We start from the raw sequence: 46,387 nt of genomic DNA, 5'->3' as shown, positions 1-46,387 counted from the left end.
GCGGAGAGTGCTGGTTTCTAACCGGCGGTGATGCAGCGTAGCCGGCTGGCGTCGTCCGGCGCGATGTTTCAATCCGGCGGAGGGGGCGTTTCTATCGGGCCCCGGTCGGGTTTGTCATAATCGGGCTTCTCAGGCAGGATTTCCGGCGGCTCTTCGAAGGGGTCTTCGCTCGGCGGGCTGTCTGGCGGCGTTTCCGGCGGTGACTGCGGTTCGATGCGGTCGGGCTGGGGGATTTCGACTGGGTTGGTTGCCATGGGGCACTCCTTTTACGGAACAGTTACGTTTGCGCTGCGTATCGGTTCCTTTCGGTGGCGGCGGTGGTGCCAGCATATACTTGCCCTTCGCGGTCATCTGATCTATGCCGCGCCGACCGGCGACCGATGCGGGCGTGGCGAAACTGGTAGACGCGCCAGATTTAGGTTCTGGTATCGAAAGATGTGGGGGTTCAAGTCCCTTCGCCCGCACCAGCTTCGCTGCTAGCCCACGCATCGGCCCAGCGAGCGAAATTCAAGCTTTAGAAAGCGTTAGAGTAAAAAAATGCAGACTGTCGAAACGTTGAACGAGGGCCTGAAGCGCGCCTATACCCTGACCATCACCGCCAAGGACATCGACGCGCGCGTCGAAAAGGAAGTGAAGACCATCGCGCCGCAGGTGCGCATGCCCGGCTTCCGGCCCGGCAAGGTCCCCGCGAACCTTATCCGCAAGATGCACGGGGAATCGCTGCAGCGCGATGCGCTCAACAATTCGATCCAGGAAGGCGTGCAGAAGCTGCTGGCCGACAACAAGCTGCGCCCCGCCATGCAGCCTTCGGTCGAGTTGAACGACGGTTATGAACTCGGCAAGGATGCCGAGGTCAAGGTCGAGCTGGAGGTGCTGCCGGAAGTGCCCGCCCCCTCCATTGAGGGCCTGAAGCTCGAGCGCCTGACCGTCGAGGTCAAGGACGAGCAGGTCGACGAAGCAGTCAACCGCTTTGCAGCCGGTCAAAAGCGCTATGAGGACGCGCCTGAAGGCCACAAGGCCGCCGAGGGCGACCAGGTCGTGATAGACTTTGTCGGCAAGGTCGACGGCGTCGCCTTTGACGGCGGCACGGGCGAGGGCATGGCGGTTGTGATCGGCTCGGGCAATCTGATTCCCGGATTTGAAGATCAACTGACCGGCGTCCAGGCGGGTGAGGAAAAGACGATCAACGTCACTTTCCCCGATGATTATGGCGCCGAGAATCTGAAGGGCAAGGCGGCGACCTTCGATCTCAGCATCAAGGAAGTGAAGGTTTCGGTCGAAGCGGTCATCGATGATGAATTCGCCAAGACGCTGGGCCTGGAAGGGCTCGAGCAGCTCCGCAACTTGTTCAAAGGGCAGATCGAGCAGGAACATAACAACCTGACCCGCACCTATATGAAGCGCAAGCTGCTCGATCAGCTTGCTGCGTCGCATGACTTTGAGGTGCCGCCGAGCATGGTCGAGGCGGAATTCCAGCAGATCTGGCGCCAGTTGGAGCATGAGGCGGGCCATGAGGCCGATCCCGAGGCAGCCAAGGCCGAGATGGAGAAGGACCGCGAGGAATATCGCGCCATCGCGGTACGCCGCGTGCGGCTGGGCCTGCTGCTGTCCGAAATCGGCCAGGCCAATGGGGTTGAAGTCAGTCAGCAGGAAATGAGCCGCCTCATCATGCAGGCTGCCCAGCAGTATAACCCGAAGGACCGCGAACGCTTCATCCAATATGTCCAGCAGGAGCCGATGGCCGCCGCCCAGCTGCGCGCGCCGCTCTATGAGGACAAGGTCGTCGACTTCCTGTTCGATAAGGCAGAGATCACCGACCGCGCGGTAGGCCGCGAAGAGCTGGAAACGGCAATCGAGGCCGACGAGGAAGGTCATGTGCATGGTCCGGGCTGTGGCCACGATCATGATCATGACGAGAAGCCCAAGGCCAAGAAGGCTGCGCCCAAGAAGAAGGATGCTGCCGAGGAGGCTCCTGCGGCTGAAGAAAAGCCCGCCAAGAAGGCCGCGCCGAAAAAGGCCGCTGCCGCCAAGGCTGAGGACGAGGGCGAAGAAAAGCCCAAAAAGGCTGCTGCGAAGAAGCCCGCCAAGAAAGCTGAGTAACAGTGTAATCCCCTCTCCTCTTCAGGGGGAGGGGACGAAGCGAAGCTTAGCCGGGAGGGGAGTGCCGGAGTCCGTCGTGGAAAACCTAGCGTCCAGCCCCTTCTCCCCGGCCATCTCCATTGAAGGGGATGGGGCGAATATCTCGATCCCCGGCGATCTCCGCATTGCCGTTATCCTGCCCTGCTATAATGAGGCAAAGGCGATCGCGCAGACGGTCCAAGCTTTTGCCGCCGCGCTGCCTACCGCCAGCATCTACGTTTACGACAACAACAGCACCGACGATTCCCGCGCCATCGCTGCTGGCGCGGGCGCCATCGTGCGCAGCGTCAGCCAACAGGGAAAGGGTCATGTGGTCCGCCGCATGTTCGCTGATGTGGAGGCCGATATCTATGTCATGGCCGACGGCGATGCGACCTATGACGCGTCGGCGGCCCCCGCCATGGTCGGGGACATGCTGCGCGACAATCTCGATATGGTCGTTGGCGCCCGCAAATCCGAGGTGGAGGCCGCCTATCGCCGCGGCCATCGGCTTGGCAATCGGGTGCTGACCGGCCTGCTGCGCTATCTGTTCGGGCGCAGCTTCACGGACATTCTTTCCGGTTACCGGGTCTTTTCCCGGCGGTTCGTGAAAAGCTTTCCGGTACTCTCGGCAGGTTTCGAGATCGAAACGGAAATGAGCGTCCACGCGCTCGAATTGCGCATGCCGGTCGCTGAACATGTGACCGTCTATGCCGCCCGGCCGGAGGGTTCTGTCAGCAAGCTCAGCACTTATCGCGACGGCTGGCGAATCCTCCGCACCATCTTCACCCTATTCAGGATCGAACAGCCGATCTGGTTCTTTGGAGGCGTAGGCGCAGCACTGGTCCTTGCTGGCGTCATGCTCGCGGTGCCGCTTTTCATCACCTATGCGCAAACCGGCCTTGTGCCGCGATTTCCGACGGCCATCCTGATCACGGGCCTGATGATTATCGGCGTTCTTAACGGAATGTGCGGACTTATCCTCGATACAGTGGTGCGGGGCAGGAAGGAGATGAAGCGGCTCGCCTATCTTGCCTTTCCGGCGCCAGCGGAAGCATGCCCCCTTGAAGCTTCGGCGATTTGCTCCGATGTAGGGGCGGCACATCGATAAAGAGAAGAAAGAGTCTCAATGCACGATAAATTCCCTGATCCGGTCAGCGCGCTCGTTCCCATCGTAATTGAGCAGTCGAACCGCGGTGAACGCAGCTTCGACATCTTCTCCCGCCTGCTGCGCGAGCGCATCGTGTTCGTCACCGGGGCGGTCGAGGACCAGATGGCCTCGCTCATCGTGGCGCAATTGCTGTTCCTTGAGTCGGAAAACCCGAAAAAGGACATTTACATGTACATCAACTCGCCGGGCGGTGTGGTGACGGCGGGCATGGCGATCCACGACACCATGCAATATATCCGCCCGCGCGTGGGCACGGTGTGCATCGGCCAGGCGGCCTCCATGGGCAGCTTCCTGCTCGCGGCAGGCGAGCCCGGCATGCGCGTGGCGCTGTCCAATGCCCGCATCATGATTCACCAACCCTCAGGCGGCGCGCAGGGCATGGCGTCGGACATCGAGATCCAAGCGAAGGAAATCCTTCGTATCCGCAGCCGGATGAACAATCTCTATTCCAAATATACGGGACAAGCGCTTGAGAAGATCGAAACGGCGATGGACCGCGACACTTTCCTTGAAGCGGATGAAGCCAAGGCTTTCGGCCTTATCGACGAGGTGTTCGACCGCCGTCCGGCAGCGACCGAGGAAACGCCAAGGTTGGAGAGTTAAGCCACGCTGCACAGGGTTGGAATCGAAGGTGAAATCGGGCGCGGCTATGTACTGCGCCCCTTTTCATGTGCGGTTTTGACGGGCCGCCATGGAAAAAAAGACGTTAACGGGTTTGCAGGCTCAGATTTCACGGATTACCTTTTGAGCCGTGCCCAAAAGAAAAATTGCCATTGTTCGGCAGCAGGAATGCGGGCAACATGCCCAGAATCATGTGTCCGTATCACGGGCACAGGGAAGGTAAGATGACGAAATTGACGGGCTCTGATTCGAAAAGCACCCTTTACTGCAGCTTCTGCGGGAAGTCGCAACATGAGGTGCGCAAGCTGATAGCAGGGCCGACGGTATTCATTTGCGATGAATGCGTTGAACTGTGCAACGACATCATCCGCGAGGAAACCAAGGGCGGCCTCGTAGGCCGCAAGGATGGCGGCGTACCGACACCCCAGGAAATCTGCGACGTGCTGGATGATTATGTGATCGGCCAGGCACAGGCAAAGCGCGTGCTTTCAGTCGCAGTCCACAACCATTACAAGCGCCTCAACCACGGGACGAAGGCGGGCGATGTGGAACTCGCCAAGTCCAACATCCTGCTGGTCGGCCCCACCGGCTGCGGCAAGACGCTGCTGGCGCAGACGCTCGCCAAGACGTTTGACGTGCCCTTCACCATGGCCGACGCCACCACCCTCACCGAGGCGGGCTATGTCGGCGAGGATGTGGAGAACATCATTCTAAAGCTGCTGCAGGCCAGCGACTATAATGTCGAAAAGGCGCAGCGGGGCATCGTCTATATTGACGAGATCGACAAGATCAGTCGCAAGGCCGAAAACCCCTCCATCACCCGGGACGTGTCGGGCGAAGGCGTGCAGCAGGCGCTGCTGAAGCTGATGGAAGGCACCACCGCCAGTGTTCCCCCCCAGGGCGGCCGCAAGCATCCGCAGCAGGAATTCCTGCAGGTCGACACGACCAACATATTGTTCATCTGCGGCGGCGCCTTTGCGGGACTGGAGAAGATCATCGGTGACCGGCTGGAGGCGAAGTCGATCGGCTTTGGCGCCCATGTCGCGGCGCCCGAGGAACGCCGCACCGGCGAGCTGCTGCGTCAGTGCGAGCCGGAGGACCTGCTCAAATTCGGCCTTATCCCAGAATTTGTAGGCCGTCTGCCAGTCATCGCCACGCTTGAAGACCTCGACAATGAGGCGCTGGTCAAGATCTTGGCTGAGCCCAAGAACGCGCTGGTCAAACAGTATAAGAAACTGTTCGACATGGAGAATGTCGAACTGACCTTCACGGATGACGCGCTCGTGGCTGTTGCGAAGCGCGCTATCGAGCGGAAGACCGGTGCACGCGGGCTGCGCTCGATCCTCGAGGCGATCCTGCTCGACACCATGTTCGACCTGCCGTCCATGCAAGGGGTTGGCGAAGTGGTCATTGACAAGGATGTGGTCGAAGGCCGCAAGGAGCCGGTGCGGGTGTTCAGCGAGCGGCGGAAGACCGGCGACGCGGCTTAAAAGTCCCGTCGCGATGATTCCCCCATTGCGGGAATGTCGGCCTTCTAAAGCTTATGCAAAAGTCTGCCTTCGCGCAGAACGGCTTGCCGCCGCTCAATAGACTTCAGGTCTGTTCGCCTTGAGCTTGAAGGGCTCCCTTGCCCTTCAGAAAGGGGAAGGGTTTCGACAAGCTCAGCCCGAACGGTGCTTATGGTGCCGTCATTTCAAGCACGCATCCAGCCCGTCCCGCTTCACCACGCCGATCCGCCGCATGATGCTGTTGCCATAGCGGCGGGTGAAGCCGGTGGGTGAGATTGCAGCCCGCTTCTTGGGGAGCGGCAGAACGGCGGCGATGCGGGCGGCTTCGGTGCGGGAAAGACGGTCAGCGCCATGATTGAAGTAGCGGATGGCGCCGGCCTCTACACCATAGGTGCCGATGCCCGTCTCCGCGACGTTGAGATAGACTTCCATGATCCGCTTCTTGGGCCAGAGCGTCTCTATCAGAACCGTGAACCAAGCCTCCAGGGCCTTGCGGAAGAACCAGCCGCCCTGCCACAGGAAGGCATTTTTGGCGGTCTGCTGACTGATAGTGGAGCCGCCGCGGATACGGCCGCCATCGGCATTGCGCCGCATCGCGTCCAATATGGCCTCGCGGTCGAAGCCGTGATGTGTGCAGAATTTGGCGTCCTCCCCGGCGATGACGGCCCGCGCCATGTCAGGGTCGATGTCATCCAGCGGCATCCAGTCCTTGGTGATGCCCTTGCCATCGAGGATCATGGTCGCAGTCACAGGCGGCGGCACGAAGCGGTAGAGAAGCACCCAAAGGACAGAAAAGAGGACGAAGTAAATCAGTATCTTGAACGCGGAGCGAAGGATGCCGCGTGAACCCGTTTTGTTAGCCATGCGTGATGATTAGCGCGGAGTTTTGCGTGCGTCATCAGGATATGTGGAAGGAGGGGGGTGCTATTTTCCCTCTCCCATAGGGAGAGGCTATGGAGGCTTGCCTGCTCGTAGCCTAGCCGGAGTTGGTGAGGAGTTGTGCCCTATCAGCAGCGTTCCCCTCACCCAACTTCGACTAGGACCGACTATGTCGACCCAAGTCTCCCTCTCCCTATGGGAGAGGAGTATAAGGCAGGTTAAAGCCCCGCGGGCAGCAGCTTGCGGTCGCCCGCGATGCGCATCATTGCCTTTTGCAGCTTCTCGAAGGCCCGGACTTCGATCTGGCGCACGCGTTCGCGGCTGACGCCATAGACCTGGCTCAGTTCCTCAAGCGTCTTGGGCTCTTCGGCAAGGCGGCGTTCGGCGAGGATGTGCTTTTCGCGCTCATTGAGGTCGGCCATGGCTTCGACCAGCATTCCATGCCGGACATCAGCTTCCTGGGCGTCCGCAACGCGTTCGTCCTGCAACGGGCCTTCGTCGGACAACCAGTCCTGCCATTGACCGTCGCCATCCTCCCGCATCGGCACGTTGAGCGAGGTATCCCCGCCCATTGCCATGCGGCGGTTCATGCTGACGACGTCCTCGTTGGATACGCCGAGATCGGTCGCGATCTTCTCCACATCCTCGGGACGCAGATCGCCGTCCTCGAACGCTTCGAGATTGTTCTTCATGCGGCGGAGATTGAAGAACAGCTTCTTCTGTGCCGCGGTGGTGCCCATCTTCACCAGGCTCCAGCTCCGCAGGATGAATTCCTGGATGGAGGCGCGGATCCACCACATCGCATAGGTGGCGAGGCGGAAGCCGCGATCAGGCTCGAACTTCTTCACGCCCTGCATCAGGCCGATATTGCCCTCGGAAATCAGTTCGCTCATGGGAAGGCCATAGCCGCGATAGCCCATCGCGATCTTCGCGACGAGGCGAAGATGCGACGTCACGAGCTGCGCCGCAGCTTCAGGATCCTGATGCTCGGCATAGCGCTTCGCGAGCATATATTCCTGCTCCGGCGTGAGGATCGGGAATTTCCGAATCTCCGCCAGATAGCGGTTCAGACTTGCATCACCGCCAAGCGCAGGAATTGTCGCTGGGACATTGGTTCCGGTGGCCATGATAGGATTACTCGCTTTCCCTATTATCGTTTCTTATCCGTCCTTTATACCATGTTAATGGATGAAAGGGCGCGATTTTCTTATAACTATTTATACGCGAAGGTGCCTTAACAGTTCCTGCATGTCAGCAGGAATTTCACTTTCGAAGGTCATAGTCCTGCTATTGACTGGGTGGATAAAACCAAGCCTTGCCGCGTGCAACGCCTGCCTTTTGAAACCCAGCTTTTCCAATATTGGCCGGTGCGGTTTTCGCGGGCGGCCATAGACCGGATCGCCGACCAGCGCGTGGCCGATATGCGCCATATGGACGCGGACCTGGTGTGTGCGTCCCGTTTCCAGCCGGCATTCGACGAGTGCGGCATCGTACAGCAGCTCCTTGACATCATAATGCGTTATAGCGTGCTTGCCTCGCCCCTCGTGCTGGACCGCCATTTTCTTGCGGTCATGCGACGAGCGGCCCATCCATGCGTTGACCGTCCCCCTGGCAGGGGAAGGACGCCCGCTGACGATGGCGAAATAGCGCCGGTCGATGCTGTGCGCCGAAAATTGCGATGCGAGCCCCTCATGCGCTTTGTCCGTTTTCGCAACGACGAGAAGGCCGGATGTATCCTTGTCGATCCTGTGGACAATGCCGGGGCGCGCCACGCCTCCTATGCCGGAAAGCTGGCCCCGGCAGTGATGGAGAAGGGCGTTGACGAGCGTACCGTCAGGGTTCCCGGCCGCCGGGTGCACGACAAGGCCCGCAGGCTTGTCGACGACGATCAGATGCTCATCCTCATAGGCGATGTTGAGCGGAATGTCCTGGGGGACCGCTTCGGCCTCAGCCGGGGGAGGGACGGTGATGGCATAATGTTCGCCTTCGCTGACCTTGTGCGAGGGGGCTGCCACCGGCCTTTGCTCGCGGGTGACCTTGCCCTCCAGGATCAGCGATTTCAGCCGTTCGCGGGACATGTCCGGCATCAGCACGGCAAGTGCGCGGTCAAGGCGCATGCCGTCGCAATCTTCAGTGATGATGGCGTTGATGCTGGAAGCCCCCGAATTCACATATTAGGATATAGCCATGGCAATCCGCATATCAAGAACTCTGCTTGACAGCATCGTTTCGGATGCCGCGCGCGACGAAAAGGCGGAGCGATGCGGGCTGCTGCTCGGCGATGAGCAGAGCATAATAGCCGTGCATTTTGCTGCCAATGTGGCGCCCGATCCATGCCGCCATTTCGAACTCGATCCAGCGCTCCTCCTCGCGGCCTACAAGGCGGCGAGGGAAGGCGGGCCCCGCGTCATCGGCCATTATCATTCGCATCCCTCTGGCTGGGCGCTGCCCTCCGCTACGGATGCCGCCTGCGCCCTGCCGGACGGTTCGCTCTGGCTTCTCGTCGCGGGAGGGGAGGCAGCGCTTTGGCGGGCGGTGGAGCACGGCCCTGTCCAGGGGCGTTTCCAGGCTGAGCCGATGGAGATTTGTGGTGATGTCGAGCTTGCATAGCGAGTCCCGGTCCTGCATTAGAGACAGCGACACAATCTATACTCGACACCTTTTGGGCTGAGCTTGCCGAAGCCCTTGTTTTTTCTTTGCAAAAGCGGGTCCCCTGGGCAGGCTCAGGGCAAATGGTGCCGGGGGAATAGTTCTTGTTGCACAGGATGGGATGAATGACCGTAGAGAGTATCGATTTCGCCGCCCTGCTCTGTTCGCGCCTGTGCCATGACCTGTTGAGCCCGATCGGGGCGCTCAACAATGGGTTGGAACTGCTGGCGGATGAGAATGACCCGGAGATGCGGGCCCGCTGCCTTGAACTGCTGGCCGAAAGCGCCCGGACGTCTGCCAACAAGCTCAAATATTTCCGGCTGGCCTTTGGCTCGGCAGGCGGGTTTGGCGACATGGTGCCCGCAGGAGAAGCCAAGTCGGCTATCGAGGGCATATTCTCGTCCGGCGGCCGGGTGAATGTCGGCTGGCTCGTGGCTGAGGACAGCCTTAGCAAGGCGGCGGTCAAGATATTGCTGAACCTGTCGCTGATTGCCGGAGAAGCGCTGGTGCGCGGCGGCCAGCTCGACATCGGCGCGGAAAGCCGTGAAGGAGCCACTGAAATCGTGGTTCGGGCGGAGGGCCCGCGGATCGTGCTGGATGGGGAATTGCGCGCCGCGCTCCAGGGCGAAGCGAGGCAGGAAAGCCTGACGCCGCGCGCAGCGGCTGCCTGGATGGTCAATCGGCTTGTGACCGGAGCGGGCGGGCAGGTGATGCTGTCGGAACCCAATGACCCGGTGCTGCTGTTCGGCGTGAGCGTTCCCAGGCGGTGAGGGAAGGGCGGTTCCGTATCCGCGGCAAATGATACGTCATCCTTGCGCAGACAGGAATCCAGCTTCGTTTTGGTGACATTGATGCGTTAAGCGGGGTTCCTGCCTTCGCAGGGCCCACGAAATAGAGTTTGGTCGAGCCGCTGCCCAACCGCCTTTAACGCCGCCTTAACCAACATGGGCCATTTTGTCCCGGCTTCGAAGTCGGATGGGACCATATGGACGAGTTGCTCTCGGAATTCATTTCCGAAACCCAGGAAACCATGGAGGCTTTGGCCGGCGAAATCGTCGCGTGGGAGGCTGATCCCATGGACCGGGAAAGGCTGGATGCGATTTTCCGCTTTTTCCATACGGTGAAGGGAAGTTGCGGCTTCCTCAACCTGCCGCGATTCGAACGGCTTAGCCATGCCGCGGAAGATGTGCTTTCGGAGATTCGCGCAGGCAAGCGCGATGCTGATGCCATGACGGTTAGCGCCGTCCTGGCCATCATGGACCGGATCGGCGAACTCGCCCAGGCCGTCGTGGCAGGCACTTCGGTCCCGAGCGAGAGCGACGATATATTGATCGACGCCCTGCTCAACCCCGACATTGGGGCGGTCGTTGTAACCGAAAAGCCCGCCGGAGCGGAGACCGGGCCCGCCAGTGCCGAAGCGAGGCGTCCAACGGGGGGTATGCGCAGCATCCGCTTGCCGCTCAGCCTGATCGACCAGTTGATGAACGGTGTCTCCGACATGGTGCTGGCGCGCAACGAGCTTTCGCGCAAGCTGCGGGAGCGCTTCTCCGATCCTGAACTGGAAAGCACCTTTGAACGGCTGTCCAACTGCGTGGCCGATATGCGCGATGCGATCAGCAAGACGCGCATGCAGCGCGTCGACAGGCTGTTCGTGGCCATTCCGCGCATTGTACGCGACGTTGGCCGCGAACTGGGCAAGAAGATCGACCTCATCATCGAGGGGGGCGATGTCGAGATGGACCGCGAGATGGTGGAGATGGTGGTCGACCCGGTGACCCATATCGTCCGCAACGCGATCGACCATGGAATCGAGGCACCCGCCGAGCGCCTGAAGGCCGGAAAAGCAGAGGCAGGACATCTGCGTGTCGCCGCCCGTCAGGCGGGCAACCAAATCGTCATCGAGATTGCCGATGATGGCCGCGGGATAGATACCGATAAGCTCGTCGCGAGGGCGATCGCCTCCAATATCATCAGCCGGGAGAAGGCGAACGAGCTTTCCGATGCTGCGCGGCTGGACCTGATCTTTGCACCCGGCCTCTCAACCGCGAAGGAAGTTACCTCGGTCTCCGGCCGGGGCGTCGGCATGGACGTCGTGCGGTCGAATGTCGAACGGATCGGCGGTGTCATCGGGCTTGACAACCATCCGGGCAGGGGCCTTCGCATCACGCTCCGCGTTCCGTTGACCCTGACCATCATTCCGGGGCTGATCATTCGCGCCGGGGGACAGCACTTCGCCATTCCCCGCGCGGCCGTGGTGGAGATACTGCACGACAATAATGAGACGCTGTCGATTGCAAGCGTCGGCGGCGCCCGCGTTGCAACCATCCGCAACATCCGCCATTCGATGATCGATCTTGAGGACCTTCTGGGACTAGAAGCCATCAAGGAGGGCGGGAAGCGCACCTTGGTGGTCATCCGCTCGACCTCCGGCGTGCCGTTTGCGCTCGGGGTGCAGGCGGTGGACAATCATGAGGAACTGGTGATCCGTCCGGCGGCGCCCCTGGTCATGGCTTCGGGCCTATATGCTGGAATGACGCTTCCGGATAATGGCCAGCCCATGCTCCTGCTCGACGCGAGCGGCCTCGCCAGCGCCGCCATGCTGCCGATGATCGATGGTGAAGCGGAGGCCAAGGAACATCGCGGCCCGGACAAGGATGTTGCCGCGGCGGAACTGGTCAGCGCACTCATGTTCACGGAGCGGACGGGCGAGGAACGGCTTCTGCGCCTGTCGCTGGTCGAACGGGTCGAGGACATCCCCGCTGAACAGTTCGGCCAGTCCGCCGGCCAGTGGTTCGTCCGGATCGAAGGCAAGCTTCTGCCGGTTGTGCACCGGCTCGACGATCTTTCCGAAGGAGCGGTTACGGCGCTTCGCCTGCGGGATGGAGAGAATGAGTTCTGCTATCCGGTCGCGCATATCATGGACATCGTGCAAATGCCCCCAGTCCCGGATCTTACCTGCCGGAGCGGCATCATTTCGGGGGTCACGGCTATTGAGGGCAAGCAATATGAGGTTATCGATCCCTTCGCGCTGCTTGCGTCGGTTCCTGAAGAGATAGTGGCGGGCCGGCCCGTCCGCTGTCTTCTCGCGGACAAGGACGATCCTTGGATGCAGGAGATATTGGCGCCGCTCATCCGTCAGGCGGGCTATGAGCCGGTGCTGGATGATGCGACCGCGGCGAATGAGGCCGATATAGTGCTGTGTTTCGCCCAGTCGCCCGTCGCGGAAACGATCGTCGATCGGCCGGTGGTGAAGCTGCGCAACGCGCAGCGGCCGCAGGGGCCCAATGACCAAAGCATCTATCGCTATGACCGGGACGCCCTGATCGCGGCGATCGAATCTGCCAAGATGGAAAGGGCGGCCTGATGGGCGAGCTTTACCTATTTGCCAGCATCGGCGGCACGAACGTTGCCATTCGTACCTGCCAGATCGAAGCGGTGGTGAAATTGACGGAGATTTCGCCCGTCCCGCGCGTCCCGAGCCATGTGGTGGGCCTTTCCGCGCTTCGCAGCCGGGTGCTTACGATCATCGATACAGCCGCGCTGGTATGGGGCAGGCAAGCCACCACTGCTCCAGGATCATTCGCAATCATTACCGACATTGTTGGCCACAGCTATGGCATGACGGTGGATTCGGTAAGCGACATTGCCCCCGCTGTCAGTGGCGAACTGCCGCTTTGCGGCCAACTCGATCCGGCATGGCGGCCCTTCACGCAAAAAATGGTGGAAAATGAAAATGGCCCTCATCTGCTGATCAGCCTCAGCAGTTTCGTAGAGCAAATGCAGCCGCTCGCTGCTTGAAGGGGGCGTTTACCATTCTCTTACGAAGATGCCGTAGCTTTGGCATAACACCGGCAAAAAAGGTCGTTTCATGAAAAATTGTCTCGTGGTCGATGATTCCAAGGTGATCCGGAAGGTCGCCCGGCACATATTGGAATCGCTGCAGATTTCGGTGTCTGAGGCGTGCGACGGCAGGGAAGCGCTTGCCCATTGCGAAACGTCGGTTCCTGACGTGGTGCTGCTCGACTGGAACATGCCGGTCATGAGCGGCATGGAATTTCTGCAGGCGCTCGGCGACCTTCCGGTGGAGCCGCGGCCCAAGGTCATCTTCTGCACGACCGAGAACGGAATAGGCCACATCAAGGCGGCCGTGGAGGCGGGCGCCGATGAATATGTGATGAAGCCGTTCGACAGGGATACTCTGGAAAGCAAGCTGCAGATCGTCGGCGTCATCTGAACCTGAAAGGCCTTCGGCGATGCCCCGCTCTGTACCAATGAAGGCCGCCGGCGAATTGTCTCCTGAGCGCCCTATCCGCCTGCTGATCGTCGATGACTCGCTGGTGGCGCGGAGCGTGTTCGAGCGGATCGTCACCCAGGACAAGCGGTTCGAGTTGTGTGAGAAGCTGGCCAGCGCGGCCGAAGCCATAGCCTACCTCGCCAGCCATCGAGTCGATGTCATCATGCTGGACATCGAGATGCCGGGCCAAAGCGGTTTGATGGCTCTCCCGGAGATACTGAAGCAGGGTGGCCAGGCCCGGGTCATCATATTGTCCTCCAATTGCGATGAGGGGAGCGCAGCAGCGGTCGAGGCGCTCGCTATCGGGGCGAGCGATATCATGGCGAAGCCCGGCCGCAGCGTCTTTAGCGGCCAATTTCCCGAAATGCTGATCAAGCGCCTTTTGAAACTGGGCGAACAGGCAAGGTGGCAAAATAAAAGCGAGGGCAGCATTGGCTGCGGATTGCGCCGGACCGGCCGCCGCGGCAGCATCGCTTGCCTTGGCGTCGGGGCGTCGACTGGCGGCATCCATGCGCTCGGCCAGTTGTTCGAGGGACTGGGCGTAGGGATCGGCGTGCCCATCATGCTGACGCAGCACCTGCCGCCCAACTTCATGCCCTATTTCGCGCTTCAGCTTGGCCGGATGACCCCAATGCCGGTCAAGATTGCCGAGGACGGCGATCTGCTGAAGCCCGACCATGTCTATATCGCTCCAGGCGAAGCCAATCTCACTTGCCGCACGCGGCGCGACGGATCGGTCAGCGTCCTCCTTGACGCCGAACGCGAGCCTTTCGCCAGCATGCCCGCGGTTGATCCCATGTTCACCTCAATGGCGCAAACCTTTGGCCCCGCCTCGGCGGCTGTCGTGCTGACCGGCATGGGGCGGGACGGGACCGCTGGAGCCCGGAAAATCGTGGATGCAGGGGGCTGGATCGTGGCGCAGGACGCCGAAACCAGCGTGATCTGGGGCATGCCTGGCTCAGTGGCGAGAGCGGGGCTGGCGAGCGCCCTCCTGCCGCCGGTGCAGATCGGCCCCTATATGCTCAGCCAGATGGCGAAGGCCGCATGACGGAGGCCGAATTCTCCGGCGCCATGCGGGTCCTCGCAGGATTGCTCGAGGCGCGAACCGGGCAGCAGCTTGCGGCCAATCGTATGTGGCGGATCGAGACCGCCATGAAGCCGCTGCTGCGCGCACAGAATATCGCCAACCTCGAAGACCTGGTGAGCCGGCTATTATCGGGCGATGAACGGCACCTGCTGGATGCCGCCGTGGACGCCATGCTGAACAATGAAAGCTCATTCTTCCGCGACCTTTCCACCTTCGGCATGATCGAACGGGAACTGCTTCCGCACTTGGCCGCCTCTGGCAAGCAGACGGTGCGGATCTGGTGCGCGGGCTGTTCGACCGGGCAGGAGGCGCTTTCCATCGCCATGCTGATCCGCAAATATCCAGAGCACTGGTCTGGATGCCGGGTTCAGATATTGGCGACCGACATTTCCTCTTCCGTGATCGCGCGCGCTCGATCTGGGCTTTACAGCCAGATGGAGGTACAGCGGGGCCTTGGCATCAATGACCTGCTGCGCTGGTTCGAACCGGCAGGCGACGACTGGCAGGCCAGCCGCGACCTGCTGGACCTTATCGACTATCGTGTCGACAATCTGCTGGAGCCGCTGGTTCCGCCCTTTCACTATGACCTCATCCTGTGCCGCAACGTGCTGCTATATTTTTCGGTCGAGTTGCGCCGGAAAGTGTTCGACAATCTCGTAAGCCTCGCCGCTGCGGATGGTCACCTGATCCTTGGGGCGGGTGAGACTGTGATGGGCCAGACGGATGATTTCGTCGCCAGCCGGGACTTCCGCGGCAGCTATGAACGGCGCATCATCCATCCTGCGCAAATGCGGACAGGTTCGGCTGGCGGGCTCCGATAGCTTCAGCTTCGGGCATGGAACGTGCCCGTCGCAGGCTGAGCTTCCTTCCTCGAGTTCGGCCAGGGTACCGCTACGAAGATTAGTGCGTTATCGTCCTCTGAATCTGGAGCAATATGAGGACATGTCATTTGCGTGCCTATCTGTTGGGGCTGTCCCGCCTCTTGAGCGTCACGGTCTTGCCGGCACTGGCTTTTTCGCAGGTTCAGGCGGCTGAGTCTGGGCCGTTCGACCTTCCGGGTCCAGGCTTGCGTGTTACGGTTGAGCGGCACGGGATCACGCTTCCAATCGATGCCGTGCCCGCGCTCGCGGCCGGTGACCAGCTTTCCATACAGGCCGACATGCCGAAGGATCAGGGGACGAATTTCCTGCTTCTGTCGGCATTCCTGCGCGGCGCGACCAACCCGCCGCCAAGGGATTGGATCAAGACCGCCGAGACATGGAAGCGCAAAGACAAGGATAAGAACCTCTCCTTGAAGGTACCCGAAGGGGCAAAGCAGCTCGTCCTTTTTCTGGTGCCCGAAACGGGGGGCGCATCCGATGCGATTTCGGACACGGTGCGCGGCCGCCCTGGTGAGTTTGTACGGGCGACGCAGGCGCTCAATCAGGCTTCGCTGGACCGCTCCCGCCTGGACGCCTTCATGGGGGCAATCCAGGCGCAGGGGAATACCCATCCCGAATTTCTGCGGACGCTTGCGCCGGTCCTGGCACGCAGCCTGTCGATGAAGCTCAACGAGGGCTGTCTCGACAGGGTGATTGCCCGCCAGGCCTCCTGCCTGCTTGAAGACCGGGAATCGCTTGTGCTTCCTGACATGCACAGCAGTTCGGTAGCCGAGACCCTGGCGGGGGCGCCGACTGATCTTGCCCTGCAGCTCAGCACCACCCGGGAAGCGGGCTATGGCTATTACACGCCCTATATCGGCGTTGTCCGGGATGTTGCCCGCATGTTCGGCGCCTTCAGCAATCCGCAGTTCAACTATCTGCCCGCTCTGAGCATACGCCGGAGCGACAATGTGGCGCTGCTGCTCAATGCCGCACCTTCCTTCCAGAAGCCGAAATCCGTTCTGGTCGCGGCCATGCCATCCATCGAAGCTGACCGTCCACCACAGTTGCGCAGCCTGCAGCAGGAGCCGATCTGCGCGTCGCGTCAGGATGTATTGCTGCCTGTTGACGGCGCTCCGCTGATCTACTCCACCAGCTATGCCCGGAACATGGCGATCAGGATTACGGCCGCTGGCGGGAAAACCATCGACCTTCCAGTTGAGGCACGAGCGGATAGGGGCGGTTATGTCCTGAAGAGGGATCGCGCGATACCCGCAGATGTTTCCGGCAATGTTACGGCTGCGCTCCATGGTTTCTGGGGCTTCAAGCAGTTCCAGGGACCGGAATTTTCCCTGCAGTTTGCAGGCGGCGAGCCATGGCAGCCTGTCGACGGCACATTGCTGACACCCGGCCGGGACAATAGCGTGACACTGAAAGGTGTTGCGCCAGCCTGTATTGCAGGCATCTCCCTGAGCCGAGGGAAGTCCAAGCCGAAGGCGTTGTCATGGGAAGTGCGCGGCGACAATATGCTGTCGCTCAACGTGCCGGTAGCTGGCGGCGGGCCGGACGGTCTGGTTCTGCAGATCAAGGAATATGGCGCTTCCGAACCCGTCAATGTGCCTCTGCCAGTCGCGCAACCTGCTGCGCTGCCAGCCCCGGAATTGCCACCTGCCATGTGAGCGGAACGCCTTTTCAGTGTTTATTGAAGGGAAAGACGGATGAAGATCGTGGTGACGAGCCTGCTGGTCGACGATCAGGCCAAGGCGCTGGCCTTCTACCGGGATGTGCTTGGGTTCGAGCCCAAGCTGGACGTGCCCATGGGCGAGCACCGCTGGCTGACGCTTACCTCGCCGGGGGATTCCGATGGCGTGCAACTGCTGCTGGAGCCCGACGCTCATCCGGCTGCAAAGCCGTTCAAGGCGGCGCTCAAGGCCGATGGGATTCCTTTCACATCCTTCGCGGTCGAAGACGTGCACGCCGAGCATGCCCGGCTTTCCGCGGTGGGCGTCCACTTCACCCAGCCGCCGACCGCCATGGGTCCCGTGACTATTGCCGTGTTCGACGATACATGCGGGAATCTCATTCAGATTGCCCAGCAACACTGACCGTCGTGGCGTTCAGTCGTAGCTTAGCTCCGGGAAGAAGTCGCCTCGGCCTTCCGGGCTCATGTCGAGCAGGCCCCAGACCGGATCGACCAGATCGCCGGCGCGGTGGTCCTGGCCCGGTTCCTCGTCCACGTAAAGCAATTCGCTGCCCCAGAAGTGGCGCACCGTTCCGTCGGCATGTTTGCGGAACACATTATACATCGGCTGATCCCAGTCCTTCCCTGGTTCATAGCCGCGGGCGGCACGCATTTCCGGGCCAAACTTCGTTGTGTCACCGAAATAATGGTGGGAATAGCCGTTGCCAGCAGTCGAAAGCAGCTTGAGATTGCGCCAGCCCCGCTTTCGCGCCCAAGCCTCCAGGCGGGCGATTGGTGACTTGGCGACGATATAGGTGGGGAAGCGCTGGTCTGCGTGGAAGACACTGCCGTCGAGTCCGTCGAGCGTGTGGGTGCAGCCGTTGCAGGGCTGGTCACGCTCGGGTCCGTACATGAAGCTGTAGAGCAGGATGCTGGGATAGTCGCCGAACAACTCGGAGAGCCTTACTTGTTCAGGCCGTTGGTTCGCGCCGATCCGTTCGAATAGGAAATCTTCGGGTACCGCACCGCCCGGCGGCAGTGCGCGGCGCTGGGCGGCGACCGTTTCAAGCTGGCGGCGCAGGGCGATCTCTGCGTAGAGCAGCGCGTTTCGCGCGGTCCGGTATTCAGCGCTTTCGTTGGGGAAGGACAGATGTAGCATCATTACCTCCTGGGTCAGTACTGATCGGGTGCTTTGAGCGGGAGCAAAGGGCGCGGGGCTTCGCGTGAATAATGGTATTCAGGCCGAACCGTTCCCTGATGTTATCCAAGCAGGGCTTGGCCAGCCAGAAGCGCAGCGCCTCCAGCCGCCACTGCAAGCGCGCTTGCCAAGCCGGCATAGGCGCCGATCCTCGTTCCCCCGACCCAGGCGGTCATGACGGCCTTTGCCAGAGTGTTCACCCCTACGGCCAGCGCGATCGCTTGCATCCCCAAGGCAAGGCTTAGCTGCTGCCCGCCAAGGCGGGCCATGGAGATTGTGATGGCGTCGACGTCCGCGATGCCCGAAATGGCACTGACGGCCAGCACGGCGGACTCACCCACCATGTCCCGCACAACCTCCGCCGCGAGCAGGACGATGGCGATCAACGCGGCAAGTTTGATCGCCGTGCCCAGCTCAAGCGGGTTGTCGATCCTGATTTCGGCAGTGGCGGTCTTGCCATCGCCGAACAAAAGGAGCGCGGCTGCGGCTCCCATGACAAGCGCGAGGGCCAGAAGCGGAGGCCATAGGACAGGCAATAACGCGCGATTGAGCAGTGAGGCCACCACAAACACGCGCACTGCCATGACGACTCCCGCGATCAATATGCCCCCTGCAAGCAGGCGGCTGGAGTCAGGCTGTTCCTTGCCAAGCCGGGCGAGAGTCAGGGTGGTGGCGGTGGAGGAGGCCAGGCCGCCTGCAATAGCTGCCATCACGACCCCTGCGCGGTCCCCAAGCGCACGGATCGCGACATAGCCGCCGAAGGAGATCGCCGCGATCATGATGGCGAACAGCCAGATCTCGGCGGGATTGACTGATTGCCAGGGATCGATCGGCCTGTTCGGCAGGACCGGCAACAGCAGGAATGTCATGGTCAGTAGAATGAGCCCCGACCGGATTTCCTCCCAGCGCAGGGCGGCAATCCATCGATGCAGCGGTTCCCGAAGGGCAAGAACGAGCGTCATCGCGACCGTGGCGGCAACCGCAATTCTAAGGTCGCCAAGAACCCCGTAAGCGCCAAGAGCGAAAGTGAGCAGTCCGGCTACGACCGTCGTTGCGCCAAGATCCTTGTTTTCCTTGGCCTCCAGCCATTGGAAGGCTGCAAATACGCCGGCATAGCCGATGAAGCAAAGCCCCAGGACGACGGGATTGGTCGCCAGCGCCATGGCTCCGGCAACGCCGCCGAGCAGGCCGGAAAGCGCAAAAGTCCGAAGGCCCGCAGCACGCTTGCCTTCCTCCTGATCCCGCGTGTGCCAGCCCCGTTCAAGGCCGACCAAAAGACCGATCGCCAGCGCGACCGCTAATCGGCTGAGCAGCGCATCCATGCCGCCAGCATGCACCGAGCCTGCGTTCCCGGCAAGAGGAGCGCGCTGAGACAAGGGTAACGAAATGGAGAAGGGCGCGCCTGAAACAGACGCGCCCTCCCTTTTTACCGATAGGCTCGATCAGAATTCAAAATGTACCGTACCCATCACAGTGCGCGGCGCGCCTACCGTGAAGTTGGGACCATTGGATCCCTGCACCTGCGTCATGAAGCTGCCGAAATAGAATTCGTCGAACAGGTTGGTCACATTGAGTTGGAAATAGGTCTTGTCCAGGCCCCACTGCGCCAGGCTCAAGCGGGCGTCCAGATCAACCAACGTATAGCCCTTTACCAGCACGTCGTTGAGGTCCGTGGCATAGCGGTCGTCGACCCATTTGCCCTGAAGGCCGAGGCTGACCGGCCCGGCGGTGAATTCGGCCCGGCCGCCAAGCTGCCATTCCGGCGTTTCAGGGACCAACTTGCCCTTGGTCGGCAGGATCTGAGTGGAGCTGACCTCAATATTATCCTTCAGTTCGGCATGGGTATAGGAACCGAAGGCATAGAGCGTGACCTGATCGATGGGCCGCCAGGCGATGCTGCCGTCAAAGCCGTAGCTGTCGACCTTGCCGACATTGCGGTCGAGCGAAATGCCGAGGTCGCGGTCAAAGGAGGACACGATCCGGTTCTTGTAGTTTATCACCCAGCCCGTCAACTGCGCCTGAATCCGCGAGCTGCTGTAGCGCACCCCGAGGTCGAAGGAGTCGGTCGTTTCGGGCTGCACATCCACCACGGCGGCGCGATAGAGATTGTCGGTGCGCGGCGCGGAGAAACCCTTCGCATAGCTGCCGAAGATGCTCGCCTGGTCAGTGAACTTGTAATTGAAGCCGGCATTGGGAAGCAGCTTGTCATATTTGTAGGTTTTTTCGAATGGCCGGGCAAAGGTCGGGTCCACCGTGCTCGCCGGCTGCGTCGAGCAATAGGCGAAGCCGTTCGCCGGCATGGTGTAGCAGTGCTGGTCAAGCTTGCGTTTGAAGAACGGAGCGCGGATACCCGCCTGAACCGTCAGGCGCTCGTCCATGAACTTGCCGACATATTCGCCCGCGACCTGGTGAAGCAGGGCAATCGACAAGCGGTCGCGCTGTTGCAACTGGGCTCCGTCGGCCGAAATCACCCCCGGTTCATTGCGTCCGCCGAAGACATCGAGCGGATTGCCGCTCGCGTTCAAAAAGCCGAATTCGCCGGTCTGGCGATGTCGGCCACGGTCGAACGAATAGGCAAGACGGAGACGGTGGTTTTCTGTCACGTCCCAGATCAACGAAGCGGTGGCCAGATAACGGCGGGTGTTGGTATTGTTGGGCGTATAGACGCGCACTGTGTCCAGTATGTCGCTGTCACCATTCAGATCGACACCAAGCGCGCTGGAGGAGCCAATGAGCTGTGCCGAGTTTTCGGCCAAGGCGGTCGAACCGCCGCCATTGGCGAGCACATATTGGAAGGCGCCATCGACGGTGAACATCAGATTTTCGGTGAGCGTGAAGCGCGAATTGAACCGGACGTTGCCTGTGTTGGAGGGGTTGATGCGGACCCCATGATAGTTCGAGCAGGTCGACGCTGCCTGCGCCGTCCCGGCTACCGGCGTAGGTACGGTGCAGGTGGCATCATAGTCGAACGCCATGATAGCGTCTTCCTGCGCGCCCGAGAAATCGCCGATGAGCGCTGTATTGTTGATGCCGGCGGGAAGGGTTTCCCCCGTCAATGTCCGAATCTCCGAAAGATTCGGAGCGCGATAAAAAGTGTTCCGGTTCTCATTATAATGCCCGGCGATGGAGATGAAGTCGCCATTGTCGCCGATCGGCTGGTAGATGCGGGCATTATATTGCTGCTTGTCGATCTTGCCCGGGCCCTTGAACTTGTCGTTGCGGGCCATGCTGGCGGAGAAGAAGGCCTTGGTGCCAAAGCTGGTGAAGACGCCGGTATCGATCGCACCGAAGACCCGGTGGAAATCATCCTCGCCATAGGATGCGGAAAGCACCGCGCCCAGATCATCCTTGGGCAGGCGGGTGCGGTAATTGACCGTGCCGCCCGAAGCCGAAGCAGTGGGGCTGTCCACGTCCGTCGCGCCAAGATTGACGTTCACCTGATCGATGAGTTCAGGATCGAGCTGCTGGTTGGAAAAGATGGCATAGTTGCCCGTGTCGTTGAGCGGCATGCCGTCAAGGGTCAGCGAAATGCGGTTGCCGTCAAAGCCACGGATGCGAAGATTGCCACCCGACGAGCCATAGGCGTCCGAATTGGTGAAGTTGACACCAGGCACCATGTTGATGGCGTTGAGGATCGTTTGGCCAGGATTTTGCCGCTCGATCAATTCCTGCGTAAGAACGGCCTTCGCCTTTGTCGTCTCGGGCGCGACGACACCGCCGATGCCGTCGGTTACCCGAGCGCCCATCACGATGATTGTTTCCTCGGTTTCAATCGAGCCCGTCGACTGGGCGAATGCGGGAGCGGCCGTCAAAGTCGAGGCAAGAGCCACAAGGCTGGCGCCAAAAAGATTTCCATAGATTTTCACGAGTTGTTTTCCCCCAATGCAGTTATGCATCAGGCACCCGCTCCAGGGCTGCGACTATCGTGACCGCTTGAGCGCTCCTTGGGGAAATTTTTTTACTCCGGCATGACCGAAGCATGACTGGGACATTACATCCTGCTGAAATGTTTGTGAAACACGGAGGCAAGAATTACTTGACCGACAGCCGTTGCTATTTCTTCAGCAAAATCTCTGCGGGCTTGCCAGTGGCATCAGTATTTTTGGCTTCGGGCTGCCCAAGCAGGCGGCGCAGCAAGGGATAGACTTCGACATTGTCGATAAGCCCGATGTTGGTCCCCTTGGTGAAAGCGGGGCCCGAGGCAATGAAGAGCGCCCGCATCTCCGGCATGTCATTCGACCATCCATGCGCGCCGCCCGGCGACAGCGGGTAGGGCGATGGTCCCGAAAGGATCACCCAGCCCGGATCGGCGAGGCATATGATTGCCGCCACGCGCGGATTTTGGCCATAATGAAGGTGCACCGGAAATTTTTCGCGCTCATGGCAGGCCATGTGCGGATGCGGTTTCAATAGTGCGCTGTGAACGCGGCGGTCAGTGCCGGCAGCGGGCTCTATAGCCGCATATGGGCCGGTTTCGACGGCAATATAGCTTTGCCGTTCGATAAGCGCGTCAAGCTGGATCGTCTTCGCTTCATCGGTTGCCGCCATGCCATGATCGGAGACAAGGATGAGATTGGCAGGACGTTCCAGCTTCGCGATCTCCTCGGCGAGATGCCCGACTGCCGCATCCACCTCCGCAATGGCCTTGTTGACCTCTGCGCTTTCGGGCCCGAAGCGATGTCCGCCGGTATCGACGGCGTCAAAATAAAGTGTCACGAGGCGTGGACGGATGGCCTCGGGCCGCCGCAGCCAATCGATGACCGTGTCCACGCGTTGCGCATTGGAAATGGCTTGGTCGAACCTCAGCCAGTCATGCGGACGGCTGTTCTGAATGGCGACTTCGCTACCCGGCCAGAAAGCTGTCGCTGTGCGAATGCCTGATTTTTCCGCGGTCACCCAAATGGGTTCCACCTGGCTCCACCAGAAGGGATCGCGCGATTGCTGCGCATCGCCCAGGGAGAACATTTGCCCCGGACGTTCCGGGTCAATCATGCTGTTGCCGACGATTCCGTTCCGGTCAGGCCGCAACCCCGTGACGATGGCATAATGATTGGGGAAGGTTTTCGTGGGAAAGCTGGGTTTCAGCACCCCGCGTGCGCCCTCCGCCGCCAAAGCATTCAGATGCGGAGTGATGCCGCGCTCCAGATAGTCTGGACGGAAACCGTCGATAGAGATCAGGATGGTGACGGGGTTTTCCGAAGTGCGCGTTTGCGCATGGACCGTACTGACACTCGAAAGGATCAGCAGCCAGAGAAGCAAGGATCGAAGCATGGATCGCCAGCTAATTGCGGGTGATGACAGCTACGTGACGCATTGCCTATCGGCCTGCACATTGCCGCTGACCTGAAAGGAAGTTTCGGCTTTGTCGTCACGCGGAAACAGTGCCTTGCTGGCACAATGCGCAAGAGCTGCTCCTGCGAGCTGGGCAGCGATAAAGGCGGGCACATGGGCGGGGGCAATGCCGGCAAAGCTGTCGCTGAGGCTTCGGGCAATGGTGATGGCTGGATTGGCGAAGCTGGTCGAAGATGTGAACCAATAGGCGGCGGATATATAGAGAGCCACGCTTGCGGGCACAGCGCGGGGATGGGTTCTTGCAGTGCCTAGGATCGTCAGCACTAGGCCGAAGGTCGCCACCATCTCGCCCAGCCATTGCCCCAAGCCGGTGCGGGCTGTGCTTGATATCTGCAATATCGGCAGTTCGAACATTCCATGTGCCATCCAGACGCCAAGCAAACCTCCTCCAAGCTGGGCGAAAATATAGAGTATCATAGCCTGGGTCGTGATCTCTCCCCTCCAACGGGAGATGAGGCTGACCGCCGGATTGAAATGCGCCCCCGACAGGGGAGCCAGCATAGTGATGAGGACGAACAGCATTGCTCCGGTGGCGAGGCTGTTCCCCAGAAGCGCAAGGGCCGTATTGCCCCCGGCCAGCCGGTCGGCCATCACGCCTGATCCGATCACGGTTGCAAAAAGGAAGAAGCTGCCGATTGCTTCGCCCGCCAGGCCGCGCGGGAGCGGCGACGTCATGCGGAGTCCTTTCTGGTGGCGCCTTCCTCAGCGCCAATCGCATTCAGCTTGCCCTCTGCTGCCTCACGGTCGAACGTGGCGAGCGGAAGTGCCAGGAACAAATCTATCCGCCGGCGCAGATAGCGGAGTGCCTGCATGAACGCCTCACGCTGCTCCTCGCCTTCGACGGCCGCAGGGTCCTCAATTCCCCAATGGGCTGTGATCGGATGCCCCGGCCATAGCGGGCAAGTCTCTCCCGCCGCATTGTCGCACACCGTGAAGATGAAATCGAATGCGGGTGCGCCCGGACCGGCAAACTCATCCCAGCTTTTTGAACGGAGATCCTGCGTAGCTATGCCGAGATCCGACAGTACCTTCAGCGCCATGGGATGTACCGCCCCTTTGGGATAGCTGCCTGCGCTATAGGCCCTGAAATGTCCCGCCCCATCATGGTTCATCAGCGCCTCGGCGATGATCGAGCGGGCGCTGTTGCCAGTGCACAGGAAGAGCACGTTATAGATTTTGCCAATCACCACACACTCCCTCAGCAGCAGCTCAATTCAGCGGCTAGCGGCCGGCAAAGCTCGGCCCTTCCGGCACAGCAATCCTTGGCCAGGAACAGCATCAGATCGCCTAACCGGGCAATATCGGCCCGATATTCAATAATGCGGCCGTGGCGTTCGGATCTCACCAGCCCCGCGCTTTGCAGGATGGCAAGATGGGTGGACAAGGTATTGCCCGGCACGTCCAGAGCATGCGCAATCGCTCCGGCGGCCAGGCCATCGGGCTCATGCCTTACCAGCAGGCGAAAAGCTGCCAGGCGGGTATGTTGCGACAACGCCCCGAGAGCGACGATAGCGGATGATGTATCCATAATTCGAGATATATCGAATAAATGCGGTGTGGCAAGACCAGTAACGTCCTGCGTAGGAAACGTGCCGTCCCTTCGCATGGAATCACTGGGCCGGTGCGATATCGCTTGCCACCAGCATTTTGCGGTCCCTGGAGATGGACCATAGCCGCCAGGGTGTTTTCGGGTCCCAGGCGATGGCCTGGCCTGCGGTGCCGATGGCTATGGTAGCTGCCAATTTGAGCGCCGAACCCTCGGGCGGGACGTCCAGCCCATAAAGCTCGGTCCGGTCATGACCCGTCACATAGAGCCTGCCGTCCGGCCCCCAGCTTCCGCCCGAGCAGCTTTTCGGCGCAAATTTTTCCAGCAATTCGGGTGGAAAGGACCACGTCTTCTGCTGCCGGAAACGATCGTCCATCTGAACCAGCACAGTATGGCGATGATCCCGGCCAGGCTCTCCGCCCTTGCCGTCGTAATTGGCAAATACCGCCCACCATTTCCCGGCATGGCGGGTGATGACCGTCAGCGATCCTGGTCCTCGGCCAAGATCGACCGTGCGTACATGCCTGAGTGTCCGGGGGTCGAAAAATTCAACGGTGCTGGTTTGAGGGACGCTCGGGTAATTGGATGCGGCGCAGACGAGTTGACGGTCCCATGTCATGCAACTGTTGATATGCGGAAAACGGGCAGGGTCGCCCTGCCATTCAGCAACGCGCTTGCCCGTCGCCATCGCATATTTGCCGATGCGGCTATTATCGACGGCATAGACATGGGTGCCGTCCGAAGCGACGCCCTGATTGGCCTCTGCGGCGTCAATGCGAAGGGCAACTGGCGCTGCGCCCTCCTGCGCTGAAACCGGGGAAGCCAGACACAGCAGAAAGGCAGCAACGATCCGATCAGGCCGCATAGGAAAATTCCCGCCTGCTTCCTTCATACATACCGAACAGATCGGCGAAATGATGATCCATTGTCCGCACATTGGCGGCTTCGGCAGTCGCGGCGCCGCGTTGCTTGAGCGGATCGGCTTCAATGAACGCTGTTATCGCCGCGGCAAGGCTGCCGGTATTTGCTGCCTCATAGCGCCCGCCCTGGCCCGCGCGGAACTGATCGGAAGCGCCGCCCATGTCCGGCACAATCAGCGGCAGGCCGCTGGCTCGCGCCTCGGCGGCCACCATGCAAAAAGTTTCCGCCTCGCAGCCATGGACCAAGGCGTCGGCGCTCGCCAGTAGCCGCGCCAGTTTTTCCCGGCCCCTAATTGCTTCGGTGAGCTGGATATGCGGATTGTTGCCGATGGTACGCGTCAGTTTCGGTCTCTCACGGCCGCTTCCCAGCAGCAGCAGGCCGACTGGCTGATCATAGCCTGCGGCAGTGACAGCCTCTATGACCATGGGCCAGCGCTTTTCGGGAGCAAGGCGGCCAAGGCCGATCAGCAGCGTCGCATCCCGCCCAAGCCCGCAGCGGGCGAGTATTTCTTCGCGAAGCGCTTCGTCGCGCATCTGCGGAGAGAAATGGCCTGGCTCCACCCCCATGGGAATGGTGACGACCTTGCCGAGCCCACCAGAGCCCAATCTTGACGCTAGATCATGGCTCGCGCTCACGACCATGTCATAGCTTTGGTCCAGGCGCCTCAGATGCCGCCAGAACCACTCGAAGTGACGGTCGATCTGCTCCCGGTCCGCCAGCGCCCCGAACCAGCGATAGGGGTAGGCGGCCAGGGGATCGGCATGCATGATCAGCGATCGCGGCGCATTGCCCCGCCAGCGCGCCACCATGGAGGCGCTGCCCCAAGGCGATGACGTTTCCACCAGGTCCGGGCGAAGCTGATCCAGTGCATGGTGCAATGCGGCTTCGTCATCGAAATAGCGATAGCGGCGGTCCAATGGAAAGCGCGGGCTGGGGAGGCTGACGATCCTGGCGCTGGGACCATGGTGCTGAACACCGCTTTTTTGGCCCGGTACAAGGATGATGATTTCATGGCCAGCCGCTGGCCCGGCATGCAGCTTTCGCTCCACATAGGTTTTCACGCCCCCGCCATGGGGCGTGTAGAAGGCGCAGACATCGACAATCCGCATGCCTATTCTCCCAAGGGCCGGAAGGAGAGAAGGCCCCGGCGATAGTTGATGACGATGGAGAGGCGCGTTGGACTGGAATAGGCCATGGCGCTCGCCTGCTCAGCCTTGGGCTTGGCTGTGCCAAGTCTAGGATTGCCGGCAAAGCCGATCCCATCGACCGACAAGCCGAATTTCCTGTTGCTGTCACGGTCATGCAGCAGGCTGAGCGCATAGGGTCCCGAACGAGGCACGCGAATGCAGATCTGCACCGCTCCCTTGCGCGGAACGGGGACTTCGACGCGGCGGAAAACCTTGCCCTGGCTGATCAGGATATTGTCGTCGTCAAGGAAATCCTTGTCGTTCGCGGGATAGGCTTCCAGCTTGAGCCGGCCCCTGCGGTCCTTGAGCCCCTCTACCCTGACGAGAAAGGCAGGACCGTCTTCATTCGGACGGCATTGCGCTTCGGACTTCCCCAGATCGGGTGTGGAAGGGATGATCGCGGCGCCCACCAGCAAGGTCAGCGTCAGCCCAGTCATGCCTTGCTTCCTTCCCGGATCAGCTCGCTCGCGCCCAGAAGCGCGCCGACGGCCAGATGCGCGGCAAGGCTGAGCCCGGCCATCATCGCGAGCAGGGAAGGAATTTCGCTCTCCCTTCCGATGAGGAAGACAGCGAGGCCAGCAAAGACCACATCCTTGTTCGGAAGGAAAGGCAAGCGCCCAAGGATCTGGCGGACGGTCGAAAGCAGGAACCACCAGATGAGTTCCACCTGCGGCAGGACCAGATGCCACATATATGCCGACAGTCCCGTCGTGGCGGCTATCCGCAGGAAGTGGATTCCCGTCACCACCCATAATTCCTTGCGCGGCAGCGAGAAAAGCCGCCTTCGGAATAGCATGACAAGCAGCGAAGTCGCCATGATGAAGGCCACCGACCAGCCAAATGCCGAAGCCTCCTTTCCGAAGAATAATGATCCCAGAAACGGCGCCGAGATCAGGATCATCGCCAGCGTGACAACATTTCCGACCAGCGCGGAGAGGATCGCCACATCCTTGATGGCCCCGAACGGTGCGGTCGTGATCTGGCTGTTGCGGCGGGCCCAGGCGTAAAAATAAACTTCGCCGAGATAGCCCAGAAGAATTTCATTGCTGACCCGCTTGCGGAAAAGCGCCGCAAAGCCATTCAAAGGTATCGACCAGAGGCGATGGAAGATGACCCATTCGGCAATGGGGCTGGCGCTGTAGGACAGGGCAAAGCAGACCCAGAAGGGAATGCTCCAGGGGACAAGAGCGAGCACATCGCCCAGGTTCAACTGGCGGCATTGATAAATGACGGCGACCAGGATCAGGAGGGAAATGACCGGACCTGCCCAGCGAGTCCAGTTCCTGCCCGTTCTGATCAACGGCTCCGTCGCAATGATCCGTCCAAGGTCCGCGCCATCCGCAGAGGCAAGAGCCGTCGCCGTGAGGGTGCCAGAGCTGTCAGTTGTCATGCATCGTCCGACTTGAGATTGGCCATCCCGCACAGACGGCGCCAGGTGATGGTGACCTCAGCCGGGCCTGTAGAATTTTTTGCCCGAAACAGTCGCGATAGACCAGCGACGCCCGTTCGATAGTGAAGCGTTTCGCCTGTTCAAGGCTGGCCTGTAGGTCCTGCGCTCCTGGCCGCGCCGCTGCGATTGCATTGGCGAAACCGTCCTCATCTCCAGGCGCAATGATCTGTCCCAGCTTTCCCTCCATCAGCAGGGCTTGCATGCTGATGCTGCAGTCGGTGGCGATGATGGGAAGGCCCGCCGCCAAGGCCTCCAATATCGCGGCAGGCACGCCTTCATAGGCCGACGAGAGAAGCAGGATGTCGAAACCTGGGAGCAAGGCCGCGGGATCAGGGACATGGCCGGGCATGGAAATACGCTCGGCTAATCCAAGCTCTTCGGCCAGATTTTGCAGGTGCTCCCGGCAGGGGCCTTCGCCCAATATCGTCAGCCGGTCCCCGGAACCGCTGCCACGCGCGAACGCCCGCAGCATCATCTCGAAATTCTTCTGCCTGACCAGGCGTCCCACTGCCACGAAGCGCCGTTCGCGCACATCGCGGCGGCTGCGGGACGATTTGGACCGGATGTCTTCGATCTGCTGCTCTGACAAGGCAGGGTTGGCGATGATGCCGATCTTGCGATGATCGATCCTCATGGCACGGGCGATTTCTTCGGCCATGGGGCGTTCCATGCCGATGAAATGGTCGATCAGCCGTCCCTGAACTCTCAGCCAATGGCCATAGAAGAACCGGCCGATACGTCCCAGGTCATGCCGCACAAGGTCATTGCTGATCTTGGCGACGATGGGGGGACAGTTGCGCCCCAGCAACAGCTTCATTGCGACAGCAACAACGGCATAGCTGTTTCCCGCACAAAAGAGCAGGTCGGGACGGACCCTGCGGATGCAAGCCGGCAGCGTCAGGATCATCCATATGGTTTCGAAACCGGCGGTGCTGAAGGGCGGTTGGTCCGGAAGGTGCCATGACAGATCTTGAGCAACATCCTTTCGCAGCGGTCCGTCTTCGCGCCCCATGAACAGCGGTGCGTCCATGCCCGCCTCCCGCCAGGCCCGGACGAGACGAAGCGCTATCCGTTCAACGCCACCCAGTTCGAAACTGTGCAGAAAGGTCAGTATGCGCATGGGGCAGGGGTTCCCAGCAGGTCGGCATATCCTATGATCTCCCGCTCGCGGCTGAGCGTGGCGAGGGTCTTGTCGATACTCTTCAATAGCGCGGGCACGCCGGTGTCTCCGGGGTGCACCGCAAGGCGAAGGATATCGAGCGGCCAGAGCGCCCGCCGCGCAAGCGCCGCGAAAGCCAGCGATGATGCTATTCGGCCTTTGCTGCGGCTGGCCCAGCTTATGACTGGACCGCGGGAGAGAATTCGGCCGCTTGGCGGATGCCAGACCTTCAAATGGTCTTCAGCGATCGCGAAGCCCTCCGCCGAAAGCGCCTCCAATGCGCCGGGGCCATAGAGCCATGCGGGTGCGACAAAGCCTGTGATCGGCCTGCCGATAATGTCCTCGAGCAATTCGCGCCCGTCGCGCATGCGCCGCGCCGCTTCCTCGTGGCTGAGGCCCAGAAACTCGCCTTCGCCCGCCGTCATGTGCCGCGCCTTCAACCGGGCGAACCCGCCATGTTGCGCCAGGTCGCGGTGGAACCAGCCGTGAAGGAATATCTCCGTCCCGCCTTCTGCCCAGCCGCGAAGCCGCGCGGCGAAGGGAGAGCCTGGCAATATGGGCGCCTCCCCCCAATGGTCGGGAACCACCAGCATGGCGACCTTGCGGGGTCCTGCAGGCTGAGCGAGGCGCTCATGCAATATATCAACCTCACGCTCGAAGCGCGGGCCAACGTCGTGAATGGACAGAATCAGGCGCTTGGCGGCTCGCATTTGCGGGGTCAGAAGCTTCTGCGCAGATTGAAGCTCAGGCGGCGGTCCGTCCCGGCAAGGCGCTCGCCCAGAAGGATGCAGTCAGTCTGACGCCTGCTGATCGATGCGCCGCTTAACGACCATTCGAATACATGCTCGCTCGACAGTCCGCCCCTGCCGGACAAGGAGAGCCGCAATTCCGTTCCTGCGGGGGGCGCGCCGCCCATGAGCTCGGCCATGCGGGCATCGCCCTGCCGCTTGCCCGGCAAGACCGAAAGATAATCCAGCGCAATTCGGTCGCTGGTGGAGCTTCCAAGCGCTAGCCCGACCGACACCATTTTGGTGGAAAGCCGCCGACCGCCGCTCCATGCGAGCTCAGGCCGCCGTTTCATGACCGAATAATTGCCGGCGAGGGCAAGCGCGAGGCCCGGAGCGATATCGGCATGAGCTGCCAATCCCGCTTCCTTGATCGAAAAATGGTCAAAGGATAGCAACTGGCCTTCCTCGGTTTTCTGGCTTCGCGCCCGCCCGCCGGTCAGGGAGAGGGAGGCAGTGCCGGAATCCAATATGGCTCCCTTTATCCGCATTTCCGCCAGGCGCATTCTGTCCGTTGCCGAGAGAAATTGGATGCTGCCTGCCGGGCGGTCATCCCGCGCTTCATCGTTCCACTCCGGGGCAAGGCGCGGCCAATGATCGTCAGTGCGGGCCATGGCTGGATTGGCGGACAGAAGGGCTGCACATGCCATTGCCAGCCCCAGGGATCCGCGAATGACATGTGCGTTCATTGTACCGGTCCCCCTTATAGACCTGATCTCAGCGACTAGACGGCGGCGAGGGGGAAAACCGCAGCCGGATTTTCAAAAAATATTCACCTTGGGAACTGTGGTGCGCGGCTGGATGTGCCGTCTTTGCGGCGGGATCAACTGGACCGACACAGATGCTGAGAACGCTCAAACTGCGCACGGTAGCCTGCTGCTTCAGCATCTGTTGCATGATTGTTCCGAGCAGCAATGTGGCCAGCGCCTGGCAGGAGGAGCGGCACGAGGTCCGGCCCTTCGACGGTACGCTTTCAGTGCTGACCTATAATGTGAAGGGATTGCCCTGGCCGTTGGCAACGGGGCGGCCTCAAGCCTTTTCGGCCATGGTGGAACGGCTGAAGGATATGCGGGCTGAAGGGCGCAGTCCCCAGGTCGTGGTCCTGCAGGAAGCGTTTACGGACGAAGCTCAGGATGTCGGGCGGAAAGCAGGCTATCGCTATGTGGCTTATGGTCCGGGGTCCGAGGAATCAGGCGCGGGATTGGCGACGGCTGACGATCGCCTGCACCTTGCCGGATCGTCATGGCTGAAGGGCGAAACCGGGGCAAAGCTGCTGGGAAGCGGACTTCAAATTCTCTCCGACTATCCCGTTCTGGCGGTCCGCACTTTGGTTTTCCCTCGCTTCGCCTGCGCAGGTTTCGACTGCCTCGCCAACAAAGGCGCTGTGATGGTCACGCTGAGTGTGCCCGGCGCTCCTGCACCAGTGGACATTGTCACCACCCACCTCAACTGCCGCCGCAAGTCAGGCGTCAGCATCAAGCGCAGCCTTTATGCTTATAAGCGGCAAGTGGCCCGTCTTTCGAGCTTCATCGCGGAAAATCACAATCCGGCTTTTCCGCTGATCGTCGCCGGGGATTTCAACGTGGGCCAGGATCGGCACCGCAAGCAATTTCTGTTCCATGAACTCCGCCATGGCTGGCACAAGGGAATGCCAGCCGATGCCATGCGAGAACTGGCCGCGTCAGGCTATGATCTGCCGGACGACGCGCGCCGCGCCATGGACAAGGCAAAGGATTGGCAGTTTTTCATGAGCGGCCGGAAAGCTACGCTCAGCGCCAGGGCAATCGATGTGCCTTTCGGGACGGAGAATGACGGCGGCATGCTGTCGGACCATGTGGGATATACTGCGGTCTACCGGCTGCGTGCAGCGTATTGAAACGAAACGTCCGTTATCAGTTCAAGAGCGCACACCGGAGATATTTCATCGCTACGGCGATGTGCTTTTCAACGCCGCTCCGGCTGATGCCGAGGCGGGTAGCGATTTCGGCGTGGCTCAGTCCCTCCAGCTTGTGCAGCCGGAACGTCGCCCGCGCTTTCTGGGGAAGCCGCTCTATCGCTCGAAACAGCCTGTCGGTTTCGTCGCGTTCATAGGCTGCGTCCTCCGCGGAACGTTGCCATCCTCCGGTCAGCGCCAGGTCGGTAGCCCATTGATAGTCGCGGAACATCCGCCGGTTCCGCTCCCGAAGCCTGTCGATCATCAGGTTCTGAGCCATGCGATACAGATAGGCCTTGCCGTTGCCCACTTTCGCAGCAGGCTGCATATGCGCCTTCAGCCACAGGTCTTGCAGAATATCCTCCGCCTCTCCGGCATCGCCCGTGCGGGCACAAAGCAGCCGCAACAGCTCCGCGCGGTGCAGATGATAGACGGCTTCAAGTCCTACTGCGCTCATGCCAATAGCTTCCCCCATGGCCCGCACGCGGCGCTTTTCGCATTGCCGTCTGTGCGGGTTGTCTGTTCCTGATACAGGCCCGTCAGTTTTCTCTCCCGGCGCCGCAGCACAGCGGCCACGCTCAGCTTGCTTTCAGTTCCGACAGATTGAGCTTCTGGCTGATCAACGGCTTGCCATTCACGTCCCTGGTTCCAATCCCGATCACGGGATCAGCACTGTTCCAGTCGATCTCGATGGTGCCGAAATTCTGCACCGCATGTCCGTCGCCGACGCGATATTTGTTGGGCGCAAGATAGGGCCATGTTTCAGTCAGGCCCGAAGAGGTCAGGTCCCACATCGGATAGGGCACATTGTCGTCCCGCCGCGAAAGCTCGCAATAATGGGTGTCACCCGAAATGCAGAAGAAGCCCGTGGTGCCGGTAAAGCGTATGAGATCGAACAACCGCTGCTGCTCGGCCTGGAACAGCGCCCAGGTCTCCCAGCCGGGCTTGTCCGCCAGCACCTGCGTCGATGAGGCGAAGATGCGGATTTCGGCGGGTTTCTTCAACTGCTCCTGCAGCCATTTCCACTGCTCCCAGCCAATCATGACGGCATCGGGATTGCTGTTGGTAAGATAGGGACCCCGGTCCTTGGGGACTTCCGTGATGCCGAGAAGGCCCGAGCGCCACCAGCGATTGTCGGGCAGGATGACCTGCACGCGCTTGCCGGGCGGGCCGTAGATATAGGCCATGTGATTGCCCTCGCGCGTGCGGCGCTCGCTACCGGCGGGCTCCTGCCAGAATTCCATGAAGATGTCCTTGGACTCCTTCTTCATGGGATATTCGCGCCCAGCGTCGTTGCGGCCATAATCATGGTCGTCCCAGATCGCGATGCAGGGCGTCTTCCGCCGCAACTCCTTGAAGCCCGGCTTGGCGGCGAGCTTGGCATATTTCGCCTTCATGACGGCCATGTCGTCGGTGTCGGCATAAATATTGTCGCCGAGGAAGACGAACAACTCCGGGTTCCAGCCATTCACCTGATCCCAGATCGGCTGCTCCTTGTCCTGCTTGGCGCAGGAACCGAAGGCGATCCGCGTCAAGGGCTTGTCTGTTGCAGGGGCAGCGGCAAGTGTTTCCGCGGGCAGGGCCGCGAGCGAACCCGCGGCCAGACCTCCTTGCAGCAGCGCGCGACGGCTGACGTCCGTCATGGTCAGAAGCCCCGGCGGATGGTGATGTAGAATTGCTGCGGCGCACCGGGCAGGAGCGTCATCAGCGTTCCGGCAGGATCGCTGTTGGCAAAGCCGCCCGAACCGACTGTGGAGATATAATCCTCGTCGAAAAGGTTCGTCGCCGACGCCTCAAGCGCCCAGCCGCTCATCCATCCTTCGCCAGGGAATTTGATCCCAAGGCTGAGGTCCACCACCACCCGGCCATCGACCGACCGGTCATTGGTGTAGGTATAGTAACGCTTCGACATGTAGTTCGCGCCGACGCGGCCGAAGAGGACATCGCTGTCATAGGCGATCTCAGCCGAGGCGATATGCTTGGGGCTGTCGACTACCGTCTTACCCTTTATGGCGGCGGCGCCGACATCATCCCTGTAGGTCGAGTCATTATAGGCATAGGAAGCCGTCAGCGAGACGCTGGGGATCGGCTGATAGGTTCCCGCCACCTCGACGCCATAGGAGCGAACATTCCCGACATTCTGCAGAATTGAAGGGCTGCCGACGATGGAAGGACCCGAGGAAACGGCCAGCAGGCGATCCTGGAAATCCACATAATAGCCAGCGACCGATCCCTGGAATTTACCGGCGCGCACGCGGCCGCCAATCTCATAAGTCTGCGACGTTTCCGGTTTCAGCGTGTCAGCAATGGCATTGAAGCCCAGTTGCGTGGTCGAGAAGGGACCGGAGGTGGCCGCAATCTGATAGGCCCGCATATTTTCATTATAGTTGGCGAACAGTTCGGCCTTGTCCCCGAACCTGACCAGCAGGCCCACCTGCGGCAGGAACCAATCCTCCGCCTCTATCGATCCGGCGGCCAGCGTGTCCTGGACGATGGGATCAGCGGTCGCGTCGATCCGCAGACCTTTCCAGCCGCCCGAGATGCTGAACATGTCGCTTATGTCCAGCCGGTCCATGACATAATACATGTAGGTGTCGGTGGTGAAGTCGAAGTCCCATTGCGTGAAGAAGGGATTGCGCTGGAACTTCAAGCTGTCGCGCGATGATCCGGTCAGGACATTGTCGAGCGAGTAGAAGCGGCGCGCCTGACGGAAATCATTGCGCTCATACCAACCGCCGACCTCGAAATGATTGAAGCCAAGGTCATGGATGACGCGTCCGATGACGCCGGGGCGCTGGATGTCATATTCGGTGGTCCGGACAGATATCGGCGCGCCGGTCGGGCTTTGCACATAGGGCGTCCACCAGAGGCCCTGCCCCTCATTGTCATGATAATAGCCTTGCAGCTTGAAGCTGATCTGCTCCGTCACCGGCATGTCGAGGCTGAGGCCGCCCAGCCAGTCGCGGCGCAGGCCAGAGGCATTGAAATAAGCGTCGTCCACCGAGGTAACCGGCGCCGGGAAGGTGAAGCCGAAGCCGGGATAGGGGACTGGGCTTTGCGGAAAGGCTGAGCCATTCGCCGCCAGCCATTCCTGGTTGTGATGGATGGCCGCGACATTATAGGCACTGGCCCAATCCGGCGCGAAATTGTCCCAGTCGCGGCCAAGGCGGGTGATCATATCCGCCGACATGTCCTGATAGTCATTCTCGCGGCGGTCGGAGAAGTTCAGGAAACCGGTGACTGTCGCGCCGCCGATTTCGGCGACCACCTTGCCGTTCACCTGATGCTGGCGCTGACGGCCATCGCCCTTCCATTTGCCAGCGTCGATGAAGGCATAGCTCAGATATCCGCGAACGCCGCCCAGATCGCCGGTTTCGCCACGAACGAAAGCCCGGAAGGTCTGTTCGCTGCCATAGGTAAGCGAGCCCACAAGGTCCATTTTCTCGGACGGATCGCGCGAGGTGAACTCCAGCGTCCCGCCCAGATTGCTGCTGGATGCGGTTCCAAGGGCGCCTGCGCCCTGACTGACGCTCACCGTGCCGGTATTTTCGGAGATGATTGCGCGGGAAAGATGCAGGCCGTTATGATTGCCATAGCTCATGTCGCCGAGCGGCACGCCGTCCAGCGTGAAGCCAAGCTGGTTCTGGTTAAAGCCACGCAGCGAGATGCGGGTCGACCATTCATAGGCGCCAAAGGGATCGGCCGACTGAAAGTTCACGCCCGGAAGCTTCTGGACAGCCTTCAGCGGGGTGGTGCCGGAGGTGAGGAGCGTCAGGTCCTTGGCTGTAACGGTCTGCACCTGACGCGTTTCGCCAAAGCCATAGACCACGATGTCGTCACCCGTTCCTTCTGCGGCGGCATCGGCCGGGACTTCCTGCGCACATGCAAGGCAAGGCAAAAGGGCAAGGCCAGCGACGGACGCGAGCAGGCCATTAGAATAGCGTGACATGTTATTGTGTCTCCCACCTGAACATGTGGGCGCATTGGGGAGCGATCATTACGCCATCGGGGCGGCTCCATGGCGCTTTGGTTACGAAATGAATTTTATGTGTGACAACCGATGAGCTTTTCCCGGCGCCACAGAAAGCCCCGGTTCCAAAGGGGAACGGGGTTAGCTTTGGGAATTGGCGGAGTTTGGAGAATCAGCGCTGTCGCAAAAAGTGGCACGCTGTTGCTTTGGACGCTACAGTAGCTGCCTGCATTTGCTTCGCATCCGCCGATGTCGGAATTCCGACGATAGCCGCGTCGGAATAGGGACGGCCCGTGCATCAAAAAACGGCGGAAATGCTTGGAGCGGGTGAGGGGAATCGAACCCCCGTCGTAAGCTTGGGAAGCTTCTGCTCTGCCATTGAGCTACACCCGCGAGAAAGGCGGATTTCGGCGTTTTTGAGGCAAGTGTCAAGGGGCGGGTAGAAGGTTGGCTCGGGGGATGAAATTCCCATTTAGCTGGGAATTTATTGGGAAATTTTTGAAACTTTCGTAGCTGGGACTGCACCTAGCTCTCTGCAACGTCTTGGAATGCCAGCCGATCGTCGGGCCCGCTCCCTCGCGAAATGGGAATTCGGTTGGGAATGGCTACCGTCCCCGGTGAGGCCGCTTGTGCCGCTGATCATCACACGGCATTATCGGTGGTGAGGCAAATGCGCGCCGAAGCAGCTGCCCTGAATCTGTACGATCAGAGGAGGCGCGCATGAGTGATGATCCGGCAAAATCGAGAAGACGAAGCGGACGCCCATTCCAGCATGAGGATGATTTGCGGCTGCTGCTCCATGTGGAGGTGGGGTGCGCAGCAGCAGGCCTGAGCATAAACCGCTTCTGCGAGACATTTCCGTTCCGGGATTCGCATGGCCGGCGGCTTCACACGGCAACGCTCAAACGGCGTTACTATCAGCGTAAGGCCTCGCTGCAGCCAGCGCACCTGCCCGGCGGGGTAATTGTCCCCAGTCCGATGGGCGAAGCAGTCGAGCGATATCTGGCTGAGGTACGATCGGTGTTTGCGTCGCGCAAATAGGGTCTATTTCCGCACAAGGAATCGGGCTTAATCAGTCTGTCTCTTTCAATCTCGGGAGACACTGCATGCGTAATAAATCCTGCAACGATCACCACCATCTGGGCTCGTCAGCGGCTCATATTGGCGACAATCTGCCCTTCCGGGTGGAGATGATACCGACCTCGGCGCTCAGCCTGCTCGAGAGCATTCGCATCTATTCGAGTGAGGAGCGGCGCTATCTCCGGCGCATTATCAAACGCTTTGGCATCCAGCAGCCGATCGTCGCTAATGACCAAAATGAGGTCGTCATCGGCCAGGCGTTGTTCCTGGCAGCACAGGAGGTGGGGCTTCCAGAAGTGCCGGTGATCCGTCTGGAAACCATCGGCCAACTCGAAGCCCAGGCGCTCTCTGTTGCCTATGCGCGGCTTGGCGAATTGGGCAAACCGGATCAGGCCAGGATCGGCGAGATCATGCTCCGCTGCGAAATCGAGCTTGGCTATGACATCAGCGACTTCGGCTATGAGGTCGCGCAGGTCGACCTGATGCTTAACATGGTCACGGACGAACCCGAAGAGGCGCCCGTTGCCCTGGAGAAGCAGGCGGTCTCAGTTCTCAGTGACATATGGGAGATGAACCGCCATCGCCTGATCTGCGGCGATGCCCTTGATGGGCGGATCTATGATCAACTGATGGAGGGCGAGAAGGCGCATGCCGCCTTTACCGATCCACCCTATGGCTGCGGCATTGATGGATTTGTGGCGGGCAAGGGCCGGCACCGTGAATTCGTGATGGGGTCAGGGGACATGTCGGCAGACGAGCTTTGCCGCTTCTTTGTCGGATTCAACAAGGCCATGGCCGCCCATCTCGGTGCCGGAGCGGTCATTTATGAAGCAATAGACTGGCGCAGTCTCCATGTCCTCCTCGATGCCACCAGAGACATATGGGGGCCGCTGGTCAATCTGGCCGTCTGGACCAAAGACCGCCCAGGGCAAGGCAGTTTCCTGCGTTCGCAGCATGAACTCGTCCTGATCTTCAAGACCAAGGGGAAGATGCGCAACAATGTGATGCTCGGCAAATATGGCCGCTCACGCGCCAATGTCTGGTCCTACCCATCGGCGCTGACTGCCAGCAAGGGAAGTGACGAGGGTAATATCCTGGCCGAGCACCCCACGCCCAAGCCCGTGCGCCTGGTGGCCGACGCGCTGCTCGATACCACCAAGCGCGGCGACATTGTGCTCGATCCCTTCTCGGGCTCAGGCACAACGCTCATCGCGGCCGAGAAAATCGGCCGTCGTGCACGGTTGATCGAATTGGATCCGCTCTATGTCGACCTTGCCGTGCGACGCTGGCAGGCATGGACCGGTGGCATAGCGATCCATGCCGAGACCGGCGACACATTCGACGAGCGGGCGGCGCGGGTGAATACCCCTGCCTCTGCGGCAGAGTGAGGCCTCCCGACATGGCAAAGGCACCCAAGGGTCCCAAGAAGCAGCCCCGCGCCGATTATGCGGTCGGCTATGCCCGACCCCCGCAGCACAGCCGGGTGAAGCCCGGACAGGTCCTCAATCCGCACGGCCGCAATGGCAAAAAGGCGAGCGAACCGGACGCCTTCGACAAGGCGCGGCTTCGGCTCAGCCGTGTCACTATTGATGGTGAGGTCATGATGATCCCCAGCGATGAAGCCTTTTATCTGCTGCAGATGACCAAGGCCATGGCGGGCGACAAGAGCGCCGCCAAGATTGTGGCGCAGGAGCTGGCGGCGAGGCGCAGACTCAGTGTGGCGCCATTGTCCCCTGCGGAGATCGCGCAGACTGAAGCGGAAGAGGCAGAAAAGCGCGCGCTCTCAGCACGATTGGTGGACATGCTCCAGGGGATTGCCTCAGCCAAAAGGGCTGGCGCGCCACGCCTGGTGTACCGCGATGGCAGGCTTGTCTCTCTCGATGAGCCAACGACGCCCGAAAGCCCTCCAGACGAAGCTGCCAGCGACGACAGCTCTCGAGGTGATTAGCGCGTCCGCTCTATCAGCCAATCAAGCAGGCCGGCAGCGAGGGCATTACGCGCGAGAATGGTGCCCGTCCAGACCTGGAGGGCGCGCTCCTCCGGAAGGCTGAGCGTTCCTTTCGGTGTGTGGCAAACAAAGTAGAAGCGGTCAGAGCTTCCATCCCGGCGGAAGCAGTCCAGATAATCATCGAGCGTCGCTTGTGTGGCGCTCGATTTGACCTGCACCCAGGCCGTCTCATTCGTTGTCGGAAGGTCGAGCAGCAGGTCGATATCGATTTCGCCCGTGCCCAGTGCTGACTGGCGCTGCCAGCCGCCCCGGCTGAAGATCAGTTCGACCATGATTTCAAAGTCGCGCCAATCCAGCTGGCCGATCATGCGTACGGTGACGGCTTCAAGGTCAGAGCGCAGCTTGCGCGCTTCTGTGAGCAGTGGTTCTTCTTCGCCGCGAATCCGGCGGAGGAGATAGTCTTCCCGCTCGATGGTGCAGATGGTCATGCGATAGCCGGCGACACGGGTAAGCGCTGAGCTTAGCGAACGTACCGACAGCAGTTCACCCATCATGTTGTGGCGATGCCAGCCATCCAACGTGCGTCGGAACCGGCGGGGGCCACCAGTATCACCCTCACCAATCGGTCTCACCCCATCCTCGGCAAAAGCCCACCAGAGATGCCCGTCCGCAAAGGTGACCCAGAGACACTCTTCTCCTTGCTCATAGAAATCGCGCAGCTCACGGAGGCCTTGGGTGATGCCGCTGTTAGTCCGGCCCGCTGCGGCCAACTGTTCTCGCACCGTGGTCCAATCGCCCGCCGCGCAAGGCACATGGGCGATCTCGCGAAAGCCGAACGGGATGATCCCACGCGCTATGGCGTTGGCTGACCAAGCACCACCCTTGCCGAGCTTGATATATCGCACCGCTGAGGTACGGGTAAGTTTTGCCGCAACGTTCGGATCGGGTATAGCTAGGCCGCTCAGCTGAGTAAGGCTGTCCATGACGCGCGCCTCAAGGTGCGCCCAGCTTGATCCCGCAGGCAGCGGTCACCTTGGCCGCGACCTCTTCTATGCCGGTAAGATCAAAGCCTGCATCCTGGGTCATCCGGCCCGAGAGGCGCACCGCCAAGCGATTGGCGGTCGTGATAGAGGACAAGAGCTTCACCGCATTGCGGCTGGCGAACTCGCCGGCCGCCGTGCCGCTGTCGGAGATGGTCCAGAGATTGGCCTTGATGGGGCCGTCATCGATCCGCCACACGGCCATGGTCTTGGGTTGGCCCGCCAAATTTTCGCCATCCCGATTCACGACCTCTGGCCAGTTCACATAGACGACCAATGTCCGGTCACTGCACCGCAGGACCAGCGAGGCCCGTTCTGGTCTGCCGATCATGTTGACGAGGTCCTTGGTGGAGGAAAGTATCGCGCTCACCGAGGCAAAGTTCGTGAGCGGCGAGCGATCTTCGGTGACCTCCCAGGCGCCGGGCGCGGCGAGCGCCGGCGAGGAGAAGAGCCCAGCTATCAGCGGGATCAAATGGAGGCGCAGTCTGCCGCACCGCTGTTTTGCTGAAAATGGATGGTTGTTCATCGCCGTTCCCCTGTTCGGGCGCGGCGATTGTGAACTTCAGCCTCTCGTCGCGCCTATGTCCTCTCGGGGCGACGGCCAAAGCCGGATGTTGGAAACCTACTTAGCATAGGCGCATGCGCCTTTACCGTTGCCGGCTGGACATGCGCGCATGCCACCCGGCCTCCTAATCTGGTGACCGAGCAGGCTAAGAGGGGTTTCCACGCCCCGCTCCCTGGCTTTCACGAGGAGCAGGGCCAGTTTGCTCAACCGGCGCAAAGGTTCAAGTGAAAAGAATAAGTGCCTGGAGCAGTGCACCGCTAAACTGGTCTGAGCTGGTGGGTCTTATCCAAGATTGAGTAGAGTTCAGAAGCGCGCAGCGATCCGGGAACTTTTCGGGCGATGCGGGAGTATCGCCTCAGCCAATAGCGCCGGAAAATGGTGTAATTGGATTGCTACAGGAGGGTGCGATGGCTGTAGAGGTTGTTGCGACCAAAAACGGACCATATTTGGTGACTGGCGACCTGAGCCAGCTTGACTTGCGCGACGGCGATGGAAATCTCTACGACTTTACCGGAAAGAGCCGCATATTCCTTTGCCGATGCGGCGCGTCGACGACGAAACCTTTTTGTGATGGGCAGCATACGAAAATCGGCTTTCAGGCTGCGGAAGCAGCCGTGAAGGCGGAAGGCTGACCAGTTCCGATTGCGGAGCGTGCGTTTCACTTTGCCCTTGCTGCTCTTGGTACTTGGGGGCGGGAGCTTCCTGGCCGTCCGATATGCGGAGCAGCACTATCCGGAACATCTTCCCTGGACTCCCCTTGATCTTGATGATCCTATCGGCACCTTCACAGGATGCAAGCTATCCGCTCTGGCGGGCGAGCCGCACCAATGCCGGCAACTGCTCGACGACGCACAGATCGACTACCGGCCGCTTCCTTCGCGCACCGAGGGGCCGCATTGCGGCTATGACGATGCGGTGCTCCCCGATCCCCTGTCCTGTCTTGCCCGCTTACCGCCTCGTTGATCCTGTGGGAACGAGCCGTTGTTCAACCCTCCGCCCGCTGGAATCTGGATGCGCCGGTCGTTCAGATGCGTCATTTCGGCAGCTATGCTTGCCGCCGTATCTATGGTGGCCGCAGCGGCGGCTGGAGCGAGCATGCCCGAGCCAATGCAATCGACATCGGCCGCTTCGACCTTGCCGATGGCCGCCGCATTTCAGTGGCCGCCAGCTGGAACGATGGGACCGCGGAGCAGAAGGCGTTTCTCAGGGAGGTGCGTGACGGAGCATGCCAGTTGTTCGCGACGGTGCTCGGCCCGGAATATAATGAAGTGCACCAGGACCATTTTCATCTGGATCAGGCTCGCGCGGGACCAAACAGCTAGCGTATGTGCCGGTAGGGTTGGCTCTGACTACCGCTTTTGCTTGTTCCGCGTCAGCGGTACAAACCCCACCGGAATGATCCGCTCTTCCCTGACGCTGCCGTCAGTGCCTTTGCGGACGAGCTTGAGTTGCTGGGTGGAATAGGCAGGACCGACGGGGATCACCATGAGCCCGCCGGGCTTCAATTGCTGCAGCAGCTGGTCCGGAACATGTGGCGCGCCGGCGGTGACGATGATGCCGTCAAAAGGCGCATGCTCCGGCCAGCCCAGATAGCCATCGCCATGCTTCACCGTGACATTGTGGTAGCCCAGCCGTCTCAGCCGCTGCTGCGCCTCCTTCGCCAGCGGTTCAAGGATTTCGATGCTGTAGACCTTGTCGACAAGCCGGGACAATATGGCCGCCTGATAGCCCGAGCCAGTCCCCACCTCCAGTACGACATCATCGTGATCCGGCCGCAGCAGATGCGTCATCAAGGCCACCAGCGATGGTTGGGAAATGGTCTGGTCATGGCCGATGGGCAGTGGCCGGTCCTCATAGGCTTTTGCTCGAAGCGACGGCGGTACAAAATTGTGCCGGGGGACTGCGCCCATTGCCGCCATGATCCGGGTATCGTCGGGCTCATTTATTAATCGGGCATAGCTCTGGAGCGATCGTCCAAACCAAGCGCGGCCGGGGGTCACGCCTGCGATCTGTCCCTTACTGCCCGAAACGGTCCAGAGATAAATAGGCCGGCCAAGCACTTCGATGGTCCGGTCGGGCTTCCAATCACCCATGTCATGATAATGGCTGACGATGCGGGCGCCGGGACGAAGCTCATTGATAAGCTTTGGCTGCAGCTTCAGGTTGACTTGGGGGGAAAGGAAGAGCGTCACGACCGTTGCATCGCCAATGTCGGCGCTGAACAAATCCTCATTGCGGAAGGTGACACGCGCAGCAACACCGGCCTTGCGGGCATTGTCTGTTGCTCTTGAGAGGAGGGCAGGGTCGATCTCGATCCCGACGGCCCGTGCTCCATGCTCTCGCGCCGCGGCGATGGGAATGAGCCCGTCGCCCGAGCCGAGGTCGTAGACCACATCGGTTCTTGTGACGTTCGCCAGTTGCAGCATGGCTTTGACGACGCGTTGCGGACTGGGTTCATAGCGGACATCAGGCGGATGCAGCGATTGCGCGAACGCCTGTTGCTGGTCATTATGGCCGGACGAGGGCTCTGCCGTGCAGCCGCCGAACTGGACGGCGAGAACAACGAGGATTAGGCGAGTCATCAGGATCCTCCTGCCCAACCATCAACGCCCGGGAGGGTTTAAGCGTTGCGTAGGGCAAATGGCACTTCGGTTCGCGGAGGTCGTTGGGAAGCAGTGATAGACGCTCCTCCTCAGACGGATGTTAACGTTTCGCAGGCCCGGCCGGGTCCCCGCGAAACCATCGGCCTTTATCATGCTATTGCCTTGTGCGTGGGCGTGGTGATCGGGGCGGGCATTTTTCGGGTGCCGTCCATCGTGGCCGCTGCTTCGCCCAATGGCGCTGTATTTCTCTGCGCCTGGCTGGCCGGCGGCCTTTTGTCGATCGCTGGAGCGCTCTGTTATGCCGAGCTCGCCTCTGCCTTTCCGAGCGCTGGCGGCGACTATAGTTTTTTGCGGCGGGCCTATGGCCGCCCGGTTGCATTCCTTTACGGCTGGGCCCGGCTCTCAGTCATTCAGAACGGGTCGCTTGCAATTCTGGCTTATATTTTCGGCGACTATCTGGCGGCTCTGTGGCCGCTTGGCCCCTATGGCAGCCCGCTCTATGCGGGGGTCCTCATCGGCTTTCTCACGCTTCTCAACTGGCGCGGCCTGCGCACCGGCGCGGGGACGCAGCTCTGGCTCACGGTTCTGGAGGTGGCGGGGATCTGCGCGGTGATTGTTGCGGGCTTCCTGGTAGCGCCACAAGCGCCGGTCCCTAGCCCCGGCGCGCAGACGGATGCGGTCGGTCTGGTCCTCGTTTTCGTGCTGCTGGCCTATGGGGGTTGGAGCGAAGTGGTCTATGTGTCTGCCGAACTGCGGCAGGCGCGGCGGCGGATCGCAAAAGTGCTGATCGTCAGCCTTGCCATTGTGACCCTGCTCTATCTGCTGTTAAACCTGTCGCTGCTGCGCGCCTTCGGGCTACAGGGGATCGCCCAGTCAGAGGCGGTCGCTTTCGCGCTGATGGATCGTTGGCCCGCCGGAGGAGCGATTATCAGCCTGATTGTTGCCATTGCCGCGGTAACGTCTGCTAATGCCACGGCTATCACCGGCGCGCGTTCGGCCTATGCCCTGGGCGGAGATTTTCCGCGGCTTGGCTGGATGGGTCAGTGGAACGGCGAGCGGGGAACGCCAGCAAACGCTTTGCTGCTCCAAGGCGTGTTGGCGCTTATAATCATCGGCGTCAGCGCCTTTGACCGCCACTTCTTCCAGTCGGCGGTAGAATATACGGCGCCGGTTTTCTGGTTCTTCCTGTCGCTCGTCGGTGTGGCGCTTTTTGTGCTCCGCTGGAGGGAGCCGGGCACGGAAAGGCCCTTCAGGGTTCCTTTATATCCTTTCCTGCCAGGGCTATTCTGCGCGACAAGCGTTTTTCTGCTTATTTCGAGCATCATCTATACGGGGCCTGCGGCGCTGGTCGGCGTGAGTGTGCTTTTGGCGGGCGCAGTGCTGCTTCCGTTTCTGGCGAAGGGGGGCGGAGCATAGGCCTCCCGAAATTCTACCGCTCTGGTTTCAGCCCGTTCGCAGCATGTCAGCTACCTGCATGCGCGCGATCTTCTCGCTCAACGCCTGAATTGCCGCATCGTCCTGGACGTAGATTTTCCGGATGTCGGCGACCTGGTTTGCCGACCAGCCAAGGACGTCAGCCACCTCCTGATCGGACAGCCCGTATCGGACCAACCGCGTGGCATAGGTCCCGCGGACATCATGAAGATGCTTCCTGCGCCCGTCGGTATGGCGGATGTCGAGTCTGTCGCGCACGGCGTTGAAACGATGGCCGAAGCCGTCAGCGCTCCAGGCATCACCGACGCTATTGACCAGAACGGTATCAGCAGCGGGCTTCCGCGCTCGGGTGCGGAGCTCCCCAAGCAATGTTCGTAGCGCTGGCGTCATGGGTATGATGGCGCGTTTTCGACGTCGTCGGCTCTTGAGCGTGACGCGGCTGATTTTCAACGCCTCGATCTCGTTCCAGGACAGACCCACCAGATCGGCGCGCCGAAGCCCCGTCAAAGCTGCCAGTCGCATGCCGTCCGCTACCGGCTGCGGTGCTTCCCTGCAGAAGCGGTCGATTTCATCATCATGCCAAATGATCTCGGCGCGACCGCCATTCTTGTAAAGGCGTGGAATGTCTGCCGCAGCGTTGATCGCGACATGGCCGTGGAGCCGTGCCCAGGAGAGAAGGTGATGAAGGACCGTGATCTGGTGGTCGGCCTTTCTTGGCTGGCTCGCGCTTTCGTTGCGCCATTTGACGACATCTGAAACGCGATGCGGGTGGGACCACCGGTGAGCAGCCTCATTGCCCCAGCGGCGGCGGATGCGCTCGATAATCAGCTTCCAGTTGCGCCTTGTCGTCTGTGCAAGGCTGTCCCACTCGGGGCTGAGGAGATATTGATCGATCACCTCGGAAATGGTCTCCGGTTCCGCTGGGAAGGGAGCGGTTGAATGGACCGACTCTGACGTCAGGGAGGGCTGGCCGACAAGTTGTACGGGCGATTGATACCTCACCGCATAATGAGGCGCTGCCGCTAATGTCGGGATGAAGTTGAATTGATAAAAATTCATTCGTGTTCGCCAGCTATATTAAGCAATATGGAAATGATATGCGCCAGTTGCTGCGCATCAGCCATGTTCTTCGCGATCGGCATGTAAACATCTGTTGCCGGATCGCTGCCTTTTTTCCTGATGGTGGCCATGTCATGGGTCTCTTCAAGCAAACTGGACACCTCGAAGAACCGGATAATATTTGCGTTGGCCGGTAACGAAAGCGGCGTGCCGCGCAGTGTGGCGGCCTGAGAGGGTCATTTCTCGCTGATTTTGCTGTTGATGCGGTCTATCTGGTCTCATTTCCTGT

47 protein-coding genes and 2 tRNA genes are annotated in these 46,387 nt (G+C 60.7%); 22 read left to right on the top strand and 27 right to left on the bottom strand.

All coding sequences use genetic code 11. The features are described 5' to 3' along the window. Positions 1 to 68: 68 nt before the first annotated feature. Positions 69 to 254 (bottom strand): hypothetical protein, encoded by a 186-nt coding sequence (locus tag VJS46_RS00710; RefSeq protein ID WP_324057419.1) that lies wholly within the window; start codon positions 252 to 254, stop codon positions 69 to 71. Positions 255 to 382: 128 nt separating this feature from the next. Between VJS46_RS00710 and VJS46_RS00705 the strand changes: the two genes are divergently transcribed. The 5 genes from VJS46_RS00705 (at position 383) to clpX (ending at position 5,400) form a co-directional block, all read left to right on the top strand. Further along, positions 383 to 467: transfer RNA gene (locus VJS46_RS00705), tRNA-Leu, on the top strand. Positions 468 to 537: 70 nt separating this feature from the next. Beyond that, entirely contained in the window at positions 538 to 2,100 is a 1,563-nt protein-coding gene (gene tig, locus VJS46_RS00700) for a trigger factor (protein ID WP_324057418.1), read from the top strand. 118 nt (positions 2,101 to 2,218) lie between these two features. Further along, entirely contained in the window at positions 2,219 to 3,229 is a 1,011-nt protein-coding gene (locus tag VJS46_RS00695; RefSeq protein WP_324057420.1) for a glycosyltransferase family 2 protein, read from the top strand. A gap of 18 nt (positions 3,230 to 3,247) precedes the next feature. Beyond that, positions 3,248 to 3,892, top strand: a complete 645-nt coding sequence (gene clpP / locus VJS46_RS00690) for an ATP-dependent Clp endopeptidase proteolytic subunit ClpP (protein ID WP_324057417.1) — start codon at positions 3,248 to 3,250, stop codon at positions 3,890 to 3,892. A gap of 242 nt (positions 3,893 to 4,134) precedes the next feature. After that, positions 4,135 to 5,400 carry an ATP-dependent Clp protease ATP-binding subunit ClpX gene (gene clpX, locus VJS46_RS00685; protein WP_324057416.1) on the top strand — a complete coding sequence of 422 codons (1,266 nt, stop codon included), beginning with the start codon at positions 4,135 to 4,137 and terminating at the stop codon, positions 5,398 to 5,400. Between the two features lie 198 nt (positions 5,401 to 5,598). Here clpX and mtgA read toward each other — a convergent pair whose 3' ends face one another. The 3 genes from mtgA to VJS46_RS00670 form a co-directional block, all read right to left on the bottom strand. Next, positions 5,599 to 6,282 (bottom strand): monofunctional biosynthetic peptidoglycan transglycosylase, encoded by a 684-nt coding sequence (gene mtgA, locus VJS46_RS00680; RefSeq protein ID WP_324057415.1) that lies wholly within the window; start codon positions 6,280 to 6,282, stop codon positions 5,599 to 5,601. Between the two features lie 233 nt (positions 6,283 to 6,515). Next, positions 6,516 to 7,424: an RNA polymerase sigma factor RpoH gene (rpoH, locus tag VJS46_RS00675; protein WP_324057414.1), complete on the bottom strand. Its 909-nt coding sequence runs from the start codon at positions 7,422 to 7,424 to the stop codon at positions 6,516 to 6,518. A 90-nt stretch (positions 7,425 to 7,514) separates the two neighbouring features. After that, positions 7,515 to 8,468, bottom strand: coding sequence for an RluA family pseudouridine synthase (locus VJS46_RS00670; RefSeq protein WP_324057412.1), 954 nt, complete (start codon positions 8,466 to 8,468; stop codon positions 7,515 to 7,517). Positions 8,469 to 8,484: 16 nt separating this feature from the next. Between VJS46_RS00670 and VJS46_RS00665 the strand changes: the two genes are divergently transcribed. From VJS46_RS00665 to VJS46_RS00625, 9 genes are all read left to right on the top strand, one after another. Continuing rightward, positions 8,485 to 8,907, top strand: a complete 423-nt coding sequence (locus VJS46_RS00665) for a M67 family metallopeptidase (protein WP_324057410.1) — start codon at positions 8,485 to 8,487, stop codon at positions 8,905 to 8,907. A gap of 164 nt (positions 8,908 to 9,071) precedes the next feature. Then, positions 9,072 to 9,716, top strand: coding sequence for a histidine phosphotransferase family protein (locus VJS46_RS00660; protein WP_324057408.1), 645 nt, complete (start codon positions 9,072 to 9,074; stop codon positions 9,714 to 9,716). A 215-nt stretch (positions 9,717 to 9,931) separates the two neighbouring features. Further along, complete coding sequence (locus VJS46_RS00655; protein ID WP_324057406.1) at positions 9,932 to 12,310, top strand: chemotaxis protein CheA; 2,379 nt, start codon at positions 9,932 to 9,934, stop codon at positions 12,308 to 12,310. Further along, complete coding sequence (locus VJS46_RS00650; RefSeq protein WP_324057405.1) at positions 12,310 to 12,744, top strand: chemotaxis protein CheW; 435 nt, start codon at positions 12,310 to 12,312, stop codon at positions 12,742 to 12,744. The genes VJS46_RS00655 and VJS46_RS00650 overlap by 1 nt, the downstream gene beginning before the upstream one ends. A gap of 70 nt (positions 12,745 to 12,814) precedes the next feature. Continuing rightward, positions 12,815 to 13,180 (top strand): response regulator, encoded by a 366-nt coding sequence (locus VJS46_RS00645; RefSeq protein WP_324057404.1) that lies wholly within the window; start codon positions 12,815 to 12,817, stop codon positions 13,178 to 13,180. Between the two features lie 37 nt (positions 13,181 to 13,217). Beyond that, positions 13,218 to 14,288: a chemotaxis protein CheB gene (locus VJS46_RS00640; protein ID WP_324057402.1), complete on the top strand. Its 1,071-nt coding sequence runs from the start codon at positions 13,218 to 13,220 to the stop codon at positions 14,286 to 14,288. Then, positions 14,285 to 15,148 (top strand): protein-glutamate O-methyltransferase CheR, encoded by an 864-nt coding sequence (locus VJS46_RS00635; protein ID WP_324057400.1) that lies wholly within the window; start codon positions 14,285 to 14,287, stop codon positions 15,146 to 15,148. The genes VJS46_RS00640 and VJS46_RS00635 overlap by 4 nt, the downstream gene beginning before the upstream one ends. Positions 15,149 to 15,261: 113 nt before the next feature. After that, positions 15,262 to 16,866, top strand: coding sequence for a hypothetical protein (locus VJS46_RS00630; RefSeq protein ID WP_324057398.1), 1,605 nt, complete (start codon positions 15,262 to 15,264; stop codon positions 16,864 to 16,866). Between the two features lie 39 nt (positions 16,867 to 16,905). Next, a complete protein-coding gene (locus VJS46_RS00625) occupies positions 16,906 to 17,292 on the top strand; it encodes a VOC family protein (RefSeq protein ID WP_324057396.1) in 387 nt (128 codons plus the stop codon). A gap of 12 nt (positions 17,293 to 17,304) precedes the next feature. Here VJS46_RS00625 and VJS46_RS00620 read toward each other — a convergent pair whose 3' ends face one another. The 14 genes from VJS46_RS00620 to VJS46_RS00555 form a co-directional block, all read right to left on the bottom strand. Continuing rightward, positions 17,305 to 18,030: a DUF899 family protein gene (locus VJS46_RS00620; RefSeq protein ID WP_324057394.1), complete on the bottom strand. Its 726-nt coding sequence runs from the start codon at positions 18,028 to 18,030 to the stop codon at positions 17,305 to 17,307. 98 nt (positions 18,031 to 18,128) lie between these two features. Further along, entirely contained in the window at positions 18,129 to 19,388 is a 1,260-nt protein-coding gene (locus VJS46_RS00615) for an MgtC/SapB family protein (RefSeq protein WP_324057393.1), read from the bottom strand. A 120-nt stretch (positions 19,389 to 19,508) separates the two neighbouring features. Then, positions 19,509 to 21,932 (bottom strand): TonB-dependent receptor, encoded by a 2,424-nt coding sequence (locus VJS46_RS00610; protein ID WP_324057391.1) that lies wholly within the window; start codon positions 21,930 to 21,932, stop codon positions 19,509 to 19,511. A 187-nt stretch (positions 21,933 to 22,119) separates the two neighbouring features. After that, complete coding sequence (locus tag VJS46_RS00605) at positions 22,120 to 23,337, bottom strand: ectonucleotide pyrophosphatase/phosphodiesterase (RefSeq protein WP_324057389.1); 1,218 nt, start codon at positions 23,335 to 23,337, stop codon at positions 22,120 to 22,122. 30 nt (positions 23,338 to 23,367) lie between these two features. Further along, on the bottom strand, positions 23,368 to 24,093 hold the full coding sequence (locus VJS46_RS00600; RefSeq protein ID WP_324057387.1) for an MIP/aquaporin family protein: 726 nt from the start codon (positions 24,091 to 24,093) through the stop codon (positions 23,368 to 23,370). Then, positions 24,090 to 24,608 (bottom strand): arsenate reductase ArsC, encoded by a 519-nt coding sequence (locus VJS46_RS00595; RefSeq protein WP_324057385.1) that lies wholly within the window; start codon positions 24,606 to 24,608, stop codon positions 24,090 to 24,092. Before VJS46_RS00595 ends, VJS46_RS00600 begins: the two co-directional genes overlap by 4 nt. A gap of 8 nt (positions 24,609 to 24,616) precedes the next feature. After that, positions 24,617 to 24,946 carry a metalloregulator ArsR/SmtB family transcription factor gene (locus VJS46_RS00590; RefSeq protein ID WP_324057383.1) on the bottom strand — a complete coding sequence of 110 codons (330 nt, stop codon included), beginning with the start codon at positions 24,944 to 24,946 and terminating at the stop codon, positions 24,617 to 24,619. 82 nt (positions 24,947 to 25,028) lie between these two features. Beyond that, complete coding sequence (locus tag VJS46_RS00585) at positions 25,029 to 25,829, bottom strand: hypothetical protein (protein ID WP_324057382.1); 801 nt, start codon at positions 25,827 to 25,829, stop codon at positions 25,029 to 25,031. After that, positions 25,819 to 26,994 (bottom strand): glycosyltransferase, encoded by a 1,176-nt coding sequence (locus VJS46_RS00580; protein WP_324057380.1) that lies wholly within the window; start codon positions 26,992 to 26,994, stop codon positions 25,819 to 25,821. Before VJS46_RS00580 ends, VJS46_RS00585 begins: the two co-directional genes overlap by 11 nt. A gap of 2 nt (positions 26,995 to 26,996) precedes the next feature. Beyond that, entirely contained in the window at positions 26,997 to 27,509 is a 513-nt protein-coding gene (locus VJS46_RS00575) for a DUF2141 domain-containing protein (RefSeq protein ID WP_324057378.1), read from the bottom strand. Then, the gene (locus tag VJS46_RS00570; RefSeq protein WP_324057376.1) at positions 27,506 to 28,462 is read right to left on the bottom strand and encodes a hypothetical protein; all 957 of its coding nucleotides are present in this window, start codon (positions 28,460 to 28,462) and stop codon (positions 27,506 to 27,508) included. Before VJS46_RS00570 ends, VJS46_RS00575 begins: the two co-directional genes overlap by 4 nt. Then, complete coding sequence (locus VJS46_RS00565) at positions 28,452 to 29,642, bottom strand: glycosyltransferase (protein WP_324057374.1); 1,191 nt, start codon at positions 29,640 to 29,642, stop codon at positions 28,452 to 28,454. Before VJS46_RS00565 ends, VJS46_RS00570 begins: the two co-directional genes overlap by 11 nt. Continuing rightward, positions 29,630 to 30,391, bottom strand: coding sequence for a polysaccharide deacetylase family protein (locus tag VJS46_RS00560; RefSeq protein WP_324057373.1), 762 nt, complete (start codon positions 30,389 to 30,391; stop codon positions 29,630 to 29,632). Before VJS46_RS00560 ends, VJS46_RS00565 begins: the two co-directional genes overlap by 13 nt. Before the next feature lie 8 nt (positions 30,392 to 30,399). After that, the gene (locus tag VJS46_RS00555; protein WP_324057371.1) at positions 30,400 to 31,155 is read right to left on the bottom strand and encodes a hypothetical protein; all 756 of its coding nucleotides are present in this window, start codon (positions 31,153 to 31,155) and stop codon (positions 30,400 to 30,402) included. Positions 31,156 to 31,361: 206 nt separating this feature from the next. On the opposite strand from VJS46_RS00555, the gene VJS46_RS00550 reads away from it, so the two are divergent. Next, positions 31,362 to 32,342, top strand: a complete 981-nt coding sequence (locus tag VJS46_RS00550; protein ID WP_324057369.1) for an endonuclease/exonuclease/phosphatase family protein — start codon at positions 31,362 to 31,364, stop codon at positions 32,340 to 32,342. A gap of 16 nt (positions 32,343 to 32,358) precedes the next feature. Here VJS46_RS00550 and VJS46_RS00545 read toward each other — a convergent pair whose 3' ends face one another. From VJS46_RS00545 to VJS46_RS00530, 4 genes are all read right to left on the bottom strand, one after another. Beyond that, positions 32,359 to 32,856: an RNA polymerase sigma factor gene (locus VJS46_RS00545; RefSeq protein WP_324057367.1), complete on the bottom strand. Its 498-nt coding sequence runs from the start codon at positions 32,854 to 32,856 to the stop codon at positions 32,359 to 32,361. A gap of 121 nt (positions 32,857 to 32,977) precedes the next feature. After that, on the bottom strand, positions 32,978 to 34,042 hold the full coding sequence (locus tag VJS46_RS00540; protein WP_324057365.1) for an alkaline phosphatase D family protein: 1,065 nt from the start codon (positions 34,040 to 34,042) through the stop codon (positions 32,978 to 32,980). A 2-nt stretch (positions 34,043 to 34,044) separates the two neighbouring features. Further along, positions 34,045 to 36,348, bottom strand: a complete 2,304-nt coding sequence (locus VJS46_RS00535; protein WP_324057363.1) for a TonB-dependent receptor — start codon at positions 36,346 to 36,348, stop codon at positions 34,045 to 34,047. Positions 36,349 to 36,688: 340 nt separating this feature from the next. Further along, positions 36,689 to 36,762 (bottom strand) — tRNA-Gly (locus tag VJS46_RS00530). 327 nt (positions 36,763 to 37,089) lie between these two features. Here VJS46_RS00530 and VJS46_RS00525 point away from each other — a divergent pair. From VJS46_RS00525 to VJS46_RS00515, 3 genes are all read left to right on the top strand, one after another. Continuing rightward, positions 37,090 to 37,410, top strand: coding sequence for a hypothetical protein (locus VJS46_RS00525; RefSeq protein ID WP_324057361.1), 321 nt, complete (start codon positions 37,090 to 37,092; stop codon positions 37,408 to 37,410). A 65-nt stretch (positions 37,411 to 37,475) separates the two neighbouring features. Beyond that, complete coding sequence (locus VJS46_RS00520; RefSeq protein ID WP_324057359.1) at positions 37,476 to 38,837, top strand: DNA modification methylase; 1,362 nt, start codon at positions 37,476 to 37,478, stop codon at positions 38,835 to 38,837. Between the two features lie 11 nt (positions 38,838 to 38,848). Then, a complete protein-coding gene (locus VJS46_RS00515; protein WP_324057357.1) occupies positions 38,849 to 39,397 on the top strand; it encodes a DUF5681 domain-containing protein in 549 nt (182 codons plus the stop codon). Here the strand turns inward: VJS46_RS00515 and VJS46_RS00510 are convergent. Together VJS46_RS00510 and VJS46_RS00505 are read right to left on the bottom strand one after the other, a co-directional pair. Next, positions 39,394 to 40,380, bottom strand: coding sequence for a hypothetical protein (locus VJS46_RS00510; protein WP_324057356.1), 987 nt, complete (start codon positions 40,378 to 40,380; stop codon positions 39,394 to 39,396). The genes VJS46_RS00515 and VJS46_RS00510 overlap by 4 nt on opposite strands. 10 nt (positions 40,381 to 40,390) lie before the next feature. Continuing rightward, complete coding sequence (locus VJS46_RS00505) at positions 40,391 to 40,909, bottom strand: hypothetical protein (RefSeq protein ID WP_324057355.1); 519 nt, start codon at positions 40,907 to 40,909, stop codon at positions 40,391 to 40,393. 500 nt (positions 40,910 to 41,409) lie between these two features. Here VJS46_RS00505 and VJS46_RS00500 point away from each other — a divergent pair, with 500 nt between their 5' ends. Genes VJS46_RS00500 through VJS46_RS00490 form a run of 3 tightly spaced genes read left to right on the top strand, consistent with a single transcriptional unit; the run spans position 41,410 to position 42,324 of the window. Then, positions 41,410 to 41,634, top strand: a complete 225-nt coding sequence (locus VJS46_RS00500; RefSeq protein ID WP_324057353.1) for a CDGSH iron-sulfur domain-containing protein — start codon at positions 41,410 to 41,412, stop codon at positions 41,632 to 41,634. A 37-nt stretch (positions 41,635 to 41,671) separates the two neighbouring features. Beyond that, the gene (locus tag VJS46_RS00495) at positions 41,672 to 41,965 is read left to right on the top strand and encodes a hypothetical protein (protein WP_324057351.1); all 294 of its coding nucleotides are present in this window, start codon (positions 41,672 to 41,674) and stop codon (positions 41,963 to 41,965) included. Further along, complete coding sequence (locus VJS46_RS00490) at positions 41,962 to 42,324, top strand: extensin family protein (protein WP_324057349.1); 363 nt, start codon at positions 41,962 to 41,964, stop codon at positions 42,322 to 42,324. The genes VJS46_RS00495 and VJS46_RS00490 overlap by 4 nt, the downstream gene beginning before the upstream one ends. 27 nt (positions 42,325 to 42,351) lie before the next feature. Here VJS46_RS00490 and VJS46_RS00485 read toward each other — a convergent pair whose 3' ends face one another. Beyond that, positions 42,352 to 43,584 carry a protein-L-isoaspartate(D-aspartate) O-methyltransferase gene (locus VJS46_RS00485; protein ID WP_324057348.1) on the bottom strand — a complete coding sequence of 411 codons (1,233 nt, stop codon included), beginning with the start codon at positions 43,582 to 43,584 and terminating at the stop codon, positions 42,352 to 42,354. A 93-nt stretch (positions 43,585 to 43,677) separates the two neighbouring features. Here VJS46_RS00485 and VJS46_RS00480 point away from each other — a divergent pair, with 93 nt between their 5' ends. After that, entirely contained in the window at positions 43,678 to 45,021 is a 1,344-nt protein-coding gene (locus tag VJS46_RS00480) for an APC family permease (RefSeq protein ID WP_324057346.1), read from the top strand. Between the two features lie 27 nt (positions 45,022 to 45,048). Here VJS46_RS00480 and VJS46_RS00475 read toward each other — a convergent pair whose 3' ends face one another. Continuing rightward, the gene (locus VJS46_RS00475; protein ID WP_324057344.1) at positions 45,049 to 46,098 is read right to left on the bottom strand and encodes a tyrosine-type recombinase/integrase; all 1,050 of its coding nucleotides are present in this window, start codon (positions 46,096 to 46,098) and stop codon (positions 45,049 to 45,051) included. Beyond that, positions 46,095 to 46,229, bottom strand: coding sequence for a hypothetical protein (locus VJS46_RS00470; protein ID WP_324057342.1), 135 nt, complete (start codon positions 46,227 to 46,229; stop codon positions 46,095 to 46,097). The genes VJS46_RS00475 and VJS46_RS00470 overlap by 4 nt, the downstream gene beginning before the upstream one ends. Between the last annotated feature and the right edge of the window lie 158 nt (positions 46,230 to 46,387).

The sequence above is a fragment of the Rhizorhapis sp. genome, from assembly GCF_035276005.1.
Taxonomy (GTDB): domain Bacteria; phylum Pseudomonadota; class Alphaproteobacteria; order Sphingomonadales; family Sphingomonadaceae; genus Rhizorhapis.
This window is presented reverse-complemented; position numbering and strand designations above follow the sequence as displayed.

Coding starts and splice junctions, on each gene's coding strand:
- mtgA (WP_324057415.1), bottom strand. CDS start 6,282: ATGGCTAACAAAACGGGTTCACGCGGCATCCTTCGCTCCGCGTTCAAG.
- VJS46_RS00540 (WP_324057365.1), bottom strand. CDS start 34,042: ATGACGGACGTCAGCCGTCGCGCGCTGCTGCAAGGAGGTCTGGCCGCG.
- VJS46_RS00585 (WP_324057382.1), bottom strand. CDS start 25,829: ATGCGGCCTGATCGGATCGTTGCTGCCTTTCTGCTGTGTCTGGCTTCC.
- VJS46_RS00615 (WP_324057393.1), bottom strand. CDS start 19,388: ATGGATGCGCTGCTCAGCCGATTAGCGGTCGCGCTGGCGATCGGTCTT.
- VJS46_RS00565 (WP_324057374.1), bottom strand. CDS start 29,642: ATGCGCATACTGACCTTTCTGCACAGTTTCGAACTGGGTGGCGTTGAA.
- VJS46_RS00660 (WP_324057408.1), top strand. CDS start 9,072: ATGACCGTAGAGAGTATCGATTTCGCCGCCCTGCTCTGTTCGCGCCTG.
- VJS46_RS00485 (WP_324057348.1), bottom strand. CDS start 43,584: ATGACTCGCCTAATCCTCGTTGTTCTCGCCGTCCAGTTCGGCGGCTGC.
- VJS46_RS00625 (WP_324057396.1), top strand. CDS start 16,906: ATGAAGATCGTGGTGACGAGCCTGCTGGTCGACGATCAGGCCAAGGCG.
- VJS46_RS00605 (WP_324057389.1), bottom strand. CDS start 23,337: ATGCTTCGATCCTTGCTTCTCTGGCTGCTGATCCTTTCGAGTGTCAGT.
- VJS46_RS00515 (WP_324057357.1), top strand. CDS start 38,849: ATGGCAAAGGCACCCAAGGGTCCCAAGAAGCAGCCCCGCGCCGATTAT.
- VJS46_RS00580 (WP_324057380.1), bottom strand. CDS start 26,994: ATGCGGATTGTCGATGTCTGCGCCTTCTACACGCCCCATGGCGGGGGC.
- rpoH (WP_324057414.1), bottom strand. CDS start 7,424: ATGGCCACCGGAACCAATGTCCCAGCGACAATTCCTGCGCTTGGCGGT.
- VJS46_RS00520 (WP_324057359.1), top strand. CDS start 37,476: ATGCGTAATAAATCCTGCAACGATCACCACCATCTGGGCTCGTCAGCG.
- VJS46_RS00590 (WP_324057383.1), bottom strand. CDS start 24,946: ATGGATACATCATCCGCTATCGTCGCTCTCGGGGCGTTGTCGCAACAT.
- VJS46_RS00510 (WP_324057356.1), bottom strand. CDS start 40,380: ATGGACAGCCTTACTCAGCTGAGCGGCCTAGCTATACCCGATCCGAAC.
- VJS46_RS00475 (WP_324057344.1), bottom strand. CDS start 46,098: ATGAATTTTTATCAATTCAACTTCATCCCGACATTAGCGGCAGCGCCT.
- clpX (WP_324057416.1), top strand. CDS start 4,135: ATGACGAAATTGACGGGCTCTGATTCGAAAAGCACCCTTTACTGCAGC.
- VJS46_RS00650 (WP_324057405.1), top strand. CDS start 12,310: ATGGGCGAGCTTTACCTATTTGCCAGCATCGGCGGCACGAACGTTGCC.
- VJS46_RS00600 (WP_324057387.1), bottom strand. CDS start 24,093: ATGACGTCGCCGCTCCCGCGCGGCCTGGCGGGCGAAGCAATCGGCAGC.
- VJS46_RS00575 (WP_324057378.1), bottom strand. CDS start 27,509: ATGACTGGGCTGACGCTGACCTTGCTGGTGGGCGCCGCGATCATCCCT.
- clpP (WP_324057417.1), top strand. CDS start 3,248: ATGCACGATAAATTCCCTGATCCGGTCAGCGCGCTCGTTCCCATCGTA.
- VJS46_RS00535 (WP_324057363.1), bottom strand. CDS start 36,348: ATGTCACGCTATTCTAATGGCCTGCTCGCGTCCGTCGCTGGCCTTGCC.
- VJS46_RS00470 (WP_324057342.1), bottom strand. CDS start 46,229: ATGGCCACCATCAGGAAAAAAGGCAGCGATCCGGCAACAGATGTTTAC.
- VJS46_RS00570 (WP_324057376.1), bottom strand. CDS start 28,462: ATGACAACTGACAGCTCTGGCACCCTCACGGCGACGGCTCTTGCCTCT.
- VJS46_RS00665 (WP_324057410.1), top strand. CDS start 8,485: ATGGCAATCCGCATATCAAGAACTCTGCTTGACAGCATCGTTTCGGAT.
- VJS46_RS00645 (WP_324057404.1), top strand. CDS start 12,815: ATGAAAAATTGTCTCGTGGTCGATGATTCCAAGGTGATCCGGAAGGTC.
- VJS46_RS00710 (WP_324057419.1), bottom strand. CDS start 254: ATGGCAACCAACCCAGTCGAAATCCCCCAGCCCGACCGCATCGAACCG.
- VJS46_RS00655 (WP_324057406.1), top strand. CDS start 9,932: ATGGACGAGTTGCTCTCGGAATTCATTTCCGAAACCCAGGAAACCATG.
- VJS46_RS00500 (WP_324057353.1), top strand. CDS start 41,410: ATGGCTGTAGAGGTTGTTGCGACCAAAAACGGACCATATTTGGTGACT.
- VJS46_RS00555 (WP_324057371.1), bottom strand. CDS start 31,155: ATGAACGCACATGTCATTCGCGGATCCCTGGGGCTGGCAATGGCATGT.
- VJS46_RS00550 (WP_324057369.1), top strand. CDS start 31,362: ATGATTGTTCCGAGCAGCAATGTGGCCAGCGCCTGGCAGGAGGAGCGG.
- VJS46_RS00635 (WP_324057400.1), top strand. CDS start 14,285: ATGACGGAGGCCGAATTCTCCGGCGCCATGCGGGTCCTCGCAGGATTG.
- VJS46_RS00640 (WP_324057402.1), top strand. CDS start 13,218: ATGAAGGCCGCCGGCGAATTGTCTCCTGAGCGCCCTATCCGCCTGCTG.
- VJS46_RS00545 (WP_324057367.1), bottom strand. CDS start 32,856: ATGAGCGCAGTAGGACTTGAAGCCGTCTATCATCTGCACCGCGCGGAG.
- VJS46_RS00620 (WP_324057394.1), bottom strand. CDS start 18,030: ATGATGCTACATCTGTCCTTCCCCAACGAAAGCGCTGAATACCGGACC.
- VJS46_RS00560 (WP_324057373.1), bottom strand. CDS start 30,391: ATGCGAGCCGCCAAGCGCCTGATTCTGTCCATTCACGACGTTGGCCCG.
- VJS46_RS00630 (WP_324057398.1), top strand. CDS start 15,262: ATGAGGACATGTCATTTGCGTGCCTATCTGTTGGGGCTGTCCCGCCTC.
- tig (WP_324057418.1), top strand. CDS start 538: ATGCAGACTGTCGAAACGTTGAACGAGGGCCTGAAGCGCGCCTATACC.
- VJS46_RS00525 (WP_324057361.1), top strand. CDS start 37,090: ATGAGTGATGATCCGGCAAAATCGAGAAGACGAAGCGGACGCCCATTC.